Genomic DNA, 56003 nt, shown 5'->3' with positions numbered 1-56003 from the left:
TCTCCGACCTGTCGGGCCGCATCGGCGGCGAGGAGTTCGCCGCGCTATTGCCGTGCTCGCTGGAGGAGGGCGTGCTGGTCGCCGAGCGCGTGCGCGAGGCGTTCGAGACCTCCGGCGTCGTGGTCGACGAAGGCCCGGTCGACACCACCGTCAGCATCGGCGTTGCCGGAGGTCCGGCCGGCACCGAGCTGGAGGTGCTGCTGGCCTCGGCCGACACCGCGCTCTATCAGGCCAAGCGCGGCGGCCGCAACCGCGTCGAGGCGGCCGAGGAGCTGCCGCTGTCGCTGGAGAACTGGCGCCGCCAGAGCGCGGCGCGGACCGGCGCACCGCAGGCGCGCCCGGTCACCGCGTGAGAATGCGGGGCGGGCTTGCGGTAAATCTCTGTTTACCATTCGATCCCTACCATTGTGGTAATGGAATCAATCCGTCGACAGAATCCGCAAGCCGCCCTGATGTCGCTCGAAGCCGAGGCTGCCTCGGCCCGCAGCGGTTTCGCCTGTCTGTTCTCCACCGCGGACGAATACGAGACGGCGCTGATCACCGAGCGCCGCGCGCAAGGACGCTACACGCAGCAACGCAGCTACTGGCCGTTCGTGCTGTTCGCGGGTTGTGCGCTGATCGTCGCGGGCACGGTCCTGCTGTTCGCCTGACAGGCCTGCATTTCCAGACTGGGCAGGGCGCCGCTTCAGCGCCTTTTTCTTTGTCGCCATCTGCGGTAGACACGGCCATCAACAAAAGGGTGGAAAGCCGATGATCACCGAGATCGCGCAAATCGACGTCAAGCCGGGCAGCGAGAAGGATTTTGAGGCGGCCGTTGCCAAGGCCAAGGCTGCTTTCGGCCGCTCCAAGGGCTTTCACGGCTTCGAGCTGCACAAGTCGATCGAGAAGCCGCAGCGTTACCGGCTGATGGTGAAATGGGCGACGCTGGAGAACCACACCGTGGACTTCCGCGGCTCGGAGAATTTCACCGAATGGCGCGGCCTGGTCGGCCAGTATTTTGCCGCGCCTCCCGAGGTCGAGCACACTGAGACCGTGCTGACCACGGAATGAGTGTCAGGCCGCCTCCGCCAATGGCGGCGCCTCATACGTCTTGACATGGTCGATCATAACCTTGGCGATGGCGACCAGCGGGAGCGCCAGCGCCAGGCCCCAGATGCCGAACACGACACCGAGCAGGATCTGGAACGCGAACAGCGTGGCCGGCGGGATGTCGAGTGCCTGGCGCTGCAGGATCGGCGTCAGCACGTAGCTTTCCATGGCGTGCACGCCCATGAACAGCAGAAATGCCGACAAAGCGGGGATCCAGCCCGAGGCGAGGCTCGCCAGCACCACGATGACGCCGGCGATGATGGCTCCCACCGTGGGGATGAAGGCGAGCAGGCCCGCCTGGATCCCTAAGATGAACGCGCTAGGGATGCCGATGATGGCAAGTCCGATCCAGGTCACGGCACCGACCGCGATCATGACGATGATCTGGGCGATCAGCCAGCGCTCGAGCGTTTCAGCGATACGGTCGATGACGATGGCGACACGGGTACGGTGCCGCGCCGGCGCCAGGAACAGCAGGCCGTCATGATAGACCTTGGGCTGCGCGGCGAAGGCCAGGCCCAGGAACAGCACGATGAAGATGTTGCCCAAGCCGTGAATGGTGCCGAGCAGCAGCTTGAATGTCTGGCTCACGATCGCACCGCCGCTGGAGGCGAGCGTGCCGGCACTGGGCAGCGGAGCGCGCGAAGGCGTTGCCGGCGCGGGCATTACCTCCGAGGACGCGTTGGCGGCGGGGTCCGAGGCAGCGTTGCCGAGGTCGAAGAAGCTGGTGTCGATGCCGTGGCTCTCGAGCAGGGACCTGACATTGGTAATCTGCGACTTGATGGTCTTGCTCAGCAGCGAGGCCTGTTCGGCAATGGTGGCGCCGCCGAGATAGGCGACGCCCGCGAGCAGCAAAGCGAGCGCGACGCAGACGATCGCAAGCCGGATCGTGTGAGGCAGCTGGACCCGGCGGCCGAGCGCATTGACCAGAGCGTTGAGACCGAGGCCGAGCAGCATGCCGGTGAAGATCAGCAGCAGGGTGGCGGCAAAATACCAGGTGAAGGCGAGCAGCGCGGTGAACAGCACGACGCCGATGCCTCCGGCCGCAATCGCCCAGGCCTGATCCCGCGCGAGGTCGGCACGGGAGCGGGATCGTTCATCTGCGGGAAAGGTCACATCGTATCCTGTCTTTGGTGGCTGCAACGGGGGCACTCTTTCGACAAACACGCTTCCGATCAAGAGCGGCAACGCGCCGGTTTGACGCTGCCGCGCGAACGGTGCAGAGCGGTGGCGAAAAGGAAGTGAGGGGCGCTTGGGCGTTATCAGCAAGTGGGCCGGTCTGCTCGGGCTGTTGGCTTTGCTCGTCGGCGGCGACCAGATCCGGATCAACCGGCCGGACCACAAATACCGCCTGACGGTCGAGGTGACGACGCCCGCCGGGATCAAGACCGGGTCGGCCATTCTCGCTGTCGTGCCCGATCGCAACTATAACCGCAGCGGCCGCACCACGACGCGCGGGGAGGCCGTGCTCGTCGATCTCGGCCAAGGCAAGAACGTCGTGGTCTTGCTCGCGCATCAGCAGGGCGCCAAGCTCGACCTCGACGACATCAAGTATGTGGCGCTCCGCGCCTATGGCATCGCGCGCGGCAACCGGGTGTCGTTCAAGGACGTGAGCCGGCAGTCCGGCGTTGTCCCGGTGCAAGGGGAGCTCACCCCCGTGCTCGTGAGCTTTGGCGATCTCGGGGATCCCAACACCGCGCGCCGTGTCGCCAGCGACAAGGCAGAGGCAATCCTGGGCGAGGGCTATGCGATCCGCGGCTTCTCCGCCGAGGTGGTGCCCAACGGGTTCTGGCCGATCGACTTCGGAGGCGCGCTCGGGGAGCCCGTGACGCGCGGAATCGAGGCCAAGCTTCCCTGGCTGACCGCGCCGGGCGAGACAGCGGCAATTGCGCTGAGGGCCGCGGGTCTGCCCGTGGAGGGCGGGTTGGACGCCCGGGAGGCATTTGCGCGAAAATAGCATTGCCGTCCCGCGATCCCCTCTGTTGAATTTGTTGTATCGCAGGGGCATGTTTGGGGAATCTTCTTATCGGGAGGCGCGGAACGACAGATGAGAAAGCCGGTCGTCGGCGTGATCGGGAATTCCTATCGCGTCGAGAATCGATTTCAGGTCCAGATGGTTGGCGAGCGAAACCTGCGCGCCGTGGCCGAAGTCTCCGGCGGCTTGCCGTTGATGTTCGCTGGAGCCCCCGACATCACGGATATCCCGGCGCTGCTCGATACCGTCGACGGCATCATCCTGACCGGGGCCCGGGCCAACGTTCACCCGACCCGCTTCAACGTCGATCCCTGCGAGAAGCACGAGCCCTACGACATCCACCGCGACGAGGTCGCGCTGGCCCTTTCGGTCGCCTGCGTCGCCCGCGGCATTCCGCTGTTCGGCATTTGCCGCGGCCTGCAGGAGATGAACGTCGCCTTCGGCGGCTCGCTGCATCCCGAGATCCGCGAGATCCCCGGCCGCATGAACCACCGCATGCCCCGGCTCGAGAACGGCGAGATCCATCCCGATCCGACCGTGGTGTTCGCCGACCGTCACGACGTCGAGCTGACGCCCGGCGGCGCCTTCGCCACGATTCTCGGCTGCGAGAAGATCCGGGTCAATTCGCTGCACGGACAGGGCATTCTCGATCCCGGCAAGCGCGTGCTGATCGAAGGCATCGCCGAGGACGGCACCATCGAGGCGATCCGCATCGCGGAAGCCCCGAGCTTTGCCCTCGGCGTGCAATGGCACGCGGAGTACGACCCGCAGCACAATCCGATCAACCGCAAGCTGTTCGAGGCCTTTGGCGAGGCGCTGGTGACAAGGCAGAAGGCGGAGGCGTAGGCTCCGGTTCGTTTTTCGAAACCGGATTGCCTTGCGATGAAGCTCAGCGTCACCCTGACAACCCTTCTCCTGCTCGCATCCCCCGCCTTCGCCCAAACCGCGCCGCCGCAGGAGGGGCCGATCACCTGCGCTTCGCCGGTGGCGCCCGGCGACACCGAGAGAACGTTGAAGCAGCGCTACGGCAAGGACGCCGCGGTGCAGGATCTGCCGGGTGCCGAGGGCGAGAAATACAGGGCGCTCGTGCTGTTTCCGAAGACGATGGACCGCCGCATCGAAATTGCCTTTAGCGACGACAAGGCCGGGCGTGCCTCCGGCCTCACTTTGCGCGATGCCAAGACCAGCCGCTGGAGCGTCGGCGGCATCACCCTCGGATCGAGCCTTGCCGAGGTGCAGAAGGCCAACGGCAAGCCGTTCCTGGTCAGCGGCTTCGAATGGGATTACGGCGGCTTCGTCACCGACTGGAAGGGCGGTGCGCTCAGCCGGCCGCTGCAAGACGGCTGCACCGTCACCATCCGTCTCGGCAAGAAGGCCGGTGCGCCGAGGTCGCTCTCGGGTGACGGCGTGAAGATCGCCTCCGACAACACGACGCTGGTGAAATGGGCGCCCGTGGTGACCGAGATTGGCGTCAACTTTCCGGACGAGTGACGATGCCGCGCGATGCGAACTCCAAATCTCGGGCCGAATAAACCAATCGGTAGGAATTGCTCCGATGCGATTTTTGCGACTCTGATTTGTTCTTCGAGAACGAATTGGAGTCAGATGCAGAACGAAAGCTGATGGCCTCTCCGTGGCGCAGGATTTCTCTACCGTGTTGAATCGTAGATGCGCTCAGGCTGTGCCCAGCGAGAGCGCCGCGACCGGACTGCGTCCATCGGTCATGCCGCCGGCACCAGCCTCACACCGCCCGCTCCATCCGTCGCGCACGATAGGATTGCGTGACATCAGTGTCAGCTTGCGGAAGCTGCTCTCATCCTTATAGCCGGCAGCGCGCGCGATCGTCTTGATCGGCTGCGTCGTCGATTCCAGCAGGGTGCGCGCGTGCTCGACACGGCTGCGCATGATGAAGGATTGCGGCGGCTCCGTGAGTCCCTGGAATTTTCGGTTCAACGTACGCTCGCCGAGGCCGAGCGCGTGGCCAATCCTGCATGGGCATTCCCATTGCGTTGCACAATCGCAATGTTGATCTCCACGCGCAGCATTGAGGTTCATGAGAAGAATTACCATATGCTCTGCAAGGGAGCTCGTGCCGTGCAGACCATGAAGGCGGCCCTCGTTGCGGCGATCACCGTCGTGGCTTTGAGCTGCTGCCTCCTTCCCAGCTCAGCGGAGGAGAGCAAGCGCGTAGCCCTTGTTGTTTCGATCGACGGGGCGATTGGCCCGGCGTCAGCCAGCTACGTGCGGGAGGCTTTGGCCATGGCGAGCGAACGGCGCGCCGAGGTCGTGCTTCTGAGGATGAACACGCCCGGCGGGCTCAATTCCAGCATGCGCGAGATCATCGCGGATGTGCTCGCCTCGCCCGTCCCTGTCATTGGCTACGTCGCTCCCTCCGGCGCCCACGCGGCGAGTGCGGGGACCTATATCCTTTACGCGACCCACATCGCGGCGATGGCACCAGGTACCAACATCGGTGCGGCGACGCCGGTCCAGATTGGCGGCCCGCTGCCGGGCCTGCCGAGCGGCACACCCGACAAGGATGGCAAAGACAAGAAGGATGGGCCGAAGGACGCGATGACGGCGAAGGCCACGAACGATGCCGTCGCCTTCATCCGAAGCCTCGCCGAGCTGCGCAACCGCAATGCGGAGTGGGCGGAGAGGGCGGTCCGCGAGGCCGCAACACTCTCTGCCAACGGCGCGCTGGAGGCACATGCCATCGATCTCGTCGTGCGCGATCAGGCTGAATTGCTGCGGCAGGTTGATGGCCGTGTGGTGGAGCTCGCAGGCGGCAAGATGCAACGCCTCGCAACAAAGGATGCTGTCGTTGAAGCCATCGAGCCCGGACGGATATCCCGGTTCCTGGCGGTCATCACCAACCCGAACGTGGCGTTCATTCTCCTGATGGTCGGCATCTACGGCCTGATCTTCGAGTTCATGTCTCCCGGAGCCGTCGCCCCCGGAGTTATCGGCGCGATCTGCCTGCTGATCGGCCTCTACGCGCTCAATTTGCTGCCGATCAACTATGCCGGCCGCGCCCTGATGCTGGTGGGACTCGTGCTTCTCACCGTCGAAGTCTTCAACCCGACCTTGGTGGTCGGGTTTGGCGGGATCATCGCTTTCATGCTGGGAGCAATGATGCTCTTCAGGAGCGAGGCGCCTGGGTACCAACTGTCGTGGTGGGTGATCGGCACCACTGCGGTCGTGTTCAGCGGCTTTGCTCTGATCGTGCTTGGCTCGCTTCGGCGCGTCCGCAAAGCTCCTGCGCTGGTCGGCGCACACGCCATGCGCGGCTTGCCCGCCGAGGTTCTCGACTGGAATGGGAACGAAGGTCATGTCTTCGCCCATGGTGAGCGCTGGCAGGCGCGCGGCGCCGAAACCTTCAAGCCCGGAGAGACGGTGGAGGTCGCCAATGTCGTCGACCTGACGCTGCTGATACGCCGCATACCCGCCCGGACAGGCGAGGGAGGTACATCATGACGCTGGAATATCTGACGTATGCGGCGCTTGCGCTGCTTGTCATCGTGTTTCTATCCCAGGCCATTCGAATCCTGCGCGAATACGAGCGCGGCGTCGTCTTCACGCTCGGCCGCTTTACCGGTGTGAAGGGCCCGGGCCTGATACTCCTCATCCCGATCGTGCAGCAACTCGTCAAGGTCGATCTGCGGGTGATGGTGCAGGTGGTGCCGCCGCAGGACGTGATTTCGCGGGACAACGTCTCCGTCAAGGTCAACGCCGTCCTGTACTTCCGCATCGTCGACCCCGAGCGCGCCATCATCAAGGTCGGCGACTACATGGCGGCGACCAGCCAGCTCGCCCAGACCACGTTGCGTTCGGTGCTCGGCAAGCATGAGCTCGACGAGATGCTTGCCGAGCGCGACAGGTTGAACGCCGATATCCAGGAGATCCTCGACAAGCAGACTGACGTCTGGGGCATCAAGGTCACCGGCATAGAGATCAAGGACGTCGATATCAACGAAACCATGGTTCGCGCGATCGCCAAACAGGCTGAGGCGGAGCGCTTGCGGCGAGCCAAGGTGATCAATGCGATGGGCGAGCAGCAGGCCGCCGAAAAGCTCGTCGAAGCAGGCCGGATCCTGGCGCAGGAGCCTCAGGCAATGCAGCTGCGTTACTTCGCGGCTCTGCACGACATCGCCGGTGAACGCTCGTCGACCGTGGTGTTTCCGCTCCCCACCGGCCTGCTCGACCATTTGATGCCGCGACCTACCAACCCGTAACAGAAAGCGGCGAGGTGCTGATTGCGAGCGGGCGCCACGGCTCCGACCGAGCTGCAGCGGCGATGTGGTAGCGGTCGAGCCTCCTCAAACGAAAAGGCGCCTCCTTCCGGAAGCGCCTTTTGCTTGTCGCGGATAGTTCGGACCGCTTAGCCCGAATAGTACATGTCGAACTCAACCGGGTGCGGGGTCATCTCGAAGCGCTCGACCTCGGTCATCTTCAGCTCGATATAGGCGTCGATGAAGTCGTCGTCGAACACGCCGCCGGCCTTGAGGAAGGCGCGGTCCTTGTCGAGGTTTTCGAGCGCCTCGCGAAGCGAGCCGCACACGGTCGGGATCTGCTTCAGCTCTTCCTTCGGCAAATCGTAGAGGTCCTTGTCCATGGCCGGACCCGGATCCATCTTGTTCTTGATGCCGTCGAGGCCGGCCATCAGCATCGCGGCGAAGCCGAGATAGGGATTGGCGAGCGGATCGGGGAAGCGCACCTCGACGCGCTTGGCCTTCGGCGAAGCGGTGTAGGGGATGCGGCACGACGCCGAGCGGTTGCGCGCGGAATAGGCGAGCAGCACGGGGGCCTCATAGCCCGGGACCAGACGCTTGTAGGAGTTGGTCGACGGGTTGGTGAAGGCGTTGATCGCCTTGGCGTGCTTGATGATGCCGCCGATATAGTGGAGGCAGGTCTCCGACAGGTCGGCGTACTTGTTGCCGGCAAACACCGGCTTGCCGTCCTTCCAGATCGACTGGTGCACGTGCATGCCCGAGCCGTTGTCGCCGTAGACCGGCTTCGGCATGAAGGTGGCGGTCTTGCCGTAGATGTGCGCGACCTGGTGGATGCAGTACTTGTAGATCTGGATGTGGTCGGCCATCAGCGTCAGCGTGTCGAACTTCATGCCGAGCTCGTGCTGGGCGGAAGCGACCTCGTGGTGATGCTTCTCGACCTTGACGCCCATCTTGGCCATGGCGCCCAGCATTTCCGAGCGCATGTCCTGCACGGAGTCCTGCGGCGGCACCGGGAAATAGCCGCCCTTGGTGCGGACGCGGTGGCCGAGATTGCCGCCTTCATATTCGGTGTCGGAGTTGGTCGGCAGCTCCGAGGAGTCGAGGCGGAAACCGGTGTTGTAGGGGGTGGAGGAGAAGCGCACGTCGTCGAACACGAAGAACTCGGCTTCGGGGCCGACGAACACGGCGTCGCCCACGCCCATCGACTTCACCATCGCCTCGGCCTTCTTGGCGATTCCGCGGGGGTCGCGGTTATAGGGCTCGCCGGTGGTCGGCTCGAGCACGTCGCAGGTGATGACCATGGTGGTCTCGGCGAAGAACGGGTCGATCGTCGCGGTCACCGGATCGGGCATCAGGCACATGTCGGACTCGTTGATCGCCTTCCAGCCGGCAATCGAGGAGCCGTCGAACATCGTCCCTTCGGCGAAGATGTCTTCATCGATCATGCTGACGTCGAACGTGACGTGCTGCCACTTGCCGCGCGGATCGGTGAAGCGCAGGTCGACGTACTTCACGTCGTTGTCCTTGATCGATTTCAGGACGTCTTTGGCGGTCTTCATGCATACCCCTTATGGCTCTGCGGGTCGGTTTCCAGGTGAGCAAGATTGTTCTCGCTTTTGGCGAGTTCGCGCGCGACCGCACAAACGAAATCAGGCCGCCGAAGCAGCCTTATTTCTTGTCAGAGTGTCGCAAAATGCGGGATAGCACCCGGTTCAGATAGCGTCCAGCCCGGATTCACCGGTTCGGATGCGGATCGCCTCTTCGATGTTGGAGACGAAAATCTTGCCGTCGCCGATGCGGCCGGTCTGCGCGGCCCGGCGGATCGCGTCGATGGCGCGCTCGACCAGATCGTCGCCGATCACGATCTCGATTTTGACCTTCGGCAGGAAGTCGACGATGTATTCTGCGCCGCGGTAAAGTTCGGCGTGACCCTTCTGCCGGCCAAAGCCCTTGGCCTCGGTGACGGTGATGCCCTGCAGACCGACTTCTTGAAGCGCTTCCTTCACCTCGTCGAGCTTGAATGGCTTGATGATGGCTTCGATTTTCTTCACTGCGCGACTCCCGGCCTTTCGATCCAATAGCAACGTCTTCGTCAGGACGCGCATTTCTCAACGCACGATCTTGTCTTCTCTGTGCCGGGATCCCTGACCCGTCCGGCAACAACGGCCGGCCACGCCCTTCAAGATGTCAGTGAGCACGACGAACCGAAGCGGCTTCCTCGAAAGCAGGGTCTATGCCAAGTTGCAAATGCCCTGATTATCGGAGCGTTATCAGCCTTTTAACGAGCATCTCTGAGTGATGGTGCCGACCTGCACAAAATACCGAAGACCGCAAAATAGGCAAACGGTTCAATATATGTGCATTTCGACGTTCCCACCGCCGGATCGGCGCAAAAGATGCCTGTTCAAGAGGCGTTTGTACTAGGAAGTGGCATGGAAGTTCTGACCAACGCCGAAATGCAGCGCGCCGACCAGCTCGCCATCGCGGCCGGCACGCCCGGTTTCAAGCTGATGCTCAGCGCCGGCCAGGCGGTCGCCGAGGCCGCCCAGGGCTTGGTGGAGGAGGGGCCGATCCTGATCGTGGCCGGCCCCGGCAACAATGGCGGGGACGGTTTCGTGGCCGCGGCCGAGCTCGCCGCGCAGGGGCGCGAGGTCTCGGTGATCCTGATGTGCGAGCGGGACCAGCTCCAGGGCGATGCCGCCTCGGCCGCGCGCGGCTGGAAGCACCCGGTGCTGCCGTTCAACCCGCAGGCGATCGGCAGGCCTGCGCTGATCATCGATGCGCTGTTCGGCGCCGGCCTCAGCCGCACCGTGGATGGCGAAGCGCGCGCCATGATCGAGGCGATCAACGCCAACGGTGCCCCGCTGCTGGCGGTCGACCTGCCGAGCGGCATCAACGGCACCAGCTCGGCCGTGATGGGCGTGGCGGTGAACGCCACCGAGACCGTCACCTTCTTCCGCAAGAAGCCGGCGCATCTGCTGTTGCCCGGGCGCATGCATTGCGGCCGCGTGCGCGTTGCCGACATCGGCATCGATGCGCAGGTGCTGGAGGAGATCGCGCCGCAGACCTTCGAGAACGATCTGGATGTCTGGGGCGCGGCGTTTCCGGTGCCGCGCATCGATGGCCACAAATATGCGCGCGGTCACGCGCTGGCGGTCTCGGGCGACGCAGCCGCGACCGGCGCGGCACGGCTCGCCGCGCGCGGCGCGCTGCGCGCCGGTGCGGGCCTCGTGACGCTGGCGAGCCCGCGCGATGCGCTCGCGATCAATGCTGCCGCGCTCACCGCGGTGATGGTGCGCCCCGTCGACAGCGCGATCGAGTTCGGCGAGCTGCTCGGCGACAAGCGCTACAACACCTGTATCATCGGCCCCGGTGCGGGCATCGGTGAGCGCACCTGCGATCTCGTCCACACCGCGCTTACCGCGCAGCGGCATCTGGTGCTCGATGCGGATGCGCTGACGAGCTTTGCCGCAACCCCCGAGCGCCTGTTTGAATCAATCAAGTCCTCGCAGGACAATGCGGTGGTGCTGACCCCGCACGAAGGCGAGTTTCCGCGCCTGTTCTCCGACCTCAGCAACAAGCATCCCGGCCGCTCCAAGCTCGAGCGCGTCCGCGCCGCCGCCGAGCGCTGCGGCGCCGTCGTGCTGCTGAAGGGCCCGGACACCACAATCGCCGCCCCCGACGGCCGCGCCACCATCGCCGCCAATGCGCCGCCCTGGCTCGCCACGGCCGGCGCCGGCGACGTGCTGTCCGGGATCATCGCCGGGCTCCTGGCGCAAGGCGTGCCGGCGTTCGAGGCCGCCAGCATCGGCGTCTGGATGCATGGCGAGGCGGGAAGCGAAGCTGGGCCGGGCCTGATCGCGGAGGATCTGACCGAGACGCTGCCGGCCGTGCACCGGCGGATCTATGACGCGCTGGGCATCGAATACTGAACGTTCACTCCACCCCGTACCAGCGCACCAGCCGCGGCGCGGCCCAGTCGGTCACGACGGATTCGATCAGCCAGCGTCCGGGCGAGGTCGCGGCGAACGCGATGCGCTGGGTCTGGCCAGGCTCGATCGCGAGCGTGTCGAGCCAATAGGGCTTCCAGCCGTCGTCGAGCTTGTCGAGCAGCCGGAAATGGTGGCCGTGCAGGTGAAACACGGTGGTGACCGGGGCGGGGTTCTGCAGCGCCAGCACCACGGTGCGGCCGGTCTTGGCGCGGAAGGCAGGGGCGGAGGCGGTGGAGAAGGTCGCGGGCCGTGCCCAGCCGGCATCGGCCGTACCGAGCGCGACATCGAACCGCAGGGCGGCTCGTAGATCGAGCTTCTCGGGCAGATCATTCGGCGGGAGCGGCTGCGGCGGCGGCAGCGGGGCGCGCTCCAGCTTCCCGGAGACAGTCAGGTGTCCGACCTGGCGCACCGCCTTGCCGTCATGCAGCATAAACGGGGCCGAACTGGCCGCATCCACGAAGGCGTCGGCCCGCGCACCCGGGGCCAGCACCAACGCGCCGTTGCGCGCGGGGAACGGCTCGGCCGGCTGGCCGTCGAGGGCCATCACACGGACTTCGTGGTTTTCCAATTTGATTGCGAGAACAGAGCGTTGCGAGCCGTTAATGAAGCGTAGCCGCAGCCGCTCGCCCGCCGAAGCTGAGAGTTCGAATGAAGTCCTGCCGTTGATTGTGTAAAGCGGTGTCGTGTCCTTCGGGTCCTGGCCGGGCGGGACCGCGGTGCCATCCGGCCGCAGGCGCCATTCCTGGATCAGCAGGAGCTCGTCATGATCGACGGCGACCGGGCCGGTTTCGGCCACGATGATCGGAAGCGCGCGTGCGGGCTGCTGCAGGCGGTGCTCGAAGAGGCGGAAGTCGGCCAGCAGGGTGCCTGCATTGGGCACTGAAATAATTGATGTTTCTGTCGCATCCGGCGCTGCCGGGGCGCGGCCGCGAAGCGGGTCGGCGGCCATCGGCGCGTGGAGGCTGTACCAGACTGGCGCAATCGGCACAGGGAGGTTGTTGCTGAAGACCACCTGGCAGCGGTCGAAACGCTTGAGACGCACGTCTCTGAGGTGGCTTACGGCGGCCAGCTCCCAGATTGGTGTAGCCGGCTGACCCGGTCTCAAAGCCAGCGTTGCCGGTCTCGCCTGCAGCGCGAGCTGGGCCGTGACGGATGGGCCTGCACCGCCCACGATCAGCCCGGCTGCCGAGGCCCCTAAGCCGGCCAAAACCTCGCGCCGATGGGGAGCATGGATCCGCGTTGTCATGGCACGATCCGGACCACGCCGTGCTGGATAAGTCCAGCCGCAGTGCCTACTTGAAGCTTGCCTCCATCAGGCCATTTTTTTGCTGCGAACAGTCAGGCACATGCTATAAGCCCGGCCGCCCGCGGCATCGCGGCCGGTCTTGATGCGAATTCACGCGGGCGTGGCGGAACTGGTAGACGCGCTGGATTTAGGTTCCAGTGACGAAAGTTGTGGGGGTTCGAGTCCCTCCGCCCGCACCAAGCGCTTATCGCGTTTGCACGGATTACGAGGCCTGCTTCCGCGCGGATGATCATCCGCCTGGAGCGGGTCCGATGAACCACCGGCGTGAAGGCGTTTGCCTCGCGCCGGATCGATTAACGACAGCGTCCCGACACGCGAGGTGCCGGGGCCGAACGAAAAGAAGATTGGACGCCATGCAGGTCACAGAAACCCTCTCGGAAGGTTTGAAGCACGAGTTCAAGATCAGCGTTCCCGCGTCTGATCTCGACGCCAAGGCCGGCGCCAAGCTCGTCGACCTCAAGGACAAGGTCCGTATCAACGGCTTCCGTCCGGGCAAGGTGCCGGTCTCACACCTCAAGAAGGTCTATGGCCGCTCGGTGATGGCCGAGACCATCGACCAGACCATCCGCGACACCAACACGCAGCTGTTCTCCGAGCGCGGCTTTCGCCTTGCGACCGAGCCGAAAATCACCATGCCGAGCGAACAGGCCGAGGTCGAGGAGCTGCTGAGCGGCAAGACGGATTTGACCTACACGGTCGCCATCGAAGTAGTGCCGGCGATCGCGCTCGCCGACTTCAAGAGCTTCCAGGTCGAGAAGCCAGTTGCTGATGTCACCGACGCCGATGTCGACGAGGCGATCAAGCGCATCGCCGATTCCAACCGCACCTATGCCGCCAAGGGCGAGGGCACCAAGGCTGAGTCGGGCGACCGCGTTACCATCAACTTCACGGGCCGCATCAACGGCGAAATCTTCGACGGCGGCACCGGCGAGGGCATCCAGGTCCTGATCGGCTCCAACACCTTCATTCCGGGCTTCGAGGAGCAGCTCATCGGCATCGGCGCGGGTGAGACGCGCACGCTGAAGGTGTCGTTCCCGAAGAACTACATGAACGACAAGCTCGCCGGGCAGCCGGCCGAGTTCGAGACCACCGCGACCCTGATCGAGGCGCCGCAGGACCTTGCGATCGACGACGAGTTCGCCAAGTCGCTCGGCCTGGAATCGCTGGACAAGCTCAAAGAGGCCGCGCGCGAGCGCCTGGTTGCCGAGTTCGCCACCGCCACGCGCCAGCGCGTCAAGCGCGCGCTGCTCGACCGCCTCGACGAGGCGCATCGCTTCGAGGCGCCGCCCTCGCTGGTGGACGAGGAGTTCAATCTGATGTGGAACTCGGTCAAGGCCGAGATGGACTCCGCCGGCAAGACCTTTGCCGACGAGGACACCACCGAGGACAAGGCGAAGGAGGAGTACCGCAAGATCGCCGATCGCCGCGTGCGGCTCGGCCTCGTGCTCTCCGAGATCGGCGAGAAGAACAAGATCACGGTGACCGACGACGAGGTCGGCCGCGCCGTGATCGAGCGCGCGCGCTCGATGCCCGGCCGCGAAAAGGAGGTCTGGGACTTCTACCGCAACAACGCCCAGGCGTTGGCCCAGCTTCGTGCACCGATCTACGAGGACAAGGTGGTCGACTTCATCCTCGAGCTCGCTAACGTGACCGAGAAGAAGGTTTCGCGCGAGGACCTCTACAAGGACGACGACGCGGAAAAGACCGCGGCCTGAAGGGTTTGAGATAGTCCGCTATTAAGGATGATGAGCGAAGAGGCCCAGCTAGCCAGGTGGCCGGCTGGGCCTCATTGTGCGAATCAGCTTCAACTGCCGCCACGGATTAAGCCTTAATGCGCTGCGCACTTGTCAGAAGCGAAATGGGCTATATCTGTCGCTACGCCTTTCTGCTTCTTACCCAAGTTCCTGCATCACAGGACGTCCATTCGCCTTCCGGCAAATCCAGCCAAGCTGGCAAGCCTGCCCGGCGATGTCCGTCTCCGAAACCTAGGTGACTCATGCGCGATCCGGTTGAAACCTACATGAACCTCGTGCCCATGGTGGTCGAGCAGACCAACCGTGGCGAGCGCGCCTACGACATTTTCTCGCGCCTCTTGAAGGAGCGCATCATCTTCGTGACCGGCCCGGTCGAGGACGGCATGTCGACGCTGATCGTCGCGCAGCTCCTGTTCCTCGAGGCGGAAAATCCGAAGAAGGAAATCTCGATGTACATCAACTCGCCGGGCGGCGTGGTGACGTCGGGCCTTGCGATCTACGACACCATGCAGTTCATCCGCCCGCCGGTCTCGACCCTGTGCACCGGTCAGGCGGCTTCGATGGGCTCGCTGCTGCTTTGCGCCGGCGAGAAGGACATGCGCTTCTCGCTGCCGAACGCGCGCATCATGGTGCACCAGCCCTCGGGCGGCTTCCAGGGCCAGGCCACCGACATCATGCTGCACGCCCAGGAGATCCTGAACCTGAAGAAGCGGCTCAACGAGATCTACGTCAAGCACACCGGCCAGACCTACAAGTCGATCGAGGATGCGTTGGAACGCGACAAGTTCCTCACTGCGAACGACGCCAAGGAGTTCGGCCTGGTCGACAAGGTGATCGACAAGCGCGCCGAGGAGCCGGCGCCGGCGAAGGCCCCGTAGCACTACTGAGGGTCACGACGAGCCCTCGGTTTGCCGTGGACCCGTCAGGGCGGCGTTCACGTTAGGTGCGCGTGCGCACGGCGCAAAACGCGGTTTTGCGCCCTGCGACAAGCAGAAAGTTCCGCTTTCGTGCTTGTTTTTCGTGGCAATCCAGCAACGCCGGGGTGTTTTCGATCACTTCGCCCGTGCCAAGACCGGAAATCACGGTATTGTCACGGGTAACCGGCGACCCCCGATTAGCGAATTCTTGATAGTCGGGTGACAGCATGGTTGGCTACGATTGATCGGCTATGATCGCGGGAGAATCGAACCACCGTGATTCGCACGGAATGTAGTAAAGCGTAGGGTCTTTTTTGGTACGGAATTTGCTCTACTTAAGCTTCATGCCGACCATCGTGTCGGAATGGAGCGATCGAGCGGAACGGGATCGAACCGCGGACGGAGACATGAATGAGTAAGGTCGGCACGAGCGACTCCAAGAACACGCTATATTGCTCGTTCTGCGGCAAGAGCCAGCACGAAGTCCGCAAACTGATCGCGGGTCCCACGGTCTTCATCTGCGACGAGTGCGTCGAGCTCTGCATGGACATCATCCGCGAGGAGAACAAATCCTCGCTGGTCAAGTCGCGCGACGGTATTCCGACGCCGAAGGAAATCTGCAAGGTGCTGGACGATTACGTCATCGGCCAGAGCCATGCGAAGAAGGTCCTGTCGGTCGCGGTGCACAACCACTACAAGCGCCTCAACCATCAGACCAAGCACAACGACGTCGAGCTCGCGAAGTCGAACATCCTGCTGATCGGTCCGACCGGCTCGGGCAAGACGCTGCTCGCGCAGACGCTCGCCCGCATCCTGGACGTGCCGTTCACGATGGCCGATGCGACGACGCTGACCGAAGCCGGCTATGTCGGCGAGGACGTCGAGAACATCATCCTGAAGCTGCTCCAGGCCGCCGACTACAACGTCGAGCGCGCCCAGCGCGGCATCGTCTACATTGACGAAATCGACAAGATCAGCCGCAAGTCCGACAACCCCTCGATCACGCGCGACGTGTCGGGTGAGGGCGTGCAGCAGGCGCTGCTCAAGATCATGGAAGGCACGGTGGCTTCGGTCCCGCCGCAGGGCGGCCGCAAGCATCCGCAGCAGGAGTTCCTGCAGGTGGATACCACCAACATCCTGTTCATCTGCGGCGGCGCCTTCGCCGGCCTCGAGAAGATCATCTCGGCGCGCGGTCGGTCGACCTCGATCGGCTTCGGCGCCCAGGTGCTCGCGCCGGAGGATCGCCGGACCGGCGAGATATTCCGTCACGTCGAGCCTGAGGACCTCCTGAAGTACGGCCTCATCCCCGAGTTCGTCGGCCGTCTGCCCGTCGTGGCGACGCTCGAGGATCTCGACGAGACCTCGCTGAAGAAGATCCTGACGGAGCCGAAGAACGCGCTGGTGAAACAGTACCAGCGGCTGTTCGAAATGGAGAACATCGAGCTGACTTTCGCCGACGAGGCGCTTGGCGCGGTTGCCCGCAAGGCGATCGAGCGCAAGACCGGCGCGCGAGGCCTGCGTTCGATCCTCGAGGCGATCCTGCTCGAGACCATGTTCGACCTGCCGGGCCTGGAGGGTGTGGAAGAAGTCGTGATTTCCCGCGAAGTCGTGGAAGGCACGGCGCGTCCGCTCTACATCTACGCCGATCGGTCCGATCGCGCGGTCGAAAACGCCAGCGCCTGATCTGACGGCGCTGGAACGCTCCAATCGTCTCGTCGAGTTGGCTGCGGAGCCGTGGTTCCGCAGCCGGTGTTGCGTCGCTTACCGCGTTGCGTAAGCGCCTGATGGCGCGCGTTTTTCAATGACTTGACACCCCCCGGGTCGATAGCCACCTAATGTCGGCGGCGAGCGAAAATTCTCTTCAAGATTCGCCTCAGTTCCGTTCCGGCGAGCCGGTCCAACTTGTAGAGGACCGACCGGTTCTGCGGATCACCTCGGCACCTTGTGGCGGTTGCGCATGATCGCGGGCTGCGTGCAAGGGGGCAAAGCAAAAGGAAAAGGCCATGACCAATCCAAAACCCCGGCCAACAATCGTTCATGGCGAAGCACACGCCTATCCCGTGCTGCCGCTGCGCGACATCGTCGTCTTCCCGCACATGATCGTTCCGCTCTTCGTCGGTCGCGAGAAGTCGATCCGCGCACTCGAAGAGGTGATGAAGAACGACGCGCTGATCATGCTCGCGACGCAGAAGAACGCGTCCGACGATGATCCGGCGCCCGATGCGATTTACGAGACGGGTACGCTTGCCAGCGTGCTGCAGCTCCTGAAGCTTCCCGATGGCACCGTGAAGGTGCTGGTCGAAGGGCTCGAGCGTGCGCGCGTGGCGAAGTACACCGACCGCGCCGACTATTATGAGGCGACCGCCGTCGCGCTCGCCGACACCGATGCGAAATCGGTCGAGGCGGAAGCGCTGGCGCGCTCGGTCGTGTCCGACTTCGAGAGCTATGTGAAGCTCAACAAGAAGATCTCCGCCGAGGTCGTCGGCGTCGTGCAGGCGATCACCGATTTCGCCAAGCTCGCCGACACCGTTGCCTCGCATCTCGCGGTCAAGATCGCCGATCGCCAGGGCATCCTGGAGACGCTGTCCGTCACCACGCGCCTGGAGAAGGTGCTGGGTCTGATGGAGAGCGAGATCTCGGTGCTGCAGGTCGAGAAGCGCATCCGTTCGCGCGTCAAGCGCCAGATGGAGAAGACCCAGCGCGAGTATTATCTCAACGAGCAGATGAAGGCGATCCAGAAGGAACTCGGCGACGACGACGGTCGCGACGAACTCGCCGATCTCGAAGAGAAGATCTCCAAGACCAAGCTCTCCAAGGAAGCGCGCGAGAAGGCGCAGCATGAATTGAAGAAGCTGCGCCAGATGTCGCCGATGTCCGCGGAAGCGACCGTCGTGCGCAACTATCTGGATTGGCTGCTGTCGATCCCGTGGAACAAGAAGTCCAAGGTGAAGAAGGACCTGGAGCAGGCGCAAGCCATCCTGGACTCCGATCACTATGGGCTGGAGAAGGTCAAGGAGCGTATCGTCGAGTACCTCGCGGTGCAGTCGCGCGCCAACAAGCTGACGGGGCCGATCCTGTGCCTGGTCGGGCCTCCCGGCGTCGGCAAGACCTCGCTCGGCAAGTCGATCGCGAAGGCGACGGGGCGCGAGTTCGTGCGCGTCTCGCTCGGCGGCGTGCGCGACGAGGCCGAGATCCGCGGTCACCGCCGCACCTATATCGGCTCGATGCCCGGCAAGATCATCCAGTCGATGCGCAAGGCGAAGTCGTCCAATCCGCTGTTCCTCTTGGACGAGATCGACAAGATGGGCGCCGATTTCCGCGGGGATCCGTCCTCGGCGCTGCTCGAGGTTCTCGACCCCGAGCAGAACGGGACCTTCAACGACCACTATCTCGAGGTCGACTACGATCTGTCCAACGTGATGTTCATCACCACCGCGAATACGCTCAATATTCCGGGGCCCCTGATGGACCGCATGGAGATCATCCGGATCGCGGGCTACACCGAGAACGAGAAGGTCGAGATCTCGCGCAAGCACCTGATCCCGAACGCGGTGTCCAAGCATGGCCTCGACTCCAAGGAGTTCTCGATCGACGACGAGGCGCTGCTGCTTCTGATCCGCCGCTACACCCGCGAAGCGGGCGTGCGTAACCTGGAGCGTGAGCTCTCTACACTGGCCCGCAAGGCGGTGAAGGAGCTGATGATCTCCAAGAAGAAGTCGGTCAAGGTCACCGAGAAGACTCTGGAAGAGTTGCTCGGCGTGCCGAAGTACCGCTTCGGCGAGATCGAGAGCGAGCCGCAGGTCGGTATCGTCACCGGCCTTGCCTGGACCGATGTCGGCGGCGAGCTGCTGACGATCGAAGGCGTCATGATGCCCGGCAAGGGCAAGATGACGGTCACGGGCAATCTGCGCGACGTCATGAAGGAGTCGATCTCCGCGGCGGCGTCCTACGTCCGCTCGCGCGCGATCAACTACGGCGTCGAGCCGCCGCTGTTCGACAAGCGCGACATCCACGTGCACGTGCCGGAGGGTGCGACGCCGAAGGATGGCCCGTCCGCAGGTGTTGCGATGGCCACCGCGATCATCTCGGTCATGACCGGCATCCCGGTCCGCCATGATGTCGCGATGACCGGCGAGATCACGCTGCGCGGCCGCGTGCTGCCGATCGGCGGCCTCAAGGAGAAGCTGCTGGCTGCGGCCCGCGGCGGCATCAAGACGGTGCTGATCCCCGAGGACAACGCCAAGGATCTCACGGAGATTTCCGATGCGATCAAGGGCGGCATGGAGATCATCCCGGTCTCGCGTCTCGACGACGTCGTCGCCAAGGCGCTGGTGAAGAAGCCTACGCCGATCGTCTGGGAAGAGGACACCAAGGTGACGGTGAAGCCGGACGGCGATGAAGCCGCCGGCGGCCTGACCGCTCACTGAGATCGCAGGTCGAAAATGATGAGAAAACGGCGCCTTCGGGCGCCGTTTTTGTTTGGGGAAGGGGAGGAGGCAATGCACGTCGATGGGCAATGCCATTGCGGGAAGGTCGCGTTCGAGGCCGAGGTCGATCCGGAGGCAGTCTCGGTCTGTCACTGCACCGATTGCCAGACGCTGACCGGCTCGCCGTTCCGCGTGACGGCCATCTGCACCAAGGCCGATGTCCGCCTGACCCGTGGCTCGCCCAAAATCTACGGGAAGCGCGGCGACAACGGCCGGATGCGCTTTCAGCATTTCTGTGCCGATTGCGGTTCCCCGCTGTTCACCAGCGGCGAGGGCGATCAGGCCGACGATTGGGGCATCCGTTGGGGCTCGATCCGCCAGCGCGATGCGCTGAGGCCCACGCGACAGATCTGGTGCCAATCGGCGGCGGTGTGGATCGACGCCGTGCCGCTGCTGCCCGGGCGGCCCAGGGATTGAAGTTGGCTGGCCGAGCCCGCCTTCGCCCGTTGGGCTTCGGCGCGGCAGCCTTCAATCGCTTCGCTCTTATGACCTTGCTGTGCTGGCTTGCCGAGCCGTCGCTCGCGAAGCGAGCGAAGGCTGGTGGGCGGTCACGGATTCGAACCGCGGACCCTCTCGGTGTAAACGAGATGCTCTAACCAGCTGAGCTAACCGCCCAATGGCGCCTCTTTAGCGCCCCGGCGGGTGCCGAAGCAAGGGCCGAGCGCGCCCGACCCGGCTGCAATTGCCGGCCCGGCGAGAGCTTTCATGCCGGATACGGCCAGCCCTGCAGCAGGTCCGCTGCAGGGTGATCTTTCTTGCAGCGCGGATCTCGACGTCCGGCCGAGGAGCCGGCGATCATGCTCCGGGTGTCAGGCCGTCTTGGTGAACATCGTCAGGACACCATCGACGATGTTGATCGCGACGACTTGTGCCGAGCTCAAACCCTTGGCCTTGAGCACGGAGGCGGCCTGCGGTGTGGCGTCGATGGACTGCCGAAGCGACTGGATGTCCTTCTCGCTCGTATGCGCCACGAGTTCATCGACCTTCGCGCGCACGGCCGGCTGCAGTTCCTTGACGTCCACAACCTGTATGCTCCGGATCACAGTGCTGGACTGCGTGGACGATTGCTCCGTGTCGGATTGCGACGATGCGCCCTGTGCCTGCACCAGGGCAGGTGTTCCCAGCGAGAGAGCTGCAACGATGACGGATGCCGTGAATCTGCGCATGGTCATGCCTTTTCCAGTTTGAGGAAGCGCGAACCTAGCGCGGAAATCTGGTTGGCATCTGATTCCGATGTGGCCGTTCGGTGAAACAATGCGGCCGCAATGCGCGGATGAGACGCTTGCGTCGGATCCGGAGCCCAAAGCGCAACTCTGTTCCAGACTTTCATATGACCGAATGCAGAAAGCAAAAGCCCCGGACGAACCGGAGCTTTGCCTTAGCGACGACCAGCAGTGGGGTGATCAGTACTTCGCCACAACGGGGCCTCCGCCCCAGTTGAAGCGATAGACCAGCTGGCTGCGAACGGCGTGAACCCATTTCTCGGAATCGATCGACGCTCCAACGGACAGACCGGTTGCCGTGTCGCGGACGGCGTTCGTTGCGGTGTCGAATTCAGAGAACCGATATTCGGTCTTCCAGAACAAGCCCGGCACGATCTTCAGCGCGTGTTCTTCGCCGGCGCCGATGAACCAGCCCCTGTAGGTACGCTTGTCCATGAACACGCCGCTTGGTCTTCCGAACGGCGCAGCGTTGAGGGTGAAATCGGTACGGTCAAAGCTGGCTTCGGTATAGCCGACTGAGAAATAGGTTAGGAGGCTCGGCGTCGCCAGCCAGCCGAGCCGGCCGCCGCCCGCCCAGGCCGAGCTCATCTTCTCTTCGCCCACGATCCCGAAGCGAGGCGGGCTGAGCTGGCCCTTGAGGCTGCCGATATCGTAGTCGCCGAATGCGCCGACGACGAAGGCCGCGCCCGCTGCCGCAAACTGGTAGTCGCAGCCGCCCTGCACAGTCCCGAAGAAGCCGCGGCCTCCGGTCGTTGCTGTATCGCTGAAGCGGGTTCTGGTGGGGCCATCGATGTAGGTCGTGTTGTCCTGATTCCAGAGCCCATAGCCTCCGCCGCCGCCGACGTGGCAGCCGGTCCAATTCGTGAGCGGCGTGGGGGCCGGAGGCGCCTTCAGATAGGCAGGGGACGTCACATCGGCGGCGGGGCCGCTCGAATTGAAGCGGTAGACCAACTCGCTGCGGACAGTGTGGACGTACTTCTTCGAATCCTCGGAAAAGCCGATCGGCAATCCGCTCGCCGTATCCCGGATCGGATTTGTGCCGACATTGAAGTCGGAGAAGCGGTATTCCGTTTTCCAGAAGAGACCCGGCAGGAAGCCCAGCGCATATTCGGCGCCGGAGCCGATGAACCAGCCATCGTAGGTTCGCTTGTCCTGATAGAGGCCGGCCGCAACTCCGAAGGGCGGAAAGTTCAGATTGAAGTTCGTGCGGTCGAAGGTCGCTTCGGTGTAACCCGCCGAGACATAGGTCAGCAGGCTAGGCGTCGCCAGCCAGCCGAGACGGCCCCCGACCGCCCAGGCCGAGCTCATTTTCTCGTCGCCAACCATCGAGAAGCCGGAGGGAGTGAGCCGCCCGGTTAGACTGGCGAAATCGTAATCACCGAAGGCGCCGATCACGAAGCGCTCGCTGGCCGCCGCAAACTGATAGTCGCATCCCGCCTGTACCGTCCCGAAGTACCCGCGGCCACCGGTGGTGATCGTATCGGCATTCTGAAAGCGGGGCGGACCGTCGACAAAAGTCGAGTTTTCCTGATTCCACATGCCGTAGCCGCCGCCGCCCGCGACATAGCAGCCGGTCCAGTTGACGAAAGCTGCGGCGACAGCCGGTGGCTTGGCGTATTTGCGCGGAAGGTCGGCTGCCAATGCTGATCCGGAAAACGTCACCAATGCCACGAGGGCGGGCGCAACCTGCTTCATTCCAAACATTCCCATTCCACCAGACCGCGGCCAAGCGACCCCTCGCCAAGCCACAATCGACTCCTCGGGACAAACATACGAAGTTTGATTCAGAATACTGTTGCAGGAAGGCTACAATCGCGGAAAGTGTGCGGCTCGCCTGTGCATATCCAGCCGCGAGCCGGGCTTTTCGCGACACCGCGTTTCTGGTGTCGGTCTCGTGGGAGCAGAGGGTGCGAGCCTTGCCCCTTCGAAGGGACCGGATGGCGTCCAGAAGAACCTCTTTGCTAGCAGAGGGTTCTGACGGTTCGACGCGTGCAGTCCAGGGCTGCGGACATCAACAGTTTTCCGAAAGTCAGTCTCTGATCGGACGCGGCCCGGACGGGTCGGTACGCGCCGACGCGGCAATCCGTCGCGCGAGCTCCAAAGCGCTCTCACACGTGCCTGACGTTAGGGCGCCCGCTTTTCGACCGAACAGGCTTCTATGATAGAGCAAGAATAGATGATGGAGCCTTGAATGGAACGACCCGCCGGGCACGCAGAGAACGCCGACCAGATCGCCTATTGGAACGGGCCGAGCGGGCAGCGCTGGGCCGATCGCCACGCTGCGCAGGAGAAGCTGCTCGGCCCTATTGCCGACGTGTTGATCGACCGCGCCAAGCCGAAGCCGGGCGAGCGCGTTCTGGATGTCGGCTGTGGCTCCGGCGCGACGACGTTTGCCTTCGCAAAGGCGGTGGCGCCCGATGGCTTCGCGCTCGGCCTCGACGTCTCCGAGCCAATGCTGGCGCAGGCGCGGGCGCTCGCGCCGAAGGGCCTGCCGCTCGACTTCGTGCTGGCGGATGCGACCGTTTATCCGTTCGAGCCGGCGAGCTTCGATCTGCTCGCTTCACGCTTCGGCGTGATGTTCTTCGCGGATCCCATCGCGTCCTTCGCCAATCTGCGTCGCGCGCTGAAGCCGGCCGGCCGGCTCGCCTTCGCCTGCTGGCGCGAGCCGAAAGAAAATCCGTGGGCGATGGCGCCGCTGATGGCGGTCTACAAGCACGTGCCCAAGATGCCGCCGGTTGGGCCGGAGGAGCCGGGCCCATTCGCCTTTGCTTCCGAAGAGCGCGTGACGCGCATCTTGAAAGGCGCAGGATTCGCGGACGTCGCGATGGAGCCGCACAATCTGGCGATGGACATTGCTATCGGCGGCGGGCTCGAGGCCGCCGTCGACGGCTCGCTCCAGATCGGTCCCGCCAGCCGCGCACTCCAGGGCCATCCGCCCGAGACTTATGAAGCTGCGAAGGCTTCGATCCGCGAGGCGCTCGCGCCGTTCCTGAAGGAGCAGAGCGTGGCGCTCCAGGGCGCGATCTGGATCGTGACGGCGAAGGCGGGGTAGGCGCAGCTCTCTCCACCGTCATTGCGAGCGAAGCGAAGCAATCCAGAATCCCTCCGCGGAGGCAATCTAGATTGCTTCGTCGCAACGGCTCCTCGCAATGACGATGCGGAGGCAGAGTCGCCTCACACCACATCATCCGGAGCCAGCGCGCAGCCGTTGTCGGGATGCGTCTCGACCTGAAGCGTGGTGTGGCCGATGCGGAAGGATGTCCTGAGGAGCTCCGTCGTCTGCATCAGGAATGCGTCGTCGCTGCCTGCCGGCATAACGAGGTGGCAGGTCAGCGCCGTCTCGGTGGTCGAGATTGGCCAGACGTGGAGATCGTGAATCGCCGAGACGCCCGGTCGCGCCAGCAGGAACGCCCTGATTGCGGCGAGGTCGGTGCCCTTGGGCGCGGCCGCCATCGACATGTCGATGGAGCCGCGCAAGAGGCTGGTCGTGCTCCAGAGGATGGTGGCGCAGATGATGAGGCTGGTGATGGGATCGAGCCAGAGCCAGCCGGTCCAGATGATCAGCGCGGCCGAGACCACGACGCCGAGCGAGACCGCGGCGTCGGCGGCCATGTGCAGATACGCGCCTTCGATGTTGATGTCGTCCTTGCGTCCGCCAGCGAACAGCAGGGCGGTAAAACCATTGATGAGGATGCCGATGCCGGCGACCACCATCACGGTGACGCCTGCGACCGGCTCCGGCTCGCGCAGGCGCAGGATCGCCTCCCAGCCGATCGCGCCGGTCGCGACCAGCAGGAACACCGCATTGGCCAGCGCCGCCAGGATGGTGGAGGCGCGAAAGCCGTAGGTGAAGCGGCCTTTGGGCGCGCGGCGGGCTGCGATCGAGGCGCCCCAGGCGATGACGAGGCCGAGCACGTCCGACAAATTATGGCCGGCATCGGCGAGCAGCGCGGTGGAGTTGCCGATATAGCCGTAAACCGCCTCGGCCACGACGAGCGCGGTGTTGAGCGTAATGCCGAGCGCGAACGCCTTGCCGAAATTGGCGGGTGCATGGACATGGCCGTGCCCATGACCATGATCGTGTGTATGGCCATGCGCATGCGAGTGGCCCGCATGATCATGGTCGTGATGATCGTGGTGGTCGTGGCTGCCCAATTCTAGCGCTCCGCAGACGCCGCCAAATCAGGGGCCATTGTAGGCGTTTCATCTGCCACGTCACGGCGGAACAGCACGTAGAGCGCCGGCAGCACCAGCAGCGTCAGCACGGTCGAGGAGAGAATGCCGCCGATCACCACGGTTGCGAGCGGCCGCTGCACCTCGGCCCCGGCGCCGGTGGCGAGCGCCATCGGCACGAAGCCGAGCGAGGCGACGAGCGCCGTCATCAACACCGGGCGCAGCCGTGTCAGCGCGCCTTCGCGCACGGCCTCCGCGACCGAGCGTCCCTCGCTGCGCAGACGCTCGATGAAGGCGATGATGACGAGGCCATTGAGCACGGCAACGCCGGATAGCGCGATGAAGCCGACGCCGGCGCTGATGGATAGCGGAATGTCGCGCAGCAGCAGCGCCGCGACGCCGCCGGTCAGCGCCAGCGGCACGCCGGAGAACACCAGCGCCGCATCCGCCGCCGATCCCATGCCCATGAACAGCAGCAGGAACACCAAGAGCAGCGCCACCGGAACCACGATCGTCAGCCGCTTGGTGGCCGAGACCAGCTGCTCGAACTGGCCGCCCCAGCCGATCCAGTAACCCGGCGGCAGCTTGACTTTCTCGGCAACGGCCGCCTCGGCCTCCGCGACGAAAGAGCCGAGGTCGCGCGCACGGACATTGGCCGTGACGACGATGCGCCGCTTGCCGTTCTCGCGGCTGATCTGGTTCGGCCCCGGCGTCGCATCGACGGTGGCGACCGATGACAGCGGCACATAGCGCATCTGGGTGAGGGGCGAGCTGGCCAGCGCCGTTCGAACGGCGCTGCCGGTTACCGCCTCCTCGGCGGGCGGCAGCGGGATCGGGATCGCCCGGATCGCCTCGAGATTGCCGCGCAGGTGCTCCGGCAGGCGTACCACGATCTCGAAGCGGCGATCGCCTTCGAACAGCTTGCCGGCCGACTTGCCGCCGACCGCGATCTCGACAATGCCCTGCACCTCGGCGACGCTGAGGCCGTAGCGGGCAAGCGCCTGGCGATCGAGGCGCACGGTGAGGATCGGCAAGCCCGAGACCTGCTCGATCTTGACGTCGCTGGCGCCGCGGATGCCGCGGATCGCGGCCTCCACCTGCTTGGCGGCGCCTTGCAGGATGTCGAGATCGTCGCCGAAGATCTTGACGCCGACATCGGTGCGGACGCCCGAGATCAGCTCGTTGACGCGGAACTGGATCGGCTGGGAGATTTCGTAGGCGCTGCCGGGAATCTCGTCTGCAGCATGCTCGATGGCCTCGACCACCTCCGATTTCGACTTGCCCGGATCGGGCCATTCGGCGCGCGGCTTCAGCATGACGTAGCCATCGGTCTGCGCCGGCGACATCGGGTCGGTGGCGATCTCCGCGGTGCCGATGCGGGTGAAGAACTCCTTCACCTCCGGAATCTGCATGATGCGCTTTTCCAGCGCCTTCTGCAGGTCCAGCGACTGCGTGAGGCTGGTACCTGGAATCCGGATCGAGGCCAGCGCGACGTCCCCTTCGTCGAGACTCGGAATGAACTCGCCGCCCATGCGCGAGGCGGCGATGCCGCTCGCGGTCACGATGAGCACGGCGGACAGGGCGACGGCGAGCCGGTTATCGATGGCAAAGCGGAGCAGGGGGAGGTAGGCGCGCTTCGCCGCGCGCATGAACAGGTTTTCTTGCTCGGACACCTTGCCGGTGACGAAGATGGCGACGGCCGCCGGCACGAAGGTGATGGAGAACAGCACGGCCGCGCCCAGCGCCATCAGCACCGTCAGCGCCATCGGCGTGAACATCTTGCCCTCGACGCCGGTCAGCGTCAGCACGGGCAAATAGACCACGGCGATGATCAGCGTTCCGAACAGGCTCGGCTTGATCACCTCGCTCGACCCGCGCAGGATCGCGCGCAGCCGTTCGGGCGTCGTCAGCAGCCCGCCTTTCTCGCGCTGAGCCACCGCCAGCATGCGCAGGCAGTTCTCGACGATGATCACGGCGCCGTCGACGATGATGCCGAAGTCGATCGCCCCCAAGCTCATCAGGTTGGCGCTGACCTTGGTCTCGACCATGCCGGTGACGGTCATCGCCATGGACAGCGGAATGACGCAGGCCGTGACCAGCGCGGCGCGGAAGTTGCCGAGGATCAGGAACAGCACGGCGACCACCAGCGCCGCGCCTTCCAGCAGGTTGTTCCGGACGGTGCGGATGGTGGCTTCGACGAGATCGGTGCGGTCGTAGACGGTCCGCGTCACGACGCCCTCGGGCAGCGATTTGGCGATGTCCTCAAGGCGGGCTGCGACGCGGCGGGCCACGGTCCGGCTGTTCTCGCCGATCAGCAGCATGGCGGTGCCGAGCACGGTCTCCTCGCCGTTCCAGGTCGCAGCGCCCGTGCGCAAATCGCGCCCCTCGGTGACAGCAGCGACGTCCCTGATCCTGACCGGATTGCCGCCGCGCGAGCCGATGACGATGTCCTGGATTTCGCTGACAGTGCCGACCTGGCCCGGCGAGCGAACCAAATATTGCTCGCCGTTGCGCTCGATATAGCCGGCCCCGACATTGGCGTTGTTGGCGGCGAGCGCGGTCATCACGTCGCGGAAGCCGAGCCGGTAGGCCATCAGCTTGCCGGGATCCGGCAGCACGTGGAATTGCCGCTCGAAGCCGCCGATCGTGTTGACTTCGATGACGCCCGGCACGTTGCGAAGCTGCGGCCGGATGATCCAGTCCTGCACTGTGCGCAAATCGGTCAGCGAATAATCGTGTCCGCCTTGTGTCTTCGCGCCCGCCTTGGCTTCGACGGTGTACATGAAGATCTCGCCGAGGCCGGTCGAGACCGGGCTCATCGCGACCTCGACGCCCGCCGGCAGCTGGTCCTTCACCTGCTGGATGCGCTCGCCGACGAGCTGCCGGGCGAAGTAGATGTCGGTGCCGTCCTTGAAGACGACCGTGACCTGGCTGAGTCCGTAGCGCGACAGCGAGCGGGTGTAGTCGAGCTTGGGCAGGCCGCCCATCGCGGTCTCGACCGGGAAGGTGATGCGCTGCTCGGTCTCGAGCGGCGAATAGCCGGGGGCGCGTGTGTTGATCTGGATCTGGACGTTGGTGATATCAGGCACGGCGTCGATCGGCAGGCGCTGGAAATTCCAGGCGCCAAAGGCGACGGCGCCGAGCGCGAGGACGAGGACCAGCCAGCGCTGCTGCAGCGAGACGGCGATGAGACGCTCAATCATGCTCGGCCTCGCCTTTGCCCATCTCCGCCTTCACGACGAAACTGTTCTCCGCGACGTAATGCTCGCCGGCCGAAAGGCCGGCCTTGATCTCGACATGGCGCGGATCGGAATCGCCTGTTTCCACGGGCCGCGCCTCGATCTTGTCGCCGTCCTCGCGCACGAACACGATGGTCTTGTTCTCCAGCGTCTGGATCGCGCTGCGGCGCACGGCAACCGCGACATTGCGCGCCGCGAGGATCAGCCGCGCCGTGACGAACAGGCCGGGCCGCAGCCGTCCGTCCGGATTTGGCAGCACCACGCGCGCCAGCGCGGTCTGGGTCTCGCTGCTGCCGATTGGCGCCATGTAGGAGATCGTGCCCTTGATCTCGCCGCGGCCGTCGTCGGGATCGATCAGGACCTCGTCGTTGAGGCGGACTCGGCGGAGATCCTGCCGGTAGATCGACAGGTCGACCCAGATGGTGGAGAGGTCGGCGACCACGAAGGCCGGCTTCTGCTCCGAGGCGTATTCGCCGAGCGAGATCTGCCGCTCGATGATGGTGCCGGCAATCGGCGCCTTCAGCTCGTAGACGGTGAGGCTTTGGTTGCTCTCGATCGCGGCGAGCAGGTCGTCCTTGCCGACCCTGTCGCCGATCCGCTTCTGGATGGATTTGGCGAGGCCCGGAAAGCGCGGCGTCACCTGCACCACGGCTTCCTGGTTGGCGCGCAGGATGCCGTTGAAGGCGAGCGTGTCGGTCAGCGTGGCGCTCGCGGCTTCCGCCAGCGTGACGCCCGCGGCCGCCAGCTTGACGTCGGAGATGCGGATGCGGTCGGCGCCGTGCTCGTCCTGCTCGACATGGTCGCTCGGCTTCTTGTGTTCGGAATGCTCGGCGTGCTCGCCATGCTCGGTGTGTGCGAGCTTGTCAGGAGCGAGCAGGGAATAGCCGTAAGCGCCGAGCGCGGCGGCGACGATGGCTACAAGGATGGTGGAGGACGTCTTCATCGCGCGCTCTCCCGGGCCAGCGTAAAGGGATTGCCGACAAGGCCTTCGATGATGGCCACGCCGGCGTGGAAATTCTGCAGCGCCTCCTGCTCGCGTAGCCGCGCCTGGGTGACGCTGGCCTGGGCGTCGAGCACTTCGAGCAGGGTAAAGCGGCCCTGGCCATAGCCTTGCGAGATCGCCTCGGAGGCCTCGACGGCCTTGGGGATCGCGGTCTCGCGTAGCACCGCGAGCTCGCGCAGCGATCCCTGCAGCGAGTCATAGGCGCGGCCGGCGATCACGATCAGCGCGTTGCGGTTGGCCTCGCGCTCGGCTTTGGTCTTGGCGAGGCTTTCCTGGGCCGAGAGGATGTTGCCCTGGTTCTGGTCGAACACGGGGATCGGCACGGAGACGGTCAGCCGCGCCGCATCGTCGCCCGTTTCGTTGAAGTGGCGCCAGCCGGCCGCGATCCGCACGTCCGGATAGGGCCTGAGCCGCGCCAGTAGCAGCTCGGCATTGCGCTGGGCGTAGACTGCGGTCCAGCGCACCAGCTGCGGATTGGCGTCGATGGCGGCAACCACGGCCTGGAACGCCGGCGGCCGCCCGGTGGTGTCGAGCCGACCGGACACCTCGCCGAATTTGGTGGCGGGATCGCCCATCAGCACCGCAAGCTCGCGCCGGGCGCTCGCCAGCGTCGCCTTGAAGCGCTCGCGGTCCGCCTTCACCAGGGCGGAGGCGACCTCGGCGCGGCCGGTCTCCGCCGGCGAGGAGGCACCGGCCTCGACACGGCGGCGCAGAAGCGGCGTCAGGCGGTCGATCGCGGCGATCTGCTCGTCGAGGATCTGGATGCGCCGCTGCGCGCCGAGCACGCTGAGAAAGGCGATCGCGGTCTCCGACAGCACCTCCAGCCTGATCGCCTGGCGCTGGATCGCGGCGACCTCGACGCCGGCTGCGCCTGCGGCAATCCGCGCCTCGCGCTTGCCGAACAGCTCGAAGGCCTGGCTGATCTGGAGCGTGGTCTCCGCCGAGCGCGTTCCGCGATATCTGCCGGAGCCGAATGAATCGTCCTGTTCGTAGGACAGTTCCGGATTGAGCAGGGCGCCCGCCTGGATACGCTGGCCCGTGGCGATGCCGACGTCGCGCTCGGCTGCCGTCAGGCGCGGGCTCGCCGCCAGCGCGCGCGACAGCGCGCTTCGCATCGTCAAAGTCTGGGCGTGAGCGGGTGCAAGCACCGATGCTGCAATCAGACACGCTGCCGCGCACGCCAGGCGCGCGGCCATTCCCCTGCAAAACATGAAATCGACCTGTGAAGGATGAACCTAATGGGCGCGCCGCGCCCGACCAATCCGTTCAGGCAATAAGTCGGGGAGGGGGAGAGTCGGTATCGGGCACAATTCCGGCGAGGCGGGGGGCCTGTTGCGGGCTCGGTGCCGACACGAGCGCGATCGCCGCGGTGGATGGTGCCGGCTGTGCCACGGTCAGCGAAAAGCAGCCGTGGCAATGATGTCCGCCGATGGTCTTGTGGTCGCCGTGGCCGGTAGCGCCGTCGAGGACCGCGGCGATCTCCGAACCGCCGCGGGGCGTGGTGACGTCGATGTCGTGCGCGCCGTGCAGCGCGCCCGCGAGCAGATAGACCGCCGCGATCAGCACGGACAGCAGCCCCCGCGGAAAACGCGAGCGGCGGGATCCTGAGGGCTGACGGTTTGCGAGCACGAGTTCACTCTCGTTGCGGTCTGTGCCCGGCCTAGCATGGGTGCGGGAACAGTGTCGACCCGCAACATTGTTACGTCCCTGGAACAATTGCCGCAGCAGTGCATGCGCTGCCAGCGCCTCTCACTGGCGGACAATGACGCGCCGATGCGGCGCCATGGTTTCGAACGAGGGGGCCGGAGCGTCGCTGCCATCGTCACCTTCCATGGTGATGACGGCCCGACAGCTCGCTTCCATCGCCCGTTCCAGCCATTTGATGGCTTCGTCGATCCATTGGTCGTGGTGCTCGGGATCGGCGAGGGCCTTCTCCCGGAATGCATTCGCCTGATGCAGGCACGCCGTTCTTCGGTCCACGCGCCACCCCTGATCCGGAGGTTCCGCCCCGAGCGCATCATTGATGATCCCGGCCGCGGCGTCGTTAACATACGACAGGGGAGACCTGCCGGCCGCAACGCGGAAAGGCCCCAGCCGGACGAGCCGGCTGAGGCCTCATGTGCTCACAATCTCTATCCCTAGGACTTGGACAGACAACCCGCATCCTCCAAGTTCGTTCCATACGATCTGTCCAATTTGGAACGTTCCTCATACCTCGCGATTAGCGAGCAGAAGAACTGAGGAGGACGGACAATGGACGGACTGATTTATTTGATCGGCTTGATCGTCGTCATCATGGCGATCCTGTCGTTCTTCGGCCTGCGCTGAGAGCGCGGCGATGACGGTCGAAACTCTCATGCGGGAAGAGGTCATGGAAGGCGGCCTGGCAGCCGAGGCGCCTCGAACCATCCAGTGGAGCTCGGTGTTCGCGGGCGCGCTTGCTGCGAGTGCAATGTCGTTCATCCTGATCGGTTTTGGTGTCGCGGTCGGCCTCGGTGTCAGTTCGGCTTCGCCGAGCTGGCGCGATGCGTCGGCGGCGCTGGCGCTACTCTCTGGGCTCTATCTGATCATCCAGGCGATCGTCAGTTTTGGATTTGGCGGTTACGTCGCCGGCCGGACCACCCGGTCCGAGCCCGCGCTCGCAACGATCGAGGATGACGGCGAGCGGCGGGACGGGCTTCACGGGTTGACCGCCTGGGCGCTGGCAGTCCTGGCCGGCGCCGCGCTGCTGGCGCTTCTCGGCGCTGCCGCGATCGACCGTTCGCCGATGCGCAGTTCGGCGAGCAATACCTCGGCGGCCGAGCCGTTGTTGAGCTATGAGCTCGACAAGCTGTTCCGCGCGCCGCGCCGCGCGCCGAACACCGACCTGAGGGAAGCGCGCGCCGAAGCCGGACGTATCCTGATGACGTCGTCAAGCCACAGCGGCGTCGCCGCCGATGACCGGACGTACCTCGTGCAGCAGGTCGCCGCGGTCACGGGACTGGCGGCTCCCGACGCCGAAAAGCGCGTTGACGCCCTGATCGCAGACGCGAAGACGGCGATCAACCGCGCGCGGCGCAACTCGATCATCGTGGCGTTCTCGGTCGCAGCCGCGACCCTGATCGGCGCCGCAGTGGCCTGGGCCGCGGCGGTTGCCGGCGGACGCCATCGCGATGGAGAGCCGTTGCCGAACTGGATGGCGAGCGCCAACCGCTTCCACCGCAACCCGCGCGCAATGCCGGTGCCGTAGGCCCTCAACCAAATGGAAATGGCCGGGCGCAAGCCCGGCCATGGTCGACGTCTTCAGGAAGCGTCAGGCCTTCTCTTCCCAGATCATCGCCAGATGCACGATGGTCTGCACCGCCTTTTCCATGTCCTGCCGGCTGACCCATTCGAGCCGCGAATGGAACGCGTGCTCGCCGGCAAAGATGTTGGGGCAGGGCAGGCCCATGAAGGACAGGCGCGAGCCGTCGGTGCCGCCGCGGATCGCGGTGCGCATCGGGCGCAGGCCGGCGCGGCGGATCGCCTCGATGGCGTATTCGAGCACGTGCGGGTGACGGTCGATCACCTGCTTCATGTTGCGGTACTGCTCCTTGACCTCGAACGTGTAGGTCGAGCGCGGATAATCCTTCATGACGTCCTTGACGATGCCCTCGAGCAGCGCCTCCTTCTCCTTCAGCCCTTCCTCGGTGAAGTCGCGGACGATGAAGGAGAGCGTCGCCTGTTCGAGCGCGCCGTCGATGCCGATCGGATGCAGAAAACCCTGCTTGCCCGAAGTGGTCTCTGGCGAGCAGCCCTCCTTCGGCAGACGCTCGACGATGGCGGCGGCGATCTTGATCGCGTGCTCCATCTTGCCCTTGGCGTAGCCGGGATGGGCGCTGACGCCGTTGATGGTGATGGTGGCGCCGTCGGCCGAGAAGGTCTCGTCCTCGACGCAGCCCGCGCTCTCGCCGTCCATGGTGTAACCGAAATCGGCGCCAAGCTTGTTCAGGTCGACATTGTCGACGCCGCGGCCGATCTCCTCGTCCGGCGTGAACAGAATCTTGATGGTGCCGTGCTTCACGTCGGGATTGTTGATGAGGAAATGCGCGGCATCCATGATCTCGGCAACGCCGGCCTTGTTGTCGGCGCCCAATAGCGTCGTGCCGTCGGTGGTGATGATCTCGTTGCCGATCTGGTTCTTCAGCGCAGGGTGCTCATTGAAGCGGATCACCTGGCTAGTGTCGCCGGGCAGGACGATGTCGCCGCCGCGATAGTTCTTCACGATTTGCGGCTTGACGTCCTTGCCTGTGACGTCGGGCGAGGTGTCCATGTGCGAGCAGAAGCAGATCACCGGCACCTTCTTGTCGGTGTTGGCCGGGATCGTTCCGTAGACGTAGCCGTATTCGTCGAGATGCGCGTCCACAACGCCCATGGCCTTCAGCTCGGCAGCGAGCACGCGGCCGAGATCCTTCTGCTTCTCGGTCGACGGCGAGCTAGGGGATGCCGGATCGGACTGGGTGTCGATGGTGACGTAGCGCAGGAAGCGCTCGGTCACGGTATGCGAAAAGGAGAGGGAGGACATTTCTGGTCAAACCGCCGAATGTTCGGGAAGCAGGCGGTATATCAGAAAAGCGGGCCGTGATGCGGCCGGAACGGGCTCGGGGGCGGGCTTTAGTGGCCTCAGATCGCTTCCTTCAGTTCCTTCACCGGGCGGAACGCGACCTTCCTAGTGGCCTTGATGTGGATCGCTTCGCCGGTGGAAGGATTACGGCCGGTGCGGGCGGCGCGCTTGCGGACCTGGAGGATGCCGAGGCCGACGATGCGGACCCGGTCGCCCTTCTTGAGGTGCTTCGTGATCAGATCGACCATGTCGGTCAGGACGGCCTCGGCATGCTTTTTGGAGACATCCTGGCGCTCGGCAATGTCGGCGGCGAGGTGCTTGAGCGTGATCGTGGCGGGCGCGGCTGCCTTCTTCGCAGAATCCTTCTTCGCCGGATCCTTCTTAGCCATGTCTGGCCTCCTCGATCTTGCAGGTCGTCCAGAGGGAGATGGCCCCTGACCCGCAAGTTCCCGGAGGCGTAGACGATTCGGGACCGGACTGACTACGCCGCCGGCGTTACCGAGGGCCGCGTTCGTGTGTGCCAGCAGTGGAATCCGCTGGTTTGAGCTGTGGATGCAACATCCTTGACTTCACCAGATCGGGCCTTTAAGTCCCCCCTCGTTCCGCAGACATTGCGTGTCACGCGGGAGTAGCTCAGTTGGTTAGAGCGCCGGCCTGTCACGCCGGAGGTCGCGGGTTCGAGCCCCGTCTCTCGCGCCATTTTTGGCAAATAGATCAAATAGTTGCTGTCTTTCGTGGCCAAAAGCGCCGCTTGGACGGCCGTTTCATCCCGATCGCTTCCTCCCCGCCAGAATACGTTTATTTCGGCTTGGACTCCTCGATATGGGCGAGGATGCGCCGTGCGTCGGTGCTGCCGGCCTGCGCCGCCTTGGCCAGGAGCCGCCTGGCCTCGGCAAGGTCCCGTCGGCCGCCGATTCCGTTGGCGTTGCACCGGGCGAGATTGACCAGGGCTTCGAGTCCGCCCATCGCGGCGCCCCTCTGGTACAGCGCCCGAGCCGATTTCAGGTCTCGCCTGGCTCCCAGTCCCTTCTCGGCAAGCTCCCCCATCCTGTTGATGGCCGTCGCATCGCCGAGCTCGGCGGCCCGCTGATACAACGCATAGGCCTTTGCGGGATTGCTGGCCGCGCCGATTCCACGCTCCTGCTGTAGGCCGAGGCTGACGAGTGCTGGCGCAATCTTCTTCTCGGCGGCCATCTCATAGTAGAAGCGCGAGCGGGCGGGATCTTTCTCGACGCCGTTGCCGTTCTCATACATCAATCCGAGCTCGTAGAGCGCGCGTGCGTTGCCGAGCTCGGATGCCGCCTTGTAGCTCGCCACCGCTCCTCCGTAATCGCGCATGGCGAACAATGAACGCCCGAGCTGGTAGTGCAGGCGGTCCACCCCTGGCCACCGCTTGACCGCCTCCGCGCACGCCGCAACCGCGCCCGCCGCCTTTGTATCGTCGCGCGTCTCGCCTTGGTCGGCGCCGGCTGCCCTCAAATCCGCGAGCCCGGCAACGGCGTTGTCGCAGTGCTGCATGACGGCGGTATCGTCCTGGACGACTTGCTTGACGGGATGGAGATAGACCTTGTCCTTGGAAAGCTGACCATACATGTAGGGCGTCTGCTTCCGGTGCGTTGCCTGCCGAACCTCGTCGCGAACGTTGCGAAAGACGAAGTTGATCTCGAGGTCGGCCTGCCGGAGGTATTTCAGCAGCGCCGCAGCGAAAGGGCTGTTGCGGCCTTCGCCTTCTTCCGCGGTCCGCCCCGGCTCCGCTGGAAAGAACACGAGCGTGTTGCGGATTGGTGCGCTTCCGGCTGAGCTCAGGGAAGAGCTGCGGCTGCGGCCATTCGGTATGGCAGGGAACGGGTTCTCCCGCATGGCATCCAGAATCACCAGACCCAGCCTGCGGGCCCGCCCTGCGGCAGCGGTCACCGCAGCCAGGGGAATGGTCTCTGCGTTAGCCGATTCAGGTGTGGCGAGATGCGCATCGACAGGGATCAGGTAACTGCCGACACCGGCGGCTGCGCTGTATCCGGCAAAATAGAAGATCGCGATGTCCGCAGCGGCGGATTTCTCGGTGAAGGCGACGAGCCCCACGCGCAGATCGTCGAGGGTCGTGTTCTTGCGCAGATCGACATCGAAGCCGAGGCCGGCGAGACCCGCGGCAATGTCCTCGGCATCATTGACGGGAGAGCCGAGCGGTGGCGCGTTCGCGTAGCTCGCGTTTCCAATGACCAAGGCGACACGGCGGTTGGAAGCTTCTGCTTCGGCGTCGAAGAGAAGCCCGATGGCAATGAACAGTGCCAGCCAGCGCACGATCAAGTCGCGTCCCTTAGTCGATGTCGGAATGGGGGTGCCGCCTGATCCAGTCACGATAGGTGAGGAAATCGAGGCCGAGCAGACCATAGTCGACGCGCAGAAACCCGTCCACTCCAGACGACACCGCCGCGGGAGTCTGCCGCGCGACCTCCTGCGCCATCACGCCGACATAGAACCTCGCATCGCCCTTGTATCGATAGCGATAGAGGCGGAGGCCAGTATCGGTCCAGCCGAGTGCCGTAATGTCCTCCTTGAGGCGGATGTCCGATGGAATGGTGACGCGGCTCGCGGCATTCGAAGCGGCAGTCGAGGCCGCTCTGCTGGCCGCGCTTGATGCGGCGCTCGAGGCTGATCGGCTGGCAGCGTTCGACGCTGCGGCTGATGCCGCCTGCGATGCCGCCCGGCTTGCTGCGCTCGACGCGGCATTGCTGACCGCAGTCGAAACGGCATTGCTGACCACGTTGCCGACGACGTTGCTGACGACGCCGCTGACCACATTGCCGACATTCTGGTTCACGCGTGCAACCACTCGCCGATATTCGCGATTGCGAACCTTTTCCTCTTCCGAGCGGGTGTAGGCGGAAACCAGGAGTCCGCGCCTGCGCGCCTCGGTCACCGCGTTGATCATGCATCCCTTGGGATTGCCCTTGGACCGGCAAAGCTGGAATTGAAGTTGGACGTAGTCGGGGTATTTTTTGATGGATCTGGCGCATGCCCCGGAATCGCCGTCGAAGCAGGCGTTCACGTCGCTGTCGTGCGCTGATTGCAGCATCAGTTCGGTGGAATTGACCGGTCGCAAGGCAAGGTCGCTGCCCGGCGGCAGGCGGTTATGGCGCGAGCTCGGATAGCGCTCGGCAAACCGGCCAACCACGCTCTTGTCGCGTGATTCCTTCAGGACGTCCCATGCCTTCTCGACCGCCTCCGAATTGCCGGTGGTCGTCTCGGCCGAGGCGAGCTGATAGCTCGCCGGTGGCGGACCGGGCATGTCGATCTGCCCGGTGGCTTGGCCAGGCTTGGCCGACTTCTCGAGCGAAGCCAACGCGACCCGGGCGCTCTCGACATGCTCGCCAAACGGATAGAGATCCAAATAGGCGCGGTAGGCCGCGAGCGACTTCTGTCGCTCGACGATCTTCCAGGCGTTCGTTTCAGCCGTCTGCAACTGCGCAATGCGCTGGTCGATTTCGGCCGTATGCGCGCTCGCCGGGAATTGCTGGGCGAAACGGCGCAAGGTCGCGATCTCGTTGGTCGAGCGGACGAACTCCCAGGCGAGCTGCTCGGCATCTGCTCCACCATCGCCGCTTGCGATGGCGGCTTCGCCGTTGAGATAGATGTCGCCCTTCGGCAGCGTCCCGTAGATTGCCGGCTCTTGTGTCCCGGTCTCCTTCCAGACTTCGTCGTGCACGATCCGGAAGAGATAGTTGATTTCGAGTTGCGGCGTTTCGACATGGCGCAGGAGCGAGCCGGAGTAGGGGCTATTCCGCCCGGCCCCGTCGTTCGCCGTCGTGCCGGCAGCGGCCGCAAAGGCAACGAGCACGTTGTCGCTCACCTCGACGGGGGCAAGACCGCGCGTGTCGGCCGCGAAAGGCGTCGGGGAACGGGGGGTGCCGGACACTGGCGCGGCCGCCTTCGATGGCCGCGACGAGAGCGCGCGTCCCACGGCGGCGACCTTCGTCGTTTCAAACGGGTCGTTGCGGCAGGCGTCGAGAACCACGAGGCCGATGATCTTCGGCATCACGGAGATATCGATCAGGGTCTCGAGATTGATCGCCTCGGCATAGACATCGATCTCGGACTTGATTTCGGCATCGACCGGAATCAGCCAGTTCTTTCCGTCCATTTCGACGCCATGGCCTGCGAAGAAGATCACCGCCTTGTCGGCCGTCTTCGCAGCATTGCCGAATTCGATGAGGGCCTGCCGGAAATGATTGTAATCGAGGTCGGCGAGGTGCCTGACGGAATATCCCAGACGACCCAGCGACATCGCCATGTCGGCGGCGTCGTTGGCCGGGTTGATGAGTTTTGGGACCTTGCGATAGTTGCTGTTGCCGACAACGAGCGCGATCCTGTCTCCAGCGGTCGCCTGCAGTATTGTCGAAACGAGCATCGACAACGCTACGCAGCCGAGAACGGCGATCCGGCGTAACAAATCCTGCAACATGAAGACGGGACGCGAGCTTGCGAGAACGAAAATCCCCAAATGGGCAGGCATCGGCAGAAACTCAGAAAATGAAAAATCGCAGAAACGGGCTAAGGCGGCTTGTTCGTGGATTTTACATCAAGGGATGCTGGATGACGACATCAAAGGCGTCCGTGTTCAGGATTTCGTGAACCGGGAGTGGCGATGCTTCGACCAAGAGGCTGCACGTCGCGAGCGGTGAAACCAGTCGCGCTGCGCTGGTGTTGATGGCGCAGGCGGCCGAGGCCGGCGACATCTTCGGAGACTGCGGATGACCAGGACAGTCAAGTTCGCCCGTGCGCCGATTCTGGCCTTGCCGCTGCTCGTCGCTTTGTGCAGCGTGGCCCGCTGCAATGATCCGGCCGAGTCGTCACGCGACTCGATCATCCAGAACGTTCGAGAGGACGTGCGGCGGCACATCCGGGCGCGGGAAGCAGGCAAGCCTAAGAAAAGTCCGGAGCTGAACCAGGCGGCAACGCAACGTGGAGCCACGAAGAAGCGAAACCGCTCGACGGTGGAGTAGAGGGATATCGGCGCGACCCTGCGTTGGGTTGCTTCTCGTATCCGGGAGTGTTGCTCGGCGTGCAGCGCGGCCTGGGAAAGTGTTGCAAATGAGCATCAGCTGGGCGCGCTTGATGGAGCCGAACCCCCAATTCAGCCAATCAGGGGAAGACGCCGCGGGTGCTTTGCAAATAAATTCGGCGCCTGAAGCTTGCGGGAATTTACCTCCCGCCAAGGCTCGGGGCTGAACCAGCAGGGGGCTGATCGAATACCATGAGGGCAGGAATTTTCCGCCGCGGCTTTGTCGTGGCCGTACCTTTTTTGCTTAGTCTGTTTGTGACGCGACCGGTCTCCGCACAGGAGGTCAATGTTCCGCAGCAAGTCATCAACAACACCGTTCAGAACATCATCCAGAACGTCCGCGACCAGATTCAGCATCGCAGGGTCGTTGCTCCTCCTGGAATGCTGCGCTTCAGCGGCGAGGAGTCGGATTTCGACCGTCGTGATCCGTTCGCCGCAAGGGGTGTCAGCAATCCGTTCGGTGCCCTGGCCTACGCCAAGGCTCCGGCACTTGCAGCGCCGCCCCCGGCGCTCTGGCTTTACGGCGCGAACCTCGTCGGCAGTGGCGACAGTGCGCAATCGAGCGGGGTCCAGGTCAGCGTTGCGACGGTGACCGGCGCAGTTGATGTGACCAAGATCGGTATCTTCACTGCAACCGACGCGCTGACCTTCATCGGGACTGGCTCGCACTCGTGGGCGCACACCTTCACGAATGGCGGACTGACTACCGACGGTTCAATTCCATCGACTTCCGGCACCCTGTCCTATCTCAACGGCGGTTTCTCGACTGACTTCACCGCGCTCGCGAGCTGGACTCGCACCACATCCAATCTTCCCCTTGCCGCGACCGCGGACGGCACCGGCATCGCCTATACCTGGAACGGCCAATACCGGTTCGACTTCCCCTACACCGTGTGGTTCGAGCCCACGGTCGGCGTAACCTATTCGGAGAGCTATACCGCCAATTTCGGCAGCAAGACGGGCGATTCAACCGAATTTCACGGTGGCATGCGCGCCGGCTTCGAGACGGACTGGCTGGGCTTCAAGATCCAGCCGTCGATCTCGGGTCAGTACTACAGGATCGTCGACGCGAGCGGCGCCGGCGCCGTTGGAGGTGCGGTCCCCGTTGCGGCCGGCGTGATCGGTACCAATGGCCTTCGTGGTTCCGCAAAGGTCAACGTGCTCTGGACGCCGCAGCTGTCGTCCTACCTCGAAGTTCATGGCAGCAGCATCACCGTGCCGGACCCGCTGCTGCCTGGGGTCGGCGGATTCGGAACCTCGATCGCGGGTACTCAGGCCGGCCTTCGCTATACCTGGTAGAGCGATCTCGAAGATGGGTGCCCGCCGTGCGCGGCGGGCATCTTTGCGCTCCTCTCGCGTCTGGCGGAGACAACATCCCCCGCGGCGCCGTCGCATGGGCGAAACCAAACGAAAAGGCCGCCCGAAGGCGGCCGTTTGGTATCAAACCGGACCTTTTCCGGTTGTTCAGCGAATCTCCGACGTCCCCGCGCTGGTCACGACCACCGGCTTGCCGGCCTTGATGACCTGGGTGGACTGGGCGGTCTGGCTGTAATCGGCATGGGTGCGGGCCGCGATCCCGAAGCCGGCCACGGCAATGCCGGCCACCAGCGCCACCACCACGATCTTCAGGTGGGTCGCACGATCAGCAGAATGAATTGAGTGGTTCATCTGAGCCTCCCGACGGGCTTTGCCGCCGTCTATGGGCTCATCTTCTACGGGCCATCTGTTTCCGGATGGTTTCGCGGGTTCCGCAAAATGGTTTCATCTCGCCCGGCCGGCAAGTTTCATTTGGACGGCCGCGATGGGCTGGTCTGGGGCGCCGTTTGGCCGCCCGATCGTCTTTCGGTGATCGCCGCCGAAGCCCCCTGATGTTGCAGCAACATGCGAAAATATTGGAGCATTTCTAAGAGTCTTTCTAAGAAGCTTTCAATTAGGGAAATCGCGCGCCCTCACATAAGCGTCACTGCAAGCGCATGGCGTCTGGGGGACAGGCGGCATGACGCATCGAACATGCAGCTTTGGGGTGGCGCGTTGAACAGTCTTGGAATGCTGCGGTCGGCCGTGTTGGCGACCGCATCCGCTTGGGTCTTGATGCCTCAGGCATCGCTTGCACAATCTTCCGCGCAGAGTGGCGCGCAGAACATTCCGCCGGTGACGGTCACGGCGCCGGAAGCGCGCCGCCGCACCGCGGCGACGCCTCAGCGCCGCGCGACGCGGATATCGGCGCAGACCCCTGCCACGAACAGGCCGCAGCCGCGGCGCGACGTCGGCTTCGTCGAGACGCCGCGCGGGCCGGTGAACGGCTATGTCGCCGGCCGCAGCTCGTCGGGCACCAAGACCAACACGCCGATCATGGAGACGCCGCAGGCGGTGTCCGTCATCGGTGCCGAGCAGATCCGCGACCAGAAGCCGAACAAGCTCGACGAGGTTCTGCGCTACACCGCCGGCGTGCGGGCAGGGACTTTCGGTACGGACACGCGCAACGATTGGTGGCTGATCCGCGGCTTCAAGTCCGAGGACATTGGGCTGTTCCTCGACGGCATGCAGCTGTTCTACACGTCCTATGCGAGCTGGAAGCTGCAGACGCCCAACATGGAGCGCGTCGAGGTGCTGCGCGGTCCGTCCGCGGTGCTCTACGGCGGATCGAGCCCGAGCGGCATCGTCAACGTCATCAGCAAGATGCCGCCGGCCGAACCGATCCGTTACATCGAGACCGGCGTCAACAATTTCGGCAATGCCTATGTCAGCTTCGACATGGGCGGTCCGGTTGCGACCAGTCCTGATAACGGCAAGCTGTTCGCGCGCGTGGTCGGCCAGGTCCAGAACGGCGGCACGCAGGTCGACTTCACGCCTGACAACAACTACTTCATCGCGCCGTCGGTCACGTGGAAGCCCGATGCCGACACGACCTTCACGGTGCTGGCGTCGGCCTCGAAGCAGGATACCCGCGGCATCAACTTCCTGCCTTATCAGGGCACGGTGACCAGCGCGCCGTTCGGTAAGATCCCGACCAGCTTCTTCGTCGGCGATCCCAGTGTCGACAAGTTCACGCGCGAGCAGGAGATGCTCGGCTATCAGTTCGAGCGCCATCTCACCGACGATGTGACGTTCCGTCAGAACGCGCGCTTTGCGCATGTCGACATCACCTATCGCGGCTATGTCGGCAACGGCTGGGACAACATCAACACGGCGACGATGGGTCGCTATAACTGGTATGCGAAAAACACCGCGAACCAGGCCAATCTCGACAACCAGCTGGAGTATCGTTTCAACACCGGCGCCGTCAGGCACACGATGCTGTTCGGTGTCGATCTGCGGGGCTATCAAATCGACGATTACCAGGCCTTCGGGTTCGGTGTGCCCTCGATCAACGTCTTCAATCCTGCCTACGGGGGAGCTGAGGTTCCGCTACCCGGCTCGCCGTTCCGCAACTTCCTCATCACGCAGAAACAGGCTGGCACTTACGTTCAGGACCAGATGAAGCTCGGCAATTTCACGCTGGTGCTGAGCGGCCGCAATGACTGGGTCGAGACGACGCAGGAGGCTCGGGACACCGGCGCCAGCGTCGCCAGCCGCGACGACAGCAGGTTCAGCGGCCGCGCCGGGTTGATCTACAATTTCGACAACGGCATCGCGCCTTACGTCTCCTATTCGACGAGCTACAATCCAATCATCGGCCTCAATGCGTCGAACCAGCTTTTCCTGCCGGAGACCGGTAAGCAGGCCGAAATCGGCGTGAAGGTCGCGCCGGTCGGATTCGACGGCTATTTCACCGTTTCGGTTTTCGATCTGGTTCGCCAGAACGTGACGACGACCACGGGCGCGGGCATCGTTCCGGTGCTGCAGAACCAGACCGGAGAGGTGACCTCGCGCGGCATCGAGTTGGAAGCGGTGGCCAATGCCACCAAGGAGCTGAAATTCATCGGCTCCTTCACGTCCTATAATCTCTTCGTGAGCAAGGATCTCGATTCGACGCTCGTCGGCAAGACGCCGACCAACACGCCCGAACTCCTGGTGTCGGGCTGGGCGGACTACACCTTCAGGGACGGACCGCTCGCAGGGTTCGGCTTCGGGGGTGGCGTGCGTTACATCGGCTCGTCCTGGGCCGACCAGGCCAACACGCTCGAGGTTCCCGCGGTCGTGCTCGGCGATCTCGCGCTCCACTATGAATGGCAGAACTGGCGCACGGCGCTCAACGTGATCAACCTGACCGACAAGATCTACGTCGCGAGCTGTGCTTCGGCCTCGTCCTGCTTCTATGGCGATCGTCGGCGCGTCACCGCCAGCGTCTCCTACAAATGGTGAGGACAGGCGAGGGCAGGGCCGGAAGGCTCTGGGACGAAGCGCAACCGATCGTGACGTTCGCTCGGCTCCACCTGGGCGTCCGCTGATCTGCGGTTACGATGAGCTCGCGGGCCATGCCCCCCGGCCCAAAGCTCATCCGGGCGCGGCGCGAGCGACCGGCAGGTCGCCGCCGCGCCCGCGACCGGCTTGGAGCCAATCGCGGGCACATTCGCCGGACGAGCCCCGGTCCTGTGATGACGCATGGCTCCTCCGATTACTCGTAGCTGTGGACAGGTCTTTCCTGCACCTCAGGCGGCGGCACCAGCATCGGTGGTCCTGACCGCGCCGATCGGCAAATCTGTCGCCGCGACAACGGGGAGGTTGCCCCTGCGGCGCTGCACTGCCGCCCCAAAAACCCGAGCATTTGGTCGGTCAGCGCGCAGCGATAGCTGCCTCGGCGCGAGTGCCGCAATCTCAGAACGGCTGACCTGCGAGACCGTGGCAGCCCTTGCTGGGTAGGGCGATCTGCTCCATACCAGCCGCGGGGTGATTCCGGGATTTTCACCGTTCTGGGGGCGGCAAAGGGCCTGAAAAGAGCGTGTCTTGCGCCCATTGGTGCACTGCGCTAAGGCTCAGAATAATTCCAAATCGGACGAATCCGTGGCTGTCCCGAGGCTGCGGGAAAAGGGCTCGCCAATGAGCGGCATTCTGCAGAACTATCTTCCACTCGTCGTCTTTATAGGGGTAGCGGGCCTGATCGGCCTCGTGCTGCTGATCGCGCCGTTCATCGTGGCGTTCCAGCAGCCGGATCCCGAAAAGCTGTCGGCCTATGAGTGCGGTTTCAACGCCTTCGACGACGCCCGCATGAAGTTCGACGTCCGCTTCTATCTCGTCGCCATCCTGTTCATCATCTTCGATCTCGAGGTGGCGTTTCTGTTTCCCTGGGCGGTGGCGTTCGGCAAGCTTGGCGCGACCGGCTTCTGGTCCATGGTGGTGTTCCTCGCCGTGCTGACGGTCGGGTTCGCCTATGAATGGAAGAAAGGGGCCCTCGAATGGGATTGAACCCGGCTACACAGTCCGCAGGTCCGGTGATCGCACCGGCCCCGAAGGGCATTCTGGATCCTTCGACCGGCAAGCCGGTCGGGGCCAATGATCCGTTCTTCCTCGAGGTCAATTCCGAGCTGTCCGACAAGGGCTTCTTCGTGGCCGCGACGGACGACCTCATCACCTGGGCGCGCACCGGCTCGTTGATGTGGATGACCTTCGGTCTGGCCTGCTGCGCGGTCGAGATGATGCAGGTCTCGATGCCGCGCTACGACGTCGAGCGCTTCGGCTTCGCCCCGCGTGCCTCGCCGCGTCAGTCCGACGTGATGATCGTTGCGGGAACACTGACCAACAAGATGGCGCCGGCGCTGCGCAAGGTCTACGACCAGATGCCCGAGCCGCGCTACGTCATCTCGATGGGCTCCTGCGCCAATGGCGGCGGCTATTATCACTATTCCTACTCGGTCGTGCGCGGCTGCGACCGCATCGTGCCGATCGACATCTACGTGCCGGGCTGCCCGCCCACGGCGGAGGCGCTGCTCTACGGCGTGCTGCTGCTGCAGAAGAAGATCCGGCGCACCGGCACCATCGAACGCTAAGGTTTTACGTCATGGACGACGCCAAGCTCGACGCCCTGGGGCAGACGATCGTTAGCGCGCTTCCGGGCGCCGCGACCGGTCACTCGGTGGCCTTCAACCAACTCACCGTGGACGTCGAGGCCGCCAGGATCGTCGAGGTGGTCAAGTACCTCCGCGATGACCCGAACTGCCGGTTCGTCAACATCACCGACATCACGGCGGTGGACTATCCGGATCGCGAGAAGCGCTTCGACGTGATCTATCACTTCCTGTCGCCGACCTTGAACGCGCGCATCCGGCTCAAGGCGCAAGCCGACGAGACCACGCAGGTGCCCTCGCTGATCGACGTCTTCCCGGGCGCGGACTGGTTCGAGCGCGAAGCCTACGACCTCTACGGCGTGTTCTTCGTCGGCCATCCCGACATGCGCCGCATCCTCACCGACTACGGCTTCGAGGGCCATCCGCTGCGCAAGGATTTCCCGCTCACCGGCTTCGTCGAGGTCCGCTACGACGACCAGGAGAAGCGGGTGGTGTACGAGCCGGTCCGGCTCAACCAGGAATTCCGCAAGTTCGACTTTTTGTCTCCTTGGGAAGGTGCCGACTATCCGGTGCTTCCGGGCGATGAAAAAGCGGGGCCGAAGGTCTGATCATGAACGAGCAACCGCAGAATCTTCGCAACTTCACGATCAACTTTGGTCCGCAGCATCCTGCGGCGCACGGCGTGCTGCGCCTCGTGCTGGAGCTGGACGGCGAAGTGGTCGAGCGCGTCGATCCGCATATCGGCCTGCTTCACCGCGGCACCGAGAAGCTGATCGAGCAGAAGACCTATCTCCAGGCGATCCCTTATTTCGACCGGCTCGACTACGTGGCGCCGATGAACCAGGAGCACGCCTTCTGCCTCGCCGCCGAGAAGCTGCTCGGCATCGAGGTGCCGCGCCGCGGCCAGCTCATCCGCGTGCTCTATTGCGAGATCGGCCGCATCCTATCGCATCTGCTCAACGTCACCACGCAGGCGATGGACGTCGGCGCGCTGACCCCGCCGCTGTGGGGCTTCGAAGAGCGCGAGAAGCTGATGGTGTTCTACGAGCGCGCCTCGGGCAGCCGCATGCATGCGGCCTATTTCCGTATCGGCGGCGTGCATCAGGACCTGCCGCAGAAACTGGTCGACGACATCGAGGCCTGGTGCGATCCGTTCCTCAAGGTTGTGGACGATCTCGACCGTCTGCTCACCGCCAATCGCATCTTCAAGCAGCGCAACGTCGACATCGGCGTGGTGCCGCTCAAGGAGGCCTGGGAATGGGGTTTTTCGGGCGTGATGGTGCGCGGCTCGGGCGCGGCCTGGGACTTGCGCAAGTCGCAGCCCTATGAGTGCTACGCCGAGATGGATTTCGACATTCCGATCGGCAAGAACGGCGACTGCTACGACCGCTACCTGATCCGCATGGAAGAGATGCGCCAGTCCGTGCGCATCATGAAGCAGTGCATCCAGAAGCTGAATGCGCCTGACGGCAAGGGCCCCGTCGTCGTCGAAGACAACAAGGTCGCGCCGCCGCGCCGTGGCGAGATGAAGCGCTCGATGGAAGCGCTGATCCACCACTTCAAGCTCTACACCGAAGGCGTTCACGTGCCGGCCGGCGAGGTCTACGCTGCGGTCGAGGCGCCCAAGGGCGAGTTCGGCGTCTATCTCGTCGCCGACGGCACCAACAAGCCCTACAAGTGCAAGATCCGCGCGCCGGGCTTCGCGCATCTCCAGGCCATGGACCACATCTGCCGCGGCCATCTGCTGGCCGACGTCTCGGCGATCCTGGGCTCGCTCGACATCGTGTTCGGAGAGGTCGATCGGTGATGGCGCAGGCGCCAATCCAGTTTGACCGTGCCTCGGGGGCTCTTGAAGGGGCCAACCTGTGGGAGCGGACGGCTGCCTTGGCGCTGGTGGCGGGATCGAAGATCTCCTCGCACTTCTCGCACATGGGCTACATCGCCTGCGCGAATTTGCTGCGCAAGACGCTGCCCGAGCGCAACATCGCGATCAGGCTCAATCCCGACGCGGTGTTCGAATTCCCTTACGGCGACGGCTATTGGAGCAAGCTGCTCAACCGCTCCTACATTTATGAGGACGAGCTCGAGCTCTTGTTCGCCAACTCCATCGACGTCGACTACACGCTGCTCGATTGCGGCGCAAATTACGGCTATTGGTCGGTGCTGGTCTCGAGCAAGCCGTTCGGCGCGCATAAAGCGATCGCGATCGAGCCGTCGGGCCAGAACTATTCGAAGCTCGCCAACAATGCCCGCATCAACGCTGGCCGCTTCGAGACCATGAAATGCGCCATTGGCGCGACGCGCGGCACCGCGCGTCTGTCGGGCACCAAGCACGAGGCCTTCAGCATCGCCGGCGATCAGTCGGCGGGCGGCGAGGAGGTGCCGGTGATCGCGCTCGACAATTTGATCGAGGACGGCAAGGTCGCGGCCACCGGCAAGTACCTGATCAAGCTCGACGTCGAAGGCGTCGAGATCGAGGCGATCAAGGGCGGGGCACGGCTGCTTCAGGCCGACAGCGTCATCATGTGCGAGGAGCACGGCAGCGACCGTTCTCACGCCGTGTCGCGCTTCATCCTCGAACAGACCCCGCTGAAGCTGATCGTGTTCGATCCGCGCAGCAACCGCATGGAGACCGTGACCGAGCTGTCGATCCTCGACCGCATCAAGGTCTCGACCCACGTCGGCTACAACGTTTTCGGCACCGCAAGCGCATTCTGGCAGGACAGGATCGAGGCCATGAACGCCAAGAACCTGGATACCAAAAATCTGAATGCCAAAAATCTGAATGCCAAGTCCGCGCGCCGCATGCAGTGAGAGATTGAAGAGATGTCCGTTCGCCGATTAGCACCGAAGGAAGTCCAGCCCGCGAGCTTTGCGTTCACGCAGGAGAACCTCGCATTCGCCCGGCAGCAGATCGCGAAATATCCCGAAGGCCGTCAGGCCTCCGCAGTCATCGCCATCCTCTGGCGTGCGCAGGAGCAGAACGAGGGTTGGGTGTCGGAAGCCGCGATCCGCGTCATCGCCGACATGCTCGACATGCCCTATATCCGCGTGCTGGAGGTCGCGACCTTCTACACCATGTTCCAGCTCGCCCCCGTCGGCAAGAAGGCCCACGTCCAGGTCTGCGGCACCACGCCGTGCCGGCTGCGCGGCGCCGAGGATCTGATCCACGTCTGCGAGCACCGCATCCATCACGAGCCCTTCCATCTCTCCAAGGACGGCAATTTCAGCTGGGAGGAAGTGGAGTGCCTGGGGGCCTGCGTGAACGCGCCGATGGTGCTGATCGGCAAGGACACCTATGAGGACCTGACCAAGGAAAGCTTTGGCAAGGTGCTCGATGGCTTCGCTTCGGGCAATCCGCCCAAGCCCGGTCCGCAGAACGGCCGCCAATTCTCGGCGCCGATGACCGGACCGACCACGCTCAAGGAGATCACCTGATGCGTGATCTCGTCGTAACCGGAGGGACCGCGGCCGTGAAGAAATGGGGCTTCGTCGCCATGCACGCCGCGATCGCGGCTGCCTTCATGTTCCTGCTGCAGCGTTACTTCATGAACGCGTCGCAGGAGACCAGTCTGCTCTGGGCGCTGTTCTTCGCCGTCTGCGCCGCCGGACTTGCCTACAAGCAGTCCATTCGTTGATCGGAAAGCACTGATATGCTCGAGGACAAGGACCGCATCTTCAAGAACCTCTACGGCCTCCATGATTGGGGGCTCGAGGGTGCGCGGCGCCGCGGCGCCTGGGACGGCACCAAGAACATCATCGACAAGGGCCGCGACTGGATCATCAACGAGATGAAGGCGTCGGGCCTGCGCGGCCGCGGCGGCGCCGGCTTCCCGACCGGTCTCAAGTGGTCCTTCATGCCGAAGGAATCGACCGACGGCCGTCCCAGCTATCTCGTCGTCAACGCCGACGAATCCGAGCCCGGCACCTGCAAGGACCGCGAGATCATGCGGCATGATCCGCATCTGTTGGTCGAGGGCTGCCTGATCGCGAGCTTCGCGATGAACGCGCATGCCTGCTACATCTATGTCCGCGGCGAGTTCATCCGCGAGCGCGAGCGCCTTCAGGCCGCAATCGACCAGGCCTATGAAGCCAAGCTGATCGGCAAGGACAATCTCAACGGCTGGCCGTTCGACCTCTACGTCGCCCACGGGGCCGGCGCCTATATCTGCGGCGAGGAGACTGCGCTGCTCGAAAGCCTCGAAGGCAAGAAGGGCCAGCCGCGGCTGAAGCCGCCGTTCCCGGCGAATGTCGGTCTGTTCGGCTGCCCGACCACCGTCAACAACGTCGAATCCATCGCCGTTGCGCCCGATATCCTGCGCCGCGGCGCGGCGTGGTTCGCCGGCATCGGCCGCCCGAACAATGTCGGCACCAAGCTGTTCTGCATCTCCGGCCATGTCGAGCGGCCCTGCAATGTCGAAGAGGCCATGGGCATCCCGTTCCGTGAGCTGATCGAGAAGCATTGCGGCGGCATTCGCGGCGGCTGGGACAACCTCAAGGCCGTGATCCCCGGCGGCTCGTCGGTGCGCATGGTGCCGGCCGAGCAGATCATCGACACGCCGATGGATTTCGATAGCCTGAGCAAGCTGCGCTCGGGCCTCGGCACCGCCGCCGTGATCGTGATGGACAAGTCGACCGACCTGATCCGCGCGATCGCCCGCATCTCCTATTTCTACAAGCACGAGAGCTGCGGCCAGTGCACGCCGTGCCGCGAGGGCACGGGCTGGATGTGGCGCGTGCTGACCCGCATGGCCGAAGGCCGCGCCCATAAGCGCGAGATCGACATGCTGCTCGAGGTCACCAAGCAGGTCGAAGGCCACACCATCTGCGCGCTCGGCGACGCCGCGGCCTGGCCGATCCAGGGCCTGATCACGCACTTCCGCCACGAGATCGAAGCGCGCATCGACCAATATTCGCACAAGGCCGATGTCGACGACATCGGCGTCCGCGATCCCGTGAACATGGTCGCGGCGGAGTAAGAGACATGACCAAGCTCATCATCGACGGCAAAGAGATCGATGTCCCGGCCGAGTACACGCTGCTTCAGGCGTGCGAGGCGGCCGGCGCCGAGATTCCGCGCTTCTGCTATCACGAGCGGCTGTCGATCGCCGGCAATTGCCGGATGTGCCTCGTCGAGGTGAAGGGCGGCCCGAAGCCGGTCGCGAGCTGCGCCTGGGGCGTGCGCGATTGCCGTCCGGGCCCCAAGGGCGAGCCGCCGGAGATTTCGACGCGTTCGCCGATGGTGAAGAAGGCACGCGAAGGCGTGATGGAATTCCTCCTGATCAACCATCCCTTGGACTGCCCGATCTGCGACCAGGGCGGCGAGTGCGACCTGCAGGACCAGGCGATGGGCTATGGTGTCGACACCAGCCGCTTCGCCGAGAACAAGCGCGCGGTCGAGGACAAATATCTCGGCGCGCTGGTCAAGACCTCCATGAACCGCTGCATTCAGTGCACGCGCTGCGTCCGCTTTTCGGCGGAAGTCGCCGGCGCGCCCGAGATGGGCGCCACCGGCCGCGGCGAGGACATGGAGATCACGACCTATCTGGAGCACGCGCTGACGTCCGAATTGCAGGGCAACCTCGTCGACATCTGCCCGGTCGGCGCGCTGACCTCGAAGCCCTATGCCTTCGCGGCGCGCCCGTGGGAGCTCGGCAAGACCCAGTCGATCGACGTCATGGACGGCGTCGGTTCTGCGATCCGCGTCGACACCCGCGGCCGCGAGGTGATGCGGATCCTGCCGCGCATCAACGAGGCCGTGAACGAGGAGTGGATCTCCGACAAGACCCGGCACGTGGTCGACGGCCTGCGCACCCAGCGCCTCGACCGGCCCTATATCCGCGAAGCCGGCAAGCTGCGCGCCGCGAGCTGGACCGAGGCCTTCGCCGCAATCGCCGCCAAGGCGGCGCGCACCGACGGCAAGCGCATCGGCGCGATCGCAGGCGATCTCGCCGGCGTCGAGGAGATGTTCGCGCTGAAGGACCTGCTCGGCAAATACGGTTCGAGCAATCTGGCGGTGCAGGGCGGCGACGCCTTCGATCCCGCGCTCGGCCGCGGCTCCTACATCTTCAATCCGACGCTCGCCGGCGTCGAGCAGGCGGACGCGCTGCTCATCATCGGCGCGAACCCGCGGAAAGAGGCGGCCGTGTTCAACGCCCGCATCCGCAAGCGTTGGCGCGCCGGCGGCTTCAAGGTCGGCGTGATCGGTGCCAAGGCCGACCTGACCTATGATTACGACCATCTCGGTGCCGGTACCGAGACGCTGGCCGAGCTCGCGGCCGGCAAGCATTCCTTCATGGACGTGCTGAAGAACGCTGAGAAACCGATCATCCTGGTCGGTGCGGGCGCGGCCGCCCGTCACGACGGCGCCGCCATTCTCGCCGCCAGCGCCAAGCTCGCGCTCGATGCCGGCGCGGTCAAGGACGGCTGGAACGGTTTTGGCGTGTTGCACGAGACCGCCTCGCGCGTCGGCGCGCTCGACATCGGCTTTGCCGCAACCAGCGGCGGCCTCAATGCTGCGCAGATGACGACCTTCGGCACGCTCGACTTGCTGTTCCTGCTCGGGGCCGACGAGATCAAGGCGTCTGACGGCACCTTCGTCGTCTATATCGGCACCCATGGTGATCGCGGCGCACACCGCGCCGACGTCATCCTGCCGGCGGCCGCCTACACCGAGAAGTCCGTGATCTACGTCAACACCGAAGGCCGCGTGCAGATGACGGGCCGCGCCGCGTTCCCGCCGGGCGAGGCCCGCGAGGACTGGGCGATCATCCGCGCACTGTCGGAAGCGCTCGGCAAGAAGCTCGGCTATGACTCGCTTCAAGCCCTGCGCCAGGCGGTGTTCAAGGCCGTGCCGCATCTGATCCGTCTCGACCAGATCGAGGCCGGCTCGGCCGACCAGATCAAGAAGCTGGCGGGCAAGGGCGGCTCGCCCGAGAAGGCGCCGTTCAAGCCTCTGGTCGAGGACTTCTATTTGACCAACCCAATCGCGCGTGCGTCCGCCGTGATGGCGGAGTGCTCGCGCCTCGCCTCCGGGCAGATGCTGACCGCAGCGGAGTGAGCGTGATCTGATGGAATTCTTCGAAAGCGCATTCTGGACCGGGTTCCTCTGGCCGCTGATCATCATGGTCGCGCAGAGCGTCCTCGTGCTCGTCGTCCTGCTGGTCGCGATCGCCTATATCCTGCTCGCCGACCGCAAGATCTGGGCGGCGGTGCAGATCCGGCGCGGCCCAAACGTCGTCGGCCCCTGGGGCCTGCTGCAATCCTTCGCCGACCTGCTCAAGTTCGTGCTGAAGGAGCCGATCATTCCGGCCGGCGCCAACAAGGGCGTGTTTCTTCTTGCTCCCTTGGTCTCATGCGTGCTCGCGCTCGCCGCCTGGGCGGTGATCCCGACCAATCTCGGCTGGGTGATCGCCGACATCAATGTCGGCGTCCTCTTCATCTTCGCGATCTCGTCGCTGTCGATCTACGGCATCATCATGGCCGGCTGGTCGTCGAACTCGAAGTATCCGTTCCTGGCCGCGCTGCGCTCGGCGGCGCAGATGGTGTCGTACGAAGTCTCGATCGGCTTCGTCATCATCACCGTGCTGCTCTGCGCCGGCACGCTGAACCTGACGGCGGTGGTCGAGGCCCAGCACGCGCGCGGCCTCGCCAGCCTGATCGGGCTGCCGCAGCTGACGATCCTGAACTGGTACGTCTGGCCGTTGTTCCCGATGTTCGTGGTGTTCTACGTCTCGGCGCTGGCGGAAACCAACCGTCCGCCCTTCGACCTCGTCGAAGCCGAATCCGAGCTCGTCGCCGGCTTCATGGTCGAGTACGGCTCGACGCCGTACCTCTTGTTCATGCTCGGCGAGTATGTCGCGATCGTCACGATGTGTGCGCTGGCGACCATCCTGTTCCTCGGAGGCTGGCTGCCGCCGGTGGACCTGCCACCCTTCAACTGGGTGCCGGGGATCATCTGGTTCTCGCTCAAGCTGTTCTTCATGTTCTTCCTGTTCGCGATGGCGAAAGCGATCGTGCCGCGCTACCGCTACGATCAACTGATGCGCCTCGGCTGGAAGGTGTTCCTGCCGCTGTCGCTGGCGATGGTGATCGTGGTGGCCGGCGTGCTGCATTTCGCCGGCATCGCGCCGAAGTGAGGGCCGTCATGGGTATCAACGTAAACGCCACTGCACGCTCGCTTCTGCTGTCGGAATTCGTCTCGGCGTTCTTCCTCGCCATGCGTTATTTCTTTCAGCCGAAGCCGACGCTGAACTATCCGTTCGAGAAGGGCCCGATCTCGCCCCGCTTCCGCGGCGAGCACGCGCTGCGCCGCTATCCGAACGGCGAAGAGCGCTGCATTGCCTGCAAGCTGTGCGAGGCGGTCTGCCCGGCGCAGGCCATCACCATCGAGGCCGGCCCGCGCCGCAACGACGGCACCCGCCGCACCGTGCGCTACGACATCGACATGGTGAAGTGCATCTATTGCGGCCTCTGCCAGGAAGCCTGTCCGGTCGATGCCATCGTCGAGGGCCCGAACTTCGAGTTCGCGACCGAGACCCGCGAGGAACTCTATTATGACAAGGCCAAGCTGCTCGCCAACGGCGACCGCTGGGAACGCGAGATCGCCAAGGCGATCGAGCTCGACGCGCCGTACCGGTGAGGTGAGGGCATGATCCTTCCCGCGCTGTTCTTTTATCTCTTCGCCGGCGTCTGCGTCGCCTCGGCCGTGATGGTGATTGTCTCGCGCAATCCCGTGCACTCCGTGCTGTACCTGATCCTGGCCTTCGTCAACGCCTCCGGCCTGTTCGTGCTGATGGGCGCCGAGTTCCTCGGCATGATGCTGATCGTCGTTTATGTCGGCGCGGTCGCGGTGCTGTTCCTGTTCGTGATCATGATGCTCGATGTCGACTTCCTCGAGCTGCGCGAGGGCTTCATCGAGTACCTGCCGGTCGGCCTCGTGATCGGCGGCATCTTCATGTTCGAGTTGCTGCTCACCGTCGGCTTCTGGGTCATCAATCCCGGCGTCTCCAAGACGATCACGGCGGCGATCCCGGCCAACGTCAGCAACACCGAGGCGCTCGGTCTCGTGCTCTATACGAAGTACATCCACTACTTCCAGCTCTCGGGCATGGTGCTCCTGGTCGCCATGATCGGCGCCATCGTGCTGACGCTGCGCCACAAGGAGAAGGTCAAGCGGCAGGACATCAACGTTCAGAACGCGCGCACGCCCGACATCGCGATGGCGGTGCGCAAGGTGGCGCCGGGGCAGGGGCTTTCGGACGCGGATGCGGCGGAGTGGGTGAAATGACGATCGGGCTCGGACATTATCTGGCGGTCGGCGCGATCCTGTTCACGCTCGGCATCCTCGGCATCTTCCTGAACCGCAAGAACATCATCGTCATCCTGATGTCGATCGAGCTGATCCTGCTCTCGGTCAACATCAACCTCGTGGCGTTCTCGACCTTTCTCGGCGACATCGTCGGCCAGGTCTTCGCGCTGCTGGTGCTGACGGTCGCGGCTGCGGAAGCTGCGATCGGCCTCGCCATCCTGGTGGTCTATTTCCGCAACCGTGGCTCGATCGCGGTTGAGGACGTTAATCTGATGAAGGGCTGAGCTCTCAAATGGTTCAGGCGATCGTTTTCCTGCCTCTGCTGGGCGCCATTTTGGCTGGCCTGATCGCGCTGTTCGGCGCCCATGCCCGCAACCCCTCGGGCGACGAGCTCGAGCATCACGGCAACCACGGCCATGGCGCGCATGCCCATGCGTCCGACAAGATCAACGAGGATGCCTCCGTCATCCACGAGACCCATCACGAGCCCGGCGATGGGCACGACGATCACGGCCATGGCCCGACCGAGCCGCCGGCGGCGGGCTCGCGCGCGGCCGAGCTGATCACCACCGGGCTGCTGTTCGTCTCGGCGGCCTTGTCCTGGATGACGCTGGTCGACGTCGGCTTCATGCATCACGACTACAGGATCCAGTTGCTGCCCTGGATCTTCTCCGGCGATCTCCAGGTCTGGTGGACGCTGCGCGTCGATACGCTCACCGCCGTAATGCTGGTGGTGGTGACGACCGTCTCCTCGCTCGTGCACCTCTATTCCATCGGCTACATGGACGAGGACCCGAACCGGCCGCGCTTCTTCGGCTATCTATCGCTGTTCACCTTCGCCATGCTGATGCTGGTGACGGCCGACAATTTGGTGCAGCTGTTCTTCGGCTGGGAAGGCGTCGGTCTCGCCAGCTATCTGCTGATCGGCTTCTGGTACCAGAAGCCCTCGGCGAACGCTGCCGCCATCAAGGCCTTTGTGGTCAACCGCGTCGGCGACTTCGGCTTCGCGCTCGGCATCTTCGCGGTCTTCATGCTAGTCGGCTCGACCGACTTCGAGACCATCTTCCACGCCGCACCCGGCCTCACCGGCAAGACCATCAACTTCCTCGGCTGGCACGCAGACGCGCTGACGCTGACCTGCCTGTTGCTGTTCATGGGTGCGATGGGCAAGTCCGCCCAGTTCCTGCTGCACACCTGGTTGCCGGACGCGATGGAAGGCCCGACCCCGGTGTCGGCGCTGATCCACGCCGCGACCATGGTCACCGCCGGCGTCTTCATGGTGGCGCGCCTGTCGCCGCTGTTCGAGCTCGCTCCGAATGCCCAGGCCGTCGTGATGTTCTTCGGCGCGACCACGGCGTTCTTCGCCGCGACCATCGGCCTCGTCCAGAACGACATCAAGCGCATCGTCGCCTACTCGACCTGTTCGCAGCTCGGCTACATGTTCGTGGCGATGGGAGCAGGGGCCTATTCGGTCGGCATGTTCCACCTGTTCACCCATGCCTTCTTCAAGGCGCTGCTGTTCCTAGGCTCCGGCTCGGTGATCTACGCGATGCACCACGAGCAGGACATCCGCAACATGGGCGGCCTCTGGAAGAAGATTCCCTACACCTATGCCGTGATGGTGGTCGGCACGCTGGCGCTGACCGGCTTTCCGCTCACCGCCGGCTACTTCTCCAAGGACGCGATCATCGAGTCCGCCTACGCCTCGCACAATCCG

54 protein-coding genes and 3 tRNA genes (2 of these 57 running past the window's edge) are annotated in these 56003 nt (G+C 64.3%); 37 read left to right on the top strand and 20 right to left on the bottom strand.

Annotated elements, in window-relative coordinates:
• The 3 genes from I6F17_RS18750 to I6F17_RS18740 all read left to right on the top strand — a co-directional run.
• Positions 1–353: the final stretch of a GGDEF domain-containing protein gene (locus I6F17_RS18750; RefSeq protein WP_036039091.1), read on the top strand. Its footprint begins 868 nt before the window's first position; only the last 353 of its 1221 coding nucleotides appear in the window; its start codon lies off the left edge, out of view; it ends in the stop codon at positions 351–353.
• A 60-nt stretch (positions 354–413) separates the two neighbouring features.
• The gene (locus I6F17_RS18745; protein WP_036039089.1) at positions 414–650 is read left to right on the top strand and encodes a hypothetical protein; all 237 of its coding nucleotides are present in this window, start codon (positions 414–416) and stop codon (positions 648–650) included.
• Between the two features lie 100 nt (positions 651–750).
• On the top strand, positions 751–1050 hold the full coding sequence (locus tag I6F17_RS18740; RefSeq protein ID WP_036039087.1) for an antibiotic biosynthesis monooxygenase family protein: 300 nt from the start codon (positions 751–753) through the stop codon (positions 1048–1050).
• A 3-nt stretch (positions 1051–1053) separates the two neighbouring features.
• Here I6F17_RS18740 and I6F17_RS18735 read toward each other — a convergent pair whose 3' ends face one another.
• Positions 1054–2205: an AI-2E family transporter gene (locus tag I6F17_RS18735; RefSeq protein WP_225124040.1), complete on the bottom strand. Its 1152-nt coding sequence runs from the start codon at positions 2203–2205 to the stop codon at positions 1054–1056.
• A 136-nt stretch (positions 2206–2341) separates the two neighbouring features.
• Between I6F17_RS18735 and I6F17_RS18730 the strand changes: the two genes are divergently transcribed.
• From I6F17_RS18730 to I6F17_RS18720, 3 genes are all read left to right on the top strand, one after another.
• On the top strand, positions 2342–3046 hold the full coding sequence (locus I6F17_RS18730) for a hypothetical protein (protein WP_225124041.1): 705 nt from the start codon (positions 2342–2344) through the stop codon (positions 3044–3046).
• A 90-nt stretch (positions 3047–3136) separates the two neighbouring features.
• On the top strand, positions 3137–3910 hold the full coding sequence (locus I6F17_RS18725) for a gamma-glutamyl-gamma-aminobutyrate hydrolase family protein (protein ID WP_036025392.1): 774 nt from the start codon (positions 3137–3139) through the stop codon (positions 3908–3910).
• Positions 3911–3946: 36 nt separating this feature from the next.
• Positions 3947–4555: a hypothetical protein gene (locus tag I6F17_RS18720; RefSeq protein ID WP_036039081.1), complete on the top strand. Its 609-nt coding sequence runs from the start codon at positions 3947–3949 to the stop codon at positions 4553–4555.
• 183 nt (positions 4556–4738) lie between these two features.
• Here I6F17_RS18720 and I6F17_RS18715 read toward each other — a convergent pair whose 3' ends face one another.
• The gene (locus tag I6F17_RS18715; protein ID WP_225124042.1) at positions 4739–5119 is read right to left on the bottom strand and encodes a helix-turn-helix domain-containing protein; all 381 of its coding nucleotides are present in this window, start codon (positions 5117–5119) and stop codon (positions 4739–4741) included.
• A gap of 39 nt (positions 5120–5158) precedes the next feature.
• On the opposite strand from I6F17_RS18715, the gene I6F17_RS18710 reads away from it, so the two are divergent.
• Positions 5159–6541, top strand: coding sequence for a nodulation protein NfeD (locus I6F17_RS18710; RefSeq protein ID WP_225124154.1), 1383 nt, complete (start codon positions 5159–5161; stop codon positions 6539–6541).
• The gene (locus I6F17_RS18705; RefSeq protein WP_036039078.1) at positions 6538–7299 is read left to right on the top strand and encodes a slipin family protein; all 762 of its coding nucleotides are present in this window, start codon (positions 6538–6540) and stop codon (positions 7297–7299) included. The genes I6F17_RS18710 and I6F17_RS18705 overlap by 4 nt, the downstream gene beginning before the upstream one ends.
• 146 nt (positions 7300–7445) lie before the next feature.
• On the opposite strand, the gene glnA is transcribed toward I6F17_RS18705, so the two are convergent.
• Together glnA and I6F17_RS18695 are read right to left on the bottom strand one after the other, a co-directional pair.
• Positions 7446–8855, bottom strand: coding sequence for a type I glutamate--ammonia ligase (glnA, locus tag I6F17_RS18700; protein ID WP_036010292.1), 1410 nt, complete (start codon positions 8853–8855; stop codon positions 7446–7448).
• 153 nt (positions 8856–9008) lie between these two features.
• Complete coding sequence (locus I6F17_RS18695) at positions 9009–9347, bottom strand: P-II family nitrogen regulator (RefSeq protein WP_007603495.1); 339 nt, start codon at positions 9345–9347, stop codon at positions 9009–9011.
• A 381-nt stretch (positions 9348–9728) separates the two neighbouring features.
• On the opposite strand from I6F17_RS18695, the gene I6F17_RS18690 reads away from it, so the two are divergent.
• Positions 9729–11228: an NAD(P)H-hydrate dehydratase gene (locus tag I6F17_RS18690; protein WP_225124043.1), complete on the top strand. Its 1500-nt coding sequence runs from the start codon at positions 9729–9731 to the stop codon at positions 11226–11228.
• Positions 11229–11232: 4 nt separating this feature from the next.
• On the opposite strand, the gene I6F17_RS18685 is transcribed toward I6F17_RS18690, so the two are convergent.
• Positions 11233–12534 carry a multicopper oxidase domain-containing protein gene (locus I6F17_RS18685; protein ID WP_225124044.1) on the bottom strand — a complete coding sequence of 434 codons (1302 nt, stop codon included), beginning with the start codon at positions 12532–12534 and terminating at the stop codon, positions 11233–11235.
• Between the two features lie 154 nt (positions 12535–12688).
• On the opposite strand from I6F17_RS18685, the gene I6F17_RS18680 reads away from it, so the two are divergent.
• From I6F17_RS18680 to I6F17_RS18670, 3 genes are all read left to right on the top strand, one after another.
• A tRNA-Leu gene (locus tag I6F17_RS18680) sits at positions 12689–12773 on the top strand.
• A gap of 174 nt (positions 12774–12947) precedes the next feature.
• Positions 12948–14309: a trigger factor gene (gene tig, locus I6F17_RS18675; RefSeq protein WP_225124045.1), complete on the top strand. Its 1362-nt coding sequence runs from the start codon at positions 12948–12950 to the stop codon at positions 14307–14309.
• Positions 14310–14590: 281 nt separating this feature from the next.
• Positions 14591–15226: an ATP-dependent Clp protease proteolytic subunit gene (locus I6F17_RS18670; protein ID WP_025036638.1), complete on the top strand. Its 636-nt coding sequence runs from the start codon at positions 14591–14593 to the stop codon at positions 15224–15226.
• Between the two features lie 61 nt (positions 15227–15287).
• Here the strand turns inward: I6F17_RS18670 and I6F17_RS18665 are convergent, their stop codons facing one another.
• Positions 15288–15494: a hypothetical protein gene (locus I6F17_RS18665; RefSeq protein WP_225124046.1), complete on the bottom strand. Its 207-nt coding sequence runs from the start codon at positions 15492–15494 to the stop codon at positions 15288–15290.
• A 182-nt stretch (positions 15495–15676) separates the two neighbouring features.
• Here I6F17_RS18665 and clpX point away from each other — a divergent pair, with 182 nt between their 5' ends.
• The 3 genes from clpX to I6F17_RS18650 all read left to right on the top strand — a co-directional run bounded on the left by clpX (position 15677) and on the right by I6F17_RS18650 (position 20169).
• Complete coding sequence (gene clpX / locus I6F17_RS18660) at positions 15677–16948, top strand: ATP-dependent Clp protease ATP-binding subunit ClpX (RefSeq protein WP_008547851.1); 1272 nt, start codon at positions 15677–15679, stop codon at positions 16946–16948.
• Positions 16949–17268: 320 nt separating this feature from the next.
• Complete coding sequence (lon, locus tag I6F17_RS18655; protein WP_036010279.1) at positions 17269–19692, top strand: endopeptidase La; 2424 nt, start codon at positions 17269–17271, stop codon at positions 19690–19692.
• Positions 19693–19764: 72 nt separating this feature from the next.
• Positions 19765–20169: a GFA family protein gene (locus tag I6F17_RS18650; protein WP_225124047.1), complete on the top strand. Its 405-nt coding sequence runs from the start codon at positions 19765–19767 to the stop codon at positions 20167–20169.
• Between the two features lie 121 nt (positions 20170–20290).
• Here the strand turns inward: I6F17_RS18650 and I6F17_RS18645 are convergent.
• The 3 genes from I6F17_RS18645 to I6F17_RS18635 all read right to left on the bottom strand — a co-directional run bounded on the left by I6F17_RS18645 (position 20291) and on the right by I6F17_RS18635 (position 22670).
• Positions 20291–20367: transfer RNA gene (locus I6F17_RS18645), tRNA-Val, on the bottom strand.
• A 194-nt stretch (positions 20368–20561) separates the two neighbouring features.
• On the bottom strand, positions 20562–20924 hold the full coding sequence (locus I6F17_RS18640; protein ID WP_225124048.1) for a hypothetical protein: 363 nt from the start codon (positions 20922–20924) through the stop codon (positions 20562–20564).
• Positions 20925–21155: 231 nt separating this feature from the next.
• Complete coding sequence (locus tag I6F17_RS18635) at positions 21156–22670, bottom strand: autotransporter domain-containing protein (protein ID WP_225124049.1); 1515 nt, start codon at positions 22668–22670, stop codon at positions 21156–21158.
• A gap of 496 nt (positions 22671–23166) precedes the next feature.
• On the opposite strand from I6F17_RS18635, the gene I6F17_RS18630 reads away from it, so the two are divergent.
• The gene (locus tag I6F17_RS18630) at positions 23167–24027 is read left to right on the top strand and encodes a methyltransferase domain-containing protein (RefSeq protein WP_225124050.1); all 861 of its coding nucleotides are present in this window, start codon (positions 23167–23169) and stop codon (positions 24025–24027) included.
• 122 nt (positions 24028–24149) lie between these two features.
• Here the strand turns inward: I6F17_RS18630 and I6F17_RS18625 are convergent, their stop codons facing one another.
• The 6 genes from I6F17_RS18625 to I6F17_RS18600 all read right to left on the bottom strand — a co-directional run bounded on the left by I6F17_RS18625 (position 24150) and on the right by I6F17_RS18600 (position 31370).
• Complete coding sequence (locus tag I6F17_RS18625; RefSeq protein ID WP_225124051.1) at positions 24150–25130, bottom strand: cation diffusion facilitator family transporter; 981 nt, start codon at positions 25128–25130, stop codon at positions 24150–24152.
• Positions 25131–25132: 2 nt separating this feature from the next.
• Positions 25133–28351: a CusA/CzcA family heavy metal efflux RND transporter gene (locus I6F17_RS18620; protein ID WP_225124052.1), complete on the bottom strand. Its 3219-nt coding sequence runs from the start codon at positions 28349–28351 to the stop codon at positions 25133–25135.
• On the bottom strand, positions 28344–29330 hold the full coding sequence (gene ihpB, locus I6F17_RS18615) for a divalent metal ion exporter adaptor subunit IhpB (RefSeq protein ID WP_036039043.1): 987 nt from the start codon (positions 29328–29330) through the stop codon (positions 28344–28346). Before ihpB ends, I6F17_RS18620 begins: the two co-directional genes overlap by 8 nt.
• A complete protein-coding gene (gene ihpA / locus I6F17_RS18610; RefSeq protein ID WP_225124053.1) occupies positions 29327–30601 on the bottom strand; it encodes a divalent metal ion exporter subunit IhpA in 1275 nt (424 codons plus the stop codon). The genes ihpB and ihpA overlap by 4 nt, the downstream gene beginning before the upstream one ends.
• Before the next feature lie 55 nt (positions 30602–30656).
• Positions 30657–31019: a hypothetical protein gene (locus tag I6F17_RS18605; RefSeq protein WP_225124054.1), complete on the bottom strand. Its 363-nt coding sequence runs from the start codon at positions 31017–31019 to the stop codon at positions 30657–30659.
• 120 nt (positions 31020–31139) lie between these two features.
• Positions 31140–31370 (bottom strand): hypothetical protein, encoded by a 231-nt coding sequence (locus I6F17_RS18600; RefSeq protein WP_225124055.1) that lies wholly within the window; start codon positions 31368–31370, stop codon positions 31140–31142.
• A gap of 358 nt (positions 31371–31728) precedes the next feature.
• Here I6F17_RS18600 and I6F17_RS18595 point away from each other — a divergent pair, with 358 nt between their 5' ends.
• The gene (locus I6F17_RS18595; protein WP_225124056.1) at positions 31729–32619 is read left to right on the top strand and encodes a hypothetical protein; all 891 of its coding nucleotides are present in this window, start codon (positions 31729–31731) and stop codon (positions 32617–32619) included.
• 63 nt (positions 32620–32682) lie between these two features.
• Here the strand turns inward: I6F17_RS18595 and pepT are convergent, their stop codons facing one another.
• Together pepT and I6F17_RS18585 are read right to left on the bottom strand one after the other, a co-directional pair.
• On the bottom strand, positions 32683–33933 hold the full coding sequence (gene pepT / locus I6F17_RS18590) for a peptidase T (protein ID WP_225124057.1): 1251 nt from the start codon (positions 33931–33933) through the stop codon (positions 32683–32685).
• A gap of 98 nt (positions 33934–34031) precedes the next feature.
• Positions 34032–34361 carry an HU family DNA-binding protein gene (locus I6F17_RS18585; protein ID WP_036010212.1) on the bottom strand — a complete coding sequence of 110 codons (330 nt, stop codon included), beginning with the start codon at positions 34359–34361 and terminating at the stop codon, positions 34032–34034.
• Between the two features lie 233 nt (positions 34362–34594).
• On the opposite strand from I6F17_RS18585, the gene I6F17_RS18580 reads away from it, so the two are divergent.
• Positions 34595–34671 (top strand) — tRNA-Asp (locus tag I6F17_RS18580).
• Positions 34672–34770: 99 nt separating this feature from the next.
• Here the strand turns inward: I6F17_RS18580 and I6F17_RS18575 are convergent.
• The gene (locus tag I6F17_RS18575; protein ID WP_225124155.1) at positions 34771–36270 is read right to left on the bottom strand and encodes a caspase family protein; all 1500 of its coding nucleotides are present in this window, start codon (positions 36268–36270) and stop codon (positions 34771–34773) included.
• A 16-nt stretch (positions 36271–36286) separates the two neighbouring features.
• Positions 36287–38377 (bottom strand): caspase family protein, encoded by a 2091-nt coding sequence (locus I6F17_RS18570; protein WP_225124058.1) that lies wholly within the window; start codon positions 38375–38377, stop codon positions 36287–36289.
• A 52-nt stretch (positions 38378–38429) separates the two neighbouring features.
• Between I6F17_RS18570 and I6F17_RS18565 the strand changes: the two genes are divergently transcribed.
• The 3 genes from I6F17_RS18565 (at position 38430) to I6F17_RS18555 (ending at position 40330) form a co-directional block, all read left to right on the top strand.
• Complete coding sequence (locus I6F17_RS18565) at positions 38430–38651, top strand: hypothetical protein (RefSeq protein WP_225124059.1); 222 nt, start codon at positions 38430–38432, stop codon at positions 38649–38651.
• A gap of 69 nt (positions 38652–38720) precedes the next feature.
• Complete coding sequence (locus tag I6F17_RS18560) at positions 38721–38972, top strand: hypothetical protein (RefSeq protein ID WP_036039028.1); 252 nt, start codon at positions 38721–38723, stop codon at positions 38970–38972.
• Between the two features lie 251 nt (positions 38973–39223).
• The gene (locus tag I6F17_RS18555) at positions 39224–40330 is read left to right on the top strand and encodes an autotransporter outer membrane beta-barrel domain-containing protein (protein ID WP_225124060.1); all 1107 of its coding nucleotides are present in this window, start codon (positions 39224–39226) and stop codon (positions 40328–40330) included.
• 165 nt (positions 40331–40495) lie between these two features.
• Here I6F17_RS18555 and I6F17_RS18550 read toward each other — a convergent pair whose 3' ends face one another.
• Positions 40496–40699 (bottom strand): hypothetical protein, encoded by a 204-nt coding sequence (locus tag I6F17_RS18550; protein ID WP_036010204.1) that lies wholly within the window; start codon positions 40697–40699, stop codon positions 40496–40498.
• Between I6F17_RS18550 and I6F17_RS18545 the strand changes: the two genes are divergently transcribed.
• From I6F17_RS18545 to nuoL, 16 genes are all read left to right on the top strand, one after another.
• A complete protein-coding gene (locus tag I6F17_RS18545; protein ID WP_225124061.1) occupies positions 40691–40900 on the top strand; it encodes a hypothetical protein in 210 nt (69 codons plus the stop codon). The two genes, I6F17_RS18550 and I6F17_RS18545, sit on opposite strands and share 9 nt — an antisense overlap.
• A 177-nt stretch (positions 40901–41077) precedes the next feature.
• Complete coding sequence (locus tag I6F17_RS18540) at positions 41078–43336, top strand: TonB-dependent siderophore receptor (protein WP_225124062.1); 2259 nt, start codon at positions 41078–41080, stop codon at positions 43334–43336.
• Positions 43337–44011: 675 nt separating this feature from the next.
• A complete protein-coding gene (locus tag I6F17_RS18535) occupies positions 44012–44377 on the top strand; it encodes an NADH-quinone oxidoreductase subunit A (RefSeq protein WP_008136158.1) in 366 nt (121 codons plus the stop codon).
• The gene (locus I6F17_RS18530) at positions 44374–44958 is read left to right on the top strand and encodes an NADH-quinone oxidoreductase subunit B (RefSeq protein ID WP_172783815.1); all 585 of its coding nucleotides are present in this window, start codon (positions 44374–44376) and stop codon (positions 44956–44958) included. The genes I6F17_RS18535 and I6F17_RS18530 overlap by 4 nt, the downstream gene beginning before the upstream one ends.
• Positions 44959–44969: 11 nt before the next feature.
• A complete protein-coding gene (locus I6F17_RS18525; protein WP_036010195.1) occupies positions 44970–45584 on the top strand; it encodes an NADH-quinone oxidoreductase subunit C in 615 nt (204 codons plus the stop codon).
• A gap of 2 nt (positions 45585–45586) precedes the next feature.
• The gene (locus I6F17_RS18520; RefSeq protein WP_036010192.1) at positions 45587–46783 is read left to right on the top strand and encodes an NADH-quinone oxidoreductase subunit D; all 1197 of its coding nucleotides are present in this window, start codon (positions 45587–45589) and stop codon (positions 46781–46783) included.
• Positions 46783–47790: an FkbM family methyltransferase gene (locus I6F17_RS18515; RefSeq protein WP_036039022.1), complete on the top strand. Its 1008-nt coding sequence runs from the start codon at positions 46783–46785 to the stop codon at positions 47788–47790. Before I6F17_RS18520 ends, I6F17_RS18515 begins: the two co-directional genes overlap by 1 nt.
• 12 nt (positions 47791–47802) lie before the next feature.
• Positions 47803–48414: an NADH-quinone oxidoreductase subunit NuoE gene (gene nuoE / locus I6F17_RS18510; protein WP_036039020.1), complete on the top strand. Its 612-nt coding sequence runs from the start codon at positions 47803–47805 to the stop codon at positions 48412–48414.
• Positions 48414–48614 carry a hypothetical protein gene (locus I6F17_RS18505; protein WP_050991808.1) on the top strand — a complete coding sequence of 67 codons (201 nt, stop codon included), beginning with the start codon at positions 48414–48416 and terminating at the stop codon, positions 48612–48614. Before nuoE ends, I6F17_RS18505 begins: the two co-directional genes overlap by 1 nt.
• A 15-nt stretch (positions 48615–48629) precedes the next feature.
• The gene (gene nuoF, locus I6F17_RS18500) at positions 48630–49955 is read left to right on the top strand and encodes an NADH-quinone oxidoreductase subunit NuoF (RefSeq protein ID WP_036025343.1); all 1326 of its coding nucleotides are present in this window, start codon (positions 48630–48632) and stop codon (positions 49953–49955) included.
• A 5-nt stretch (positions 49956–49960) separates the two neighbouring features.
• Positions 49961–52036: an NADH-quinone oxidoreductase subunit NuoG gene (nuoG, locus tag I6F17_RS18495; RefSeq protein ID WP_225124063.1), complete on the top strand. Its 2076-nt coding sequence runs from the start codon at positions 49961–49963 to the stop codon at positions 52034–52036.
• Positions 52037–52046: 10 nt separating this feature from the next.
• Positions 52047–53114 carry an NADH-quinone oxidoreductase subunit NuoH gene (nuoH, locus tag I6F17_RS18490; protein WP_085969087.1) on the top strand — a complete coding sequence of 356 codons (1068 nt, stop codon included), beginning with the start codon at positions 52047–52049 and terminating at the stop codon, positions 53112–53114.
• Positions 53115–53128: 14 nt separating this feature from the next.
• A complete protein-coding gene (gene nuoI, locus I6F17_RS18485; protein WP_027550624.1) occupies positions 53129–53617 on the top strand; it encodes an NADH-quinone oxidoreductase subunit NuoI in 489 nt (162 codons plus the stop codon).
• Positions 53618–53626: 9 nt separating this feature from the next.
• Complete coding sequence (locus I6F17_RS18480; protein ID WP_036010173.1) at positions 53627–54265, top strand: NADH-quinone oxidoreductase subunit J; 639 nt, start codon at positions 53627–53629, stop codon at positions 54263–54265.
• Positions 54262–54570: an NADH-quinone oxidoreductase subunit NuoK gene (gene nuoK, locus I6F17_RS18475; protein WP_008547737.1), complete on the top strand. Its 309-nt coding sequence runs from the start codon at positions 54262–54264 to the stop codon at positions 54568–54570. The genes I6F17_RS18480 and nuoK overlap by 4 nt, the downstream gene beginning before the upstream one ends.
• Before the next feature lie 8 nt (positions 54571–54578).
• A protein-coding gene (nuoL, locus tag I6F17_RS18470; protein WP_225124064.1) for an NADH-quinone oxidoreductase subunit L crosses the window boundary here: on the top strand, positions 54579–56003 show its 5' portion. Its footprint extends 681 nt past the window's final position; only the first 1425 of its 2106 coding nucleotides appear in the window; the start codon lies at positions 54579–54581; the stop codon falls past the right edge of the window.

The organism is Bradyrhizobium sp. NBAIM18, from assembly GCF_020193825.1.
GTDB lineage: Bacteria > Pseudomonadota > Alphaproteobacteria > Rhizobiales > Xanthobacteraceae > Bradyrhizobium > Bradyrhizobium yuanmingense.
This window is presented reverse-complemented; position numbering and strand designations above follow the sequence as displayed.

What these genes read in the sequence shown, in the direction of transcription:
- I6F17_RS18745 (WP_036039089.1), top strand. Translation starts at nt 414, where the DNA reads ATGGAATCAATCCGTCGACAGAATCCGCAAGCCGCCCTGATGTCGCTC.
- I6F17_RS18740 (WP_036039087.1), top strand. Translation starts at nt 751, where the DNA reads ATGATCACCGAGATCGCGCAAATCGACGTCAAGCCGGGCAGCGAGAAG.
- I6F17_RS18725 (WP_036025392.1), top strand. Translation starts at nt 3,137, where the DNA reads ATGAGAAAGCCGGTCGTCGGCGTGATCGGGAATTCCTATCGCGTCGAG.
- I6F17_RS18720 (WP_036039081.1), top strand. Translation starts at nt 3,947, where the DNA reads ATGAAGCTCAGCGTCACCCTGACAACCCTTCTCCTGCTCGCATCCCCC.
- I6F17_RS18715 (WP_225124042.1), bottom strand. Translation starts at nt 5,119, where the DNA reads ATGAACCTCAATGCTGCGCGTGGAGATCAACATTGCGATTGTGCAACG.
- I6F17_RS18705 (WP_036039078.1), top strand. Translation starts at nt 6,538, where the DNA reads ATGACGCTGGAATATCTGACGTATGCGGCGCTTGCGCTGCTTGTCATC.
- glnA (WP_036010292.1), bottom strand. Translation starts at nt 8,855, where the DNA reads ATGAAGACCGCCAAAGACGTCCTGAAATCGATCAAGGACAACGACGTG.
- I6F17_RS18690 (WP_225124043.1), top strand. Translation starts at nt 9,729, where the DNA reads ATGGAAGTTCTGACCAACGCCGAAATGCAGCGCGCCGACCAGCTCGCC.
- I6F17_RS18685 (WP_225124044.1), bottom strand. Translation starts at nt 12,534, where the DNA reads ATGACAACGCGGATCCATGCTCCCCATCGGCGCGAGGTTTTGGCCGGC.
- tig (WP_225124045.1), top strand. Translation starts at nt 12,948, where the DNA reads ATGCAGGTCACAGAAACCCTCTCGGAAGGTTTGAAGCACGAGTTCAAG.
- I6F17_RS18670 (WP_025036638.1), top strand. Translation starts at nt 14,591, where the DNA reads ATGCGCGATCCGGTTGAAACCTACATGAACCTCGTGCCCATGGTGGTC.
- I6F17_RS18665 (WP_225124046.1), bottom strand. Translation starts at nt 15,494, where the DNA reads ATGCTGTCACCCGACTATCAAGAATTCGCTAATCGGGGGTCGCCGGTT.
- clpX (WP_008547851.1), top strand. Translation starts at nt 15,677, where the DNA reads ATGAGTAAGGTCGGCACGAGCGACTCCAAGAACACGCTATATTGCTCG.
- lon (WP_036010279.1), top strand. Translation starts at nt 17,269, where the DNA reads ATGACCAATCCAAAACCCCGGCCAACAATCGTTCATGGCGAAGCACAC.
- I6F17_RS18650 (WP_225124047.1), top strand. Translation starts at nt 19,765, where the DNA reads ATGCACGTCGATGGGCAATGCCATTGCGGGAAGGTCGCGTTCGAGGCC.
- I6F17_RS18640 (WP_225124048.1), bottom strand. Translation starts at nt 20,924, where the DNA reads ATGACCATGCGCAGATTCACGGCATCCGTCATCGTTGCAGCTCTCTCG.
- I6F17_RS18635 (WP_225124049.1), bottom strand. Translation starts at nt 22,670, where the DNA reads ATGAAGCAGGTTGCGCCCGCCCTCGTGGCATTGGTGACGTTTTCCGGA.
- I6F17_RS18630 (WP_225124050.1), top strand. Translation starts at nt 23,167, where the DNA reads ATGGAACGACCCGCCGGGCACGCAGAGAACGCCGACCAGATCGCCTAT.
- I6F17_RS18620 (WP_225124052.1), bottom strand. Translation starts at nt 28,351, where the DNA reads ATGATTGAGCGTCTCATCGCCGTCTCGCTGCAGCAGCGCTGGCTGGTC.
- ihpB (WP_036039043.1), bottom strand. Translation starts at nt 29,330, where the DNA reads ATGAAGACGTCCTCCACCATCCTTGTAGCCATCGTCGCCGCCGCGCTC.
- ihpA (WP_225124053.1), bottom strand. Translation starts at nt 30,601, where the DNA reads ATGTTTTGCAGGGGAATGGCCGCGCGCCTGGCGTGCGCGGCAGCGTGT.
- I6F17_RS18595 (WP_225124056.1), top strand. Translation starts at nt 31,729, where the DNA reads ATGACGGTCGAAACTCTCATGCGGGAAGAGGTCATGGAAGGCGGCCTG.
- pepT (WP_225124057.1), bottom strand. Translation starts at nt 33,933, where the DNA reads ATGTCCTCCCTCTCCTTTTCGCATACCGTGACCGAGCGCTTCCTGCGC.
- I6F17_RS18585 (WP_036010212.1), bottom strand. Translation starts at nt 34,361, where the DNA reads ATGGCTAAGAAGGATCCGGCGAAGAAGGATTCTGCGAAGAAGGCAGCC.
- I6F17_RS18570 (WP_225124058.1), bottom strand. Translation starts at nt 38,377, where the DNA reads ATGCTCGTTTCGACAATACTGCAGGCGACCGCTGGAGACAGGATCGCG.
- I6F17_RS18565 (WP_225124059.1), top strand. Translation starts at nt 38,430, where the DNA reads ATGAAGACGGGACGCGAGCTTGCGAGAACGAAAATCCCCAAATGGGCA.
- I6F17_RS18560 (WP_036039028.1), top strand. Translation starts at nt 38,721, where the DNA reads ATGACCAGGACAGTCAAGTTCGCCCGTGCGCCGATTCTGGCCTTGCCG.
- I6F17_RS18555 (WP_225124060.1), top strand. Translation starts at nt 39,224, where the DNA reads ATGAGGGCAGGAATTTTCCGCCGCGGCTTTGTCGTGGCCGTACCTTTT.
- I6F17_RS18550 (WP_036010204.1), bottom strand. Translation starts at nt 40,699, where the DNA reads ATGAACCACTCAATTCATTCTGCTGATCGTGCGACCCACCTGAAGATC.
- I6F17_RS18540 (WP_225124062.1), top strand. Translation starts at nt 41,078, where the DNA reads ATGCTGCGGTCGGCCGTGTTGGCGACCGCATCCGCTTGGGTCTTGATG.
- I6F17_RS18535 (WP_008136158.1), top strand. Translation starts at nt 44,012, where the DNA reads ATGAGCGGCATTCTGCAGAACTATCTTCCACTCGTCGTCTTTATAGGG.
- I6F17_RS18525 (WP_036010195.1), top strand. Translation starts at nt 44,970, where the DNA reads ATGGACGACGCCAAGCTCGACGCCCTGGGGCAGACGATCGTTAGCGCG.
- I6F17_RS18520 (WP_036010192.1), top strand. Translation starts at nt 45,587, where the DNA reads ATGAACGAGCAACCGCAGAATCTTCGCAACTTCACGATCAACTTTGGT.
- I6F17_RS18515 (WP_036039022.1), top strand. Translation starts at nt 46,783, where the DNA reads ATGGCGCAGGCGCCAATCCAGTTTGACCGTGCCTCGGGGGCTCTTGAA.
- nuoE (WP_036039020.1), top strand. Translation starts at nt 47,803, where the DNA reads ATGTCCGTTCGCCGATTAGCACCGAAGGAAGTCCAGCCCGCGAGCTTT.
- I6F17_RS18505 (WP_050991808.1), top strand. Translation starts at nt 48,414, where the DNA reads ATGCGTGATCTCGTCGTAACCGGAGGGACCGCGGCCGTGAAGAAATGG.
- nuoF (WP_036025343.1), top strand. Translation starts at nt 48,630, where the DNA reads ATGCTCGAGGACAAGGACCGCATCTTCAAGAACCTCTACGGCCTCCAT.
- nuoG (WP_225124063.1), top strand. Translation starts at nt 49,961, where the DNA reads ATGACCAAGCTCATCATCGACGGCAAAGAGATCGATGTCCCGGCCGAG.
- nuoH (WP_085969087.1), top strand. Translation starts at nt 52,047, where the DNA reads ATGGAATTCTTCGAAAGCGCATTCTGGACCGGGTTCCTCTGGCCGCTG.
- I6F17_RS18480 (WP_036010173.1), top strand. Translation starts at nt 53,627, where the DNA reads ATGATCCTTCCCGCGCTGTTCTTTTATCTCTTCGCCGGCGTCTGCGTC.
- nuoK (WP_008547737.1), top strand. Translation starts at nt 54,262, where the DNA reads ATGACGATCGGGCTCGGACATTATCTGGCGGTCGGCGCGATCCTGTTC.